The following is a 57,671-nucleotide window of genomic DNA, read 5'->3' on the forward strand; positions in this document are numbered from 1 at the left end:
AGTTTTTAGGGTACATCCCTTTAATAACATACAAAGTCTGGTGGCGATAGCGGAGAGGTCACACCTGTTCCCATGCCGAACACAGTAGTTAAGCTCTCCAGCGCCCATGGTAGTTGGGGCTCGCGCCCCTGCAAGAGTAGGACGTTGCCAGGCAGTTGAAAAAGCTTTTTAGTCGTATGACTAAAAAGCTTTTTATTTTAAGGAAGAAAGTACATAACCATTGGTATCATAATTTTAATAAACAAGTAAGTAAGAAAAGGTTGATTAAAAAACAAGAATAGCTATTCAGATGGAGTTGCCATTTTGAAAGATAACTAATGCAAGTCTAACCACTAAGGCTGACCGTTTTAATTTCCAAGAGGCATGCTCTTTTAACTAACTTTTACAGGAGTAGTTCACTCCTGTAAAGTGGATCTTTAGATCATGCTAACGCTAAAAGAAGTCGAAACGGTCAGCCTTCACTATATCTTTTTCTACAACGAATAACAGATAAAGCATATCGGTTTTAATGATGGACCGGCGGGTTTGCCGGTTTTTCTTATATAGCAAAAACTGTCCTAGCTTAAATGAAAAGGTGCAGTTAAATATAATTCAACTTACCAAGAAAAAAAGAACGAAAACTGTCATAAATCATCCTTTGACTTTCATACGCAATTGTATCATTATAGAGTCAGACTTCCATTACTACCAAGAGGAGGTGAATACAGATGGCTATAGAAATAATTGGTGAATTAATTAGTGATTTGCACCCAATGTATATTTACTTATCATTTTACATTACGCTGATTGGTTCCTATGGGCTGCTTCACATCACCCATTACCAGCTTAAAAGCCATGAAAAAATAATCAATAATAATTACTACTCCATTCAACTACAACTACAACAAAAAGCATTGATTATCGGGCAATGGATAGATATCCTAAGTTGGCTCACCAACAAAATAAAGCGTAAAGAAAGTCCAGATGATGATGAAGATAATCATTCCTTCTCGTTCGTTCAAACTATTTCATTAAAACGAGGAGGACAAACATGCAATCTGTATTCACATTCATTAAAAATTATCGATTTATCGGACTGGCTCTATTAACGGTAGTCCTTTTATCTGGCTGTCAAGCTGCGGCATCAGGTGAGCCAATCGACCCTGAAACTGCTGGCTTTTTTGATAAATATTTTGTTTTAACATTTTCTAACATCATTAAAGGGGTAGCTTCTGTACTAGGTGGTAGCTATGGATTTTCCATTATAGTTGTAACATTAATCGTTCGTTTAGCATTGATGCCACTTATGCTCAAGCAATCAAAGAATAGTTATCAAATGCGTGACAAGATGGCCGTTATAAAACCTGAAATGCAGTCCATTCAGGCAAAATATAAAGGAAAAAAAGACGCAGAATCGCAAAAGAAAATGCAGCAGGAAACGATGGCATTATATCAGAAGCACAATTTTAATCCAATCGCTTCAATAGGATGTCTACCTATGATTATTCAATTCCCAATTTTAATTGGCTTTTATTATGCGATTCGGACAACGCAAGAAATTGCAGAACATAGCTTTCTTTGGTTTAATCTGGGACAAAGCGATTTAATTATGCCTTTTGTAGCAGCAGCGATTTACTACATTCAATTCCGTGTAACTCAAATTGGTATGGAACCAAATCAGAAGCAACAAATGGCTATCATGGGATTAATTTCTCCAATCATGATTGGAGTAGTGTCTTTTAGTGCGCCAGCAGCATTACCACTTTATTGGGCAGTAGGTGGATTATTCTTAGTAGCACAACAGTTACTATCGAAGAAATTATATATGCCAACATCAAGCGCAAACGTAACAGTAAATGCTAGTAACCAACATTAAGTAAACTTGCCGATTGGTGAGCGCTTTGATGATAAAAGGAAAAATCCAGACTATTTACTAAAAGTATAGTCTGGATTTTCACATGATTAACTTAGGGTTTCCCAAGCGGCATGCATTCCTGCCACTCTACCGGTAACCATAGCTGAAGTGATATTATAACCACCTGTATAACCATGAATATCTAAAACTTCCCCACAAAAGTATAGGCCATGCATTAACTTAGATTGCATGGTGCTTGGTACAATTTCTTTAATGGAGACACCTCCACCTGTAACGAAAGCTTTTTTTAATGGAAGACTTTCATGGACCTGAAAAGGGAAGCCTTTAAGGTCATTAATGAATCCTTCAAGCTTTTCACGGGAAATATTAGCACACTTTATAGTTGTTGAAATACCGTTTCGCTCTAATAAAAAATCCAAATATCTTTCAGGAACTAATCCTTTGGCAACATTTTTGAATGTCTTTTTGGAATGTTGATCTATCATGGTTGAAAGCTCAGAGAAAAGCTCGTGTACAGGTTTGTCAGGAATGGCGTCAATTTGTACTTCAACATGTTTTAGACCTTTCATGAGCAATTTAACAATATATTGAGAGCATCTTAATACCGCAGGACCGGAAATACCGAAATGCGTAAAAAGCATATCCATTTGATGTGTGATAACTTTCTTACCTTTTTCATCAAAAACCGATAATGCAATATCGCGTAAAGCAGTACCTTGCAATTTCTTGCTGCGAATAAAATCTTCATTAGAAACGATCGGTACCTCTGTTGGATATAGTTCTGTAATTGTATGTCCTGCCTTTTTCGCCCATGGATAAGCGTCACCAGTTGATCCTGTATGGGGAACCGCCTTTCCTCCAGCAGCAATAACAACTGCCTTCGATTCTATATTATCCTGATTATCTAATATGATTTGATGTGTACGTTCTCTGTAATCAATCGCTTTTACGACCGTATTTTTCTTTACAGTGACATGCAATTCATCCAATCGCTGAAGTAATGCATTGACAACATCATTTGCTTTATTACTAACAGGGAACATTCTGCCGTGATCTTCTTCCTTCAGCGCAACGCCTAGCCCTTCAAAAAAATCAATAATGTCATAGTTATCAAAAATAGAAAAAGCACTATAGAGAAAACGACCATTTCCAGGAATATGTTTAATCACTTCATCAGCTGGTAATCGGTTCGTTACGTTACATCTTCCTCCACCAGATATCGCTAGTTTTTTTCCAAGTTTATTTCCTTTATCAATTAGCATGGTTTTGGCTCCTTGCTCTGCTGCAGCAATTGCCGCCATCAGTCCAGCTGGCCCACCACCAATAATCGTTACATCCATCATCTTAATCCTTCTTCCTTCCGTTCATATCTCATTGTAGTAAAATTTTTATCTCGGTGCTAATTGTCTGTAAAAACTTCAAGTAGCACAAGGAAACTAAGTAGGGTCAAAAGCTAACACCCTGATATGTTTCGCTATGGATCACTTTATCGTAGTTCGACGAGATTCACAAATTATCTGTCGAAATCAATAACAATCTGTGGACTGCTATGTTAAAATATTAACGTTACATAATTTAATGAATAAAGGTGAAAGTATGTCAAGTTCAAACTTTTTACGTGGTACACTATTGCTTACGGGAGCAAGTTTTTTATCTAAATTTTTAGGGATGATTTATGTTATTCCTTTTACTAATATGGTTGGAGAAACTGGAATGACACTTTATGGATTCGCATATATTCCATATACTATATTGCTCAGTATATCGACAGTAGGTGTACCGTTAGCAGTTTCCAAATTTGTTGCAAGATATAACACACTAAATGATTATTATACAAGTATGAGAATGTTGAAAATAGGTAGCATCTTAATGCTAATAACTGGCTTCATATCCTTTTTAATCATGTATTTTGGTGCTGATTTGATAGCCAATTGGACTTTAGATAAAGACAGTGAAGATATAACATTGCATGAAGTGAAATCTGTTATTCAAATGGTTAGCTTTGCTTTAATTATTATTCCTAGTATGGCTATTATGAGAGGATTTTTTCAAGGAAACCAATCAATGGGGCCTACGGCAGTATCTCAAGTAATCGAACAAATTATCAGAATTATGTTTTTACTTGTTTCTGTTTTTGTAGTTTTAAAAATTGTAGGTGGAACGAAAGTGACTGCAATTGGTTTCGCAGCATTTTCTGCTTTTGTTGGGGGGATCGCATCTTGGATTGTGCTAGCTTTTTACTGGAAAAAACGGAAAAAGTATCTGGACAGAGCGATTGAGAATCAAAATGAAAAAGTGACTATTCCTGTAAGAGATTTATTAAAAGAATTATTTCGCTATTCAGGTCCATTTGTACTTGTTGGAATAGCCATTCCCTTGTATCAACTTATCGATCAATTTACGTTCGATCATGCCATGTCTGCAATTAGTAAAGGCGATATCGCAAAAGTAGCTTTTTCTGCTTTTAGTGTGCAGGGGCATAAATTAGTAATCATACCTGTTACCATTGCGACAGGGTTATCACTTGCTTTAATACCGGAAATCACCCATGCTTTTAATGCTAAAAAGATAGAGAAATTAAATGCACAAATTAATCAAGCTTTACAAATTATTATGTTTTTTGTTTTACCAGCAGTATTTGGCTTAATATTACTAGCCGATCCGATTTATGGTGGCTTATTTGGATTAGATAACCTAAATATAACTGGTGAAGTGTTTGCATGGTATGCACCAGTTGCGTTAACTTTTGCTTTCTTTACAGTTACGTCATATATTTTGCAAGGTATTGAAAAACAGAAGTTTACATTAATAAGCTTATCTGCAGGTATACTGACCAAAATATTATTAAATTCAGTACTTATTCAAATGTTAGAAGCAAAAGGGGCTATTATTGCAACTCTTGTAGCAACTTTCATTGCAGTAATTCTTAACTTGTGGCAAATAAAAAAAGCCATCAACTTTAGTTACCGTAGATTTTATAAATTATCGCTATTAATGCTGATTTTTACAAGTATAATGGTTATTGTTTTGTTAGTAGTGAAATACGTATTTGGCTTGTTCTTAGATGTTCATGAAAATCGAATCCATGCTGTACTAATGATGCTGATTGGTGTCACTGCTGGAGGTTCCGTTTATCTATATTTAGGTTATGCATCAACTTTATTTGAAAGGATCACAGGAAGAAGAATTGCTATTTTAGATCGATTAATCAGAAGGTAGAAAGGAGGAAACCATTATTCGTTTAGATAAATTTTTAGCAAATAGGGGTTATGGTAGTCGCAAAGATGTCAAAACGTTAGTAAAAAAGAAGAGAATAACTGTTAATAATCAACTGATCCGTAAAGCAGATATTCAGATCGATCCGAACAAAGACCAAGTAAAGTGTGATGAAACAGTCATTCAGTATCAAGAATATATCTATTTAATGCTGCATAAACCAGCAGGATATTTGTCTGCAACAGAAGATCAAAGGCAAAAAACGGTTCTTGATTTGATAAAAAAACAGGATAAAGTGTTAGCCCCTTTTCCTGTTGGACGTTTGGATAAAGATACGGAAGGCTTATTATTATTAACAAATGATGGTCAGTTGGCACATGAGCTGCTATCACCAAAAAAACATGTAGATAAAACCTATATAGCAAGGTTAGCGAAAACGATTAGTGATCAAGACGTTAAACAATTTGCTGAAGGTGTTATGTTAGAGGATGGTTATGTCACTAGACCTGCGAGATTAAAAGCTATCAAAGATAAAATGGTGGAAATTACGATTACAGAGGGGAAATTTCATCAAATCAAGCGAATGTTTGAAGCATTAGATAATAGTGTGTTGTATTTGAAGCGATTGTCAATGGGTAGCTTATATTTAGATGAGAAATTAAAACTTGGAGAATACCGGGAGTTAACAACAGAAGAGGTGGATCAATTAAGCAGCAAATAAAATACCAGTATTAGACCAATACTGGTTGAGAATATATTCAAATAAATTATATTAGGAGATTTTTACTTTTTTATTTGTGATTTTCCAACGTCCCCGATTTGGACTATTAACAAGCCCATTATATGCTAGCAAATGTAAATCTCGTTGTACGGTGCGATCAGTAATGCCAAACTCTTCTGCTATTTGGCTCGTGGTGACCGGTCCATTCTCTCTAATAAATAGGTAGACAGCCTTCACACGAGTTAGCATGCGGGTGGTTGATTGACTCAAAAAATCACTCCTTCAAAGTTTTCAAGTTAAACCTTGTTAAAGTATATTCATGATGTACTTTCTATTTTACACTTAATTTAATGGATTTTCTACAGATAACTTTTAATTTACAGATAATTAAAAAAATCGAGGTGAATATCTGATGCACATACTTAAACAATTAATGAAAAAAGTTATCCATATTCCAAATTATATGCTGTTTATAACCAGTATTCTGTTAGTTCTACTTTCATCTATATTAATCGTGTTCATTGAGAGAGATTCCTTTCCAACCATTTTTGATGGTTTCTGGTGGGTGATGACCACCGTAACAACAGTCGGATATGGTGATCTCTATCCGGAAACGGTTGGAGGCAGATGGCTAGCATTATTTCTTTATGTCTTTGGTATTGGTCTTATTGGTGTAGTAATAGGAAAAATAATAGATAGTCTGGCGATTTACCGTAAAAAAAGACAGGAAGGTGATATTGTGTATAAAGGAAAAGGACATTATATTATTATCGGGTGGTCTCAAAAGGCGAAGTTTGCTATTAAGGAAATGCTTGCAACCCATCAAGATATAGAAATTATTATTATCGACCAATTAGAGAAAGCACCAATGCTAGATACAAACATTTATTACATAAAAGGAAACCCATCTGAGAAGGAGCCATTAGAGAAGGCGAATATTAAAGAAGCAAAATCAGTATTAATCTTTGCGGATGATAAGATTATGGAAGGTCAATTAGCTGATGGTAAAACATTATTAATAGCTTCTACTATTGAATCAATGGCACCAGAAGTACATACAATCGTCGAAGTTATGGAAGAAAACCATATTAAGAATTTTAAATATATGCAAATTGACGAATTTATTATATCAAATGAAACCATTTCTTCTTTATTTGTGCGATCAGCATTTCGAAATGGGATGTCTAATATTTTTGGACAATTGCTTCGGAGATCACAAGGTGATGACTTATTTTATGTCCCTGTCAAATCGTCATGGCATACATACAAAGATGCTTTCGATGATTTATTGAGTCAAGGAGCAACACTTGTTGCAGATCGTGACCACTTAAATATCAATCGAATGCTGAATGAGAGGTTACCTGATAACGCTGAATTGTTTGTTATATGTGATAAACCAACCTATCAGAAAATAATAAGAGGGTAATAAGATGAATACTACAAGACATTACTTTATTGCGGTTGAAATCGACCATGAGATAAAAAAATGGCTTTTTCAGAATCAACAAAAGCTAAAGGATGACTTTCACTATAAAAATTGGGTGGATCAGAACGATTTTCATATTACTTTACATTTTTTCGGTGCAATTGACAGAACGAAACTAAATCGGGTAGCTGATCAATTGCAACGGTTGGACAATCAAGCTTTTACAGTGGAAATTGGTGGACTTTCTACCTTTGGATCAGCAAATAAGCCACGTGTATTATGGATAGAGGTGGAAAAACACCCTGACTTAGTACAATTACATCATGATATACAACAAATAGTCGGGAAGTATGTAACGATAGATAAACGACCTTTTACTCCCCATATAACACTTGCAAAAAAATGGGCAAGTGAACAACAATTACAGAATAAAGCCATTCTTAACCAACCGACTGGTGAAAAACATCTACACATCAATAAGGTAGTTATATATGAAATACACCCAGAAAAAAAGCAAAAATATCAAATTTGGCAGCAGATTGAACTGAAATGAGGTGACACAGTGGCTCAGTTAATTAAATTGGAAAATTACATTTCGCGTTATCAACGGGATATTTTTCATTACCCTAGTCAATTTTCGCGATTAAAAAAGGAAAACTGGGAACGTTTAAAATATTTATGGGAAGATCAGAAGCAACTAACACTAGAAGTCGAAAATGAAGAAGAGTTAAAAGAATCTAATTTTTCGAAATGGCGTTCTTTCTTCAAGAGTCGATCTGAAGCAGAGGATATCGATATGGAAGAAGATACAGATGACATCGATTTTTTACCAGCCTCAAAGGAAGAGCTAAAACACTATTTCTTAGATACATTAATTCCATTTCAACTTAAATGGGCTTCGACAACAATTAATGAAATGTCTTTTATAAATCGCTCATATTATCAGGATTTTTTATTGAGATACTTTTTACAACGCATACCTGATACGCATTTACTCATGTATTTCCCCATTTTTCAATTGAAAAATGGACCAATGGAAGGGGATATAGTATTAATTAGCCCTTTAGAAATTGAAATTATCACACTACTTGAAAAGCCAAGGAATCAGACAATTATTCCAAATGATTCAAGGTTGTGGTTTATAGAAGAAAACAATATACAAAGTAAATTTCTAAGTCCATTAATAAGTACGAAGCGGACAGAAACTATTATTCAAAGTATCTTAAAAAAATACCAACTAGATTTTCCAATTAAAAAAGTAGTGTTATCTCGAACAAATGTGATCGATTATCAATTAGAACCATATCATACCAAATTCATTGATCGTGATCACCATGAGGAATGGCTCAAACAGAAACAGCAATTATTTACACCATTAAAGCATCAACAGCTAAAAGTAGCTGATATATTATTAAAACATTGTGAGTCGATTGCTGTAAAAAGACCAGAATGGGAACAAGATGAGACGTCAGATTCTTTTTCGAAATGACATAAAAAGATATATTTTTTGTCGAAAATTAAATTTTCTCTTGAAATTATACCTGATTTTGCGTTAATCTATTATTACTATTCCCTTTTTAAAGATAAAGAGGTTAAGAGACTATTAAGAGGAATTGAGGGTGACAAGCTGTGGAACATATTCTAGGTGAAGATTGGACGATTATCCCTGCTGGTGGATCAACCGGTGCGGCTTATTATGCCCAATCGAATCAGAAAAAGCTATTTTTAAAACGAAATTCATCTCCATTTTTGGCTGTATTATCTGCACAAGGTATTGTGCCAAAACTTGTTTGGACAAAGCGCCTTGAGAACGGTGATGTAGTAACAGCTCAACAATGGCTGGATGGCAAAGCCTTAAATATTGAAGAAATGCAGCACCCTAAAGTAGCAAAATTATTAAGTAAAATCCATCATTCCTCTGAATTATTAGATATGTTGTTACGGATAGAAAAAACTACTATCATACCAGATCAAATGTTAGTAAGAGTGAAGCAATTTGTACAAGGTAACAAATTTGCACGTCATTCACTTACGATCTATAAGGCGATTAAATATTTGGAAGAGCGGTTATTGGATGTTTATTATGATCAGCAAGTGGTGTGCCATTGTGATTTAAATCATCACAATTGGATGTTATCTAAAAATGGAGAATTATATTTAATTGATTGGGATAATGCGCGTGTCGGAGATCCAGCTATGGATATAGGAAGAATTCTTCAATCCTATATACCAAAACAGGAATGGGACCAGTGGTTAGAACACTATGGCATGGAAAATAGCCGGTATTTAATGCAACGTATGCACTGGTATTTACTAGTTGAAGAAATTATTGGTTATGTATGGTCAGAAAATCGACATAGAATAAAAGAAGCCGATACTCATTTAAATGAGTTGAATCAGCTTCTTCATCAAATTAATGATTGGAGTCTTTGATCACTTGTAACCATTGCTGAATGTCTGCTTGGTGTTGATTGATATGATCATCTAAGTTGTTAGAAATCGCACCAGAAGTCCCATAATGGTCGATCACATCTATAATTTGGGATAAATCGCTATTTTGAATAGATGGTTGTTGTTGAAGAGATCTGATTAATCTTGATATTTGTTCGCATTCTGAGGCGCTGCCACAACATTCTTCAGCATGTAGACTTAAAAGATCATGCAGTAAATCTAGTTGGTTATTTACATTTAATGTCATAACTTATCTCCCACCTTTATGAGTAGCATGTTCTAAAAAAGAAAATAGTATACAGAAATTCAAAGTAGAAGGCTTTTGCTAAATAATTGGCAAAAGCCGATTTAGTGTATGATTAAAGTGACAAAATGGCAAAATGAAACTTAAAAGATACGCTTGTGTCACGGTGCTAATCGTCTCAAATTTGATCAAATCAAAGAAGAAATGTAAGGTTCACGACGTTTCGCTAACCATTAGTATCACCATTGATAAAGACTTACTGTATAAAGGAGCTAAATTTCATGAGAGCAAGACATAAACCATGGGCAGATGATTACTTGAAAGAAAATCACGATCTTGTAGAATTAAACCCCTCTGAATATAAAGGTAAATGGCGACAGCAGGTTAGTGAAGGTAAACCATTGCACCTTGAAATCGGTACTGGGAAAGGTCAATTTATTGAAGGGATGGCGGCACAATATCCGGAAATTCATTTTATTGGAATCGAAGTTGTCAAAAGCATTATTGTGTCTGCAGTGGAAAAAGTGAAAGATGCCGATCGCGCAAATGTCACATTAATAAATGAAAATGCCCAGGACTTATCGGATTTATTTGAAGATAATGAAATAGATCAAATTTACCTTAACTTTTCGGATCCATGGCCAAAAAACAGACACGAAAAAAGAAGACTAACTTATCACACCTTTTTAGAACAATATCAAAGAATTTTGAAACCGAATGGAGAATTAGTATTAAAGACGGATAATAGAGGATTGTTTGAATATTCCTTAGTTAGCTTTTCACAATTTGGCTGTTCATTGGAAGAAGTCACATTAGATTTACATCGATTAGAAGACTCAACAAATGTGATGACTGAATATGAAGAAAAATTCTCAGCGAAAGGACAACCTATTTATCGCAGTCGAGTGCAATTCCCTAAATAAAAATAGGCAGACCACCCCGCCAAACTGCGAACTAGTTGAGCGGACATTGAGTACGTTATTTGACGGAATAACACCCGTTTTTCGGGTTTGGCGGACATTGAATCCCTTAATTGGTTCATTTTGACTTCAATTAGCACTATTTTCGATGAATAGCGGAATAGATGTCCGCGACCACACTAAAAACGGCACTTTTGTTACAAATAGCGGAACAAATGTCCGCGCTCAGCCCAGATTTACCTGGAAATCCACGTTACTGCTCAATTTGTGTTTATTGTTCATCATTTTATCCTTTTCTCACCTAAAAAACCGAGCTCTTTTGCTCGGTTTTTGATAGACATTATTTAGTAGCAGTATGGACTTGCTCTGGATGTTGTGGAAAGATATCAATTACAGTTCCAGTGTATGCATCTACATAAAATTCATATGGTACATATTCACTATCGATATGCTTAGTAATGCCACCGTGATACACTTCGTACTCAAGACCATTTTTTTGTAATGGCTCCGACTTCATATAGATCCACGAACCACTAACTTCGTATTTCTTTTGAAAATAATCTTTTACGGCTTTCAATGCTTTTTCTGGTTTTATCCGTTGTTTCTCACTCTGTTGTTGTCTCAGAAAATATCCCAACATAAAAGCAAAGCCTGCAATAATAATCGTATTCTTCTTATTCATCGTTTCACCCCATCCATTTAATTAAGTTAAATGACGAAACATACATCTTCATCTTAAGGATAATAATAGAAAAAAAGCAAGTAAAAAGCTATCTAAGCCTTATTTTCTTTTAAATGTATAATGCTTTTCGTATAATAATTAATAATGATATAGTGTATGAAAGAAAGGATGACGATAAATGAATAACGAAACATTAGAGCTTTTTCGAACGTTAACAGAACTTCCGGGTGCTCCAGGTAATGAGCATGCAGTTAGAAAGTTTATGAAACAGGAATTAACGAAATATGCTGATGACATCATTCAAGACAGGCTAGGTGGAGTTTTTGGTGTAAAAAAAGGACAAGGTCCAAAAGTTCTTGTAGCAGGTCATATGGATGAAGTAGCATTTATGGTGACACAGATAACAGATAATGGTATGATTCGTTTTCAGCCATTAGGTGGATGGTGGTCACAAGTGCTACTATCCCAACGAGTGGAAATACATACAGAAGATAAAAAGGTCATTGGAGTTGTTGGCTCCATTCCACCGCATAACCTTACACAAGCTGAGCGCTCCAAGCCAATGCAACAGAAGAATATGCTGATTGATATTGGGGCAGATAATAAAGAAGACGCAGAGAAAATCGGGATAAAACCTGGTCAATCTATTATCCCTGTTTCCGAGTTTACGCCAATGGCTAATGAGAAGAAAATTCTAGCGAAAGCTTGGGATAATCGTTATGGGTGTGGTTTAGCGATAGAATTGTTAAAGGAATTGCAGGGTGAAACCGTACCTAACCAACTTTATTCTGGTGCTACTGTTCAAGAAGAAGTAGGTCTTCGTGGCGCGAAAGTAGCAGCCAATATGATTAAGCCGGATATTTTCTATGCATTAGATGCTTCACCTGCTAATGATATGTCAGGAGATGATAAAGAATTTGGTCAGCTAGGTCAAGGGGCACTCTTGCGCATTTTTGACCGATCGATGATTACACACCATGGAGTGAGAGACTTTGTCTTAGATACAGCAGAAAGTAACAATATACCGTATCAATATTTTATTTCTCAAGGTGGAACCGACGCTGGCAGTGTTCATTTATCGAACCAGGGGGTTCCTTCAGCTGTTATTGGTATTTGCTCTCGCTATATTCATACACATGCATCCATTATTCACGTTGACGATTATCAAGCAGCCAAAGAATTGTTAATTAAACTGGTAAAACAAACTGATCAAAATACAGTAGATACAATTATAGGATAATGGGTGACTATTCATCATGAACATTGTAGTAGGATCACATAATAAAGCAAAAGTTGCTGCAGTACAGCGTATATTCACTACAGCAACTATTAGAAGGGCTGATGTTGCCTCGGAAGTAAATGCGCAACCGAAATCGGATAAGGAGACAATGCAAGGAGCAATCAATAGAGCAAAAGCAAGTAAACAAATAGAAGAAGATTGCTATGGTATCGGTCTTGAAGGCGGAATTATGCAAATCGATAATCAATGGTTTTTGTGTAATTGGGGAGCTCTAGTTACACCATCTGACCATTTGTATATTGCAAGTGGTGCTAGAATTCCCTTACCAGATGAAATTGCTCAACCTTTATTTAATGGACGAGAATTAGGCGATATTATGAAAGGATGGACCAATATACCTGATATTCGCCATCATCAAGGTGCTATTGGCATTTTTACAGATTCACATGTATCACGTGAGGATATGTTTACACATGTTGTAAAGCTTCTGGCAGGACAAGCGCAATACCATCGCAACAGTAAATAAATGGCATGAATTTTCTCTTGTGAAATAATTAAAAAATAGTATGATAGTAAAAGGGGGAAAATAGGACTAAAATATCAGGAGGATTTATATGAAAATGGAGAAAACTGGTTTGGTAGTTGTTTCCTTTTTAATCTTTTTTTTAATAGGAATGAGTTTTTGGATGATCAAACCAACTGAGGAAGTCTTATCAGAAGCTGTTGAAGTAGCAGAGCAACAATTCCAACAAAGTGCAAAAGACCAAAATCAACAAGTAGATCACTTTTCATTATATGTACCAGAAGAATTTGAGGTAGAAGAACAAACAGTTAATAATTTGTTACTGACCAAAGAAGAACAAACATTTATTTTATTTTATAATGCCTTAGAGTCGCAAACGAGTAGGTTAAATTATGAAGCAGCAAAGGAAGAACAGGACCATGAGTGGTTAGTTTCCTTTGAAGATCAGGATCGTTTTGGTTATATTAATATAGTGGAGCATGAAGAGCAATTTGAAGTACAATTAGGGGTTGGTGGTGTGAAGGTTACGACTATCAGTGAGAAAAGTGAACTAGAGCAAGATGTTAAGGATATGATGGATATCGCCAACTCTATAGCATATGAAGAGACAGGAGCATCGTAATATGAGAACTTTACAATCAGAACAAGAATTTGAGCAATTGCAGAACGAAGAAAAAGTAATCTTTTTATTTTCAGCCGATTGGTGTCCGGACTGTCGAGTTATTGAGCCTATTTTGCCTGAAATAGAAGAGAAATATCAAGACTATTTATTTGTATATGTTGACAGAGATCAATTTATTGATATATGTGCAAACAATGATATTTTCGGAATTCCAAGCTTTTTAGCTTATGATCATGGAAAAGAACTAGACCGTTTCGTGAGTAAAGATAGAAAAACGAAAGAAGAAATCGAAAATTTTATTGATAAATTAGCTTAAATCATTTGTAAAGAATCTATCTATTCAGGTAGGTTCTTTTTGCTATAGTTGAATTAACATGACTGCTTAGGTTAGACCTAGGTCGAACATTGAATCTGTTATTTGTGCGTTTTTAAGGCGCACGCGTACATCTATTCTGCTATTTATCAAAATAGTGATCAATTAAGCCAAAATGAATCGAATAACAGCTTACCCAACACCAAATAACGTACTGAGCAGACGGGGTATTTTCCATTTCCATAAAAAAGTGTTACAATACCACTTAGTGTTTTCTTCCGCAAAAGGAGGATGAAGATAATGAAAATAACTTCAATAAAAATGAAAAGAAAACTAGATGAATTATTCCAGCGTGATGAATGGCGAGTCTCTTTTAATCGTGATAAAGACGTTTATCGTGTTGAGTGGAAGGACACCAAACAAGGTGTTTCGATAAATATTCCTAATGTGATTGCAAAATATGAACGAAGAGGCGACGTAGCACTGGAGGAATTACAATTCCATGTGAGCGAGTCGCTAAAAATGATGCATGAAGAACACCAGCTTGAAGGACAGGAAAAGCAAATTTACCCTGTTATTCGTGCAACATCATTCCCAAAGAAAACGAAGGCTGGAACACCTTTAGTATATTCCGAACATACAGCAGAGACGAATATCTATTATGCGTTAGATTTAGGAACGACTTATCAGTTAATTGATGAAAAGATGTTAACAGAACAAGGCTGGTCATATGAAAGGTTAAAAGAAATTTCCATGTTTAATATTCGTTCTTTATCTGTTTCACCGAAAAAAGATACGGTGGCAGACAATGACTTTTATTTTATCGCGACACAGGACGGATATGATGCCAGTCGCATATTAAACGAGGCTTTCTTAGAAGAAATGAAAGCTAACGCGCTTGGAGAGGTAGTTGTGGCTGTTCCTCATCAAGACGTATTGATTGTAGCAGATATTAAAAATGAAACAGGATATGATATTGTTGCACAGATGACGATGAAATTTTTTGCTGAAGGACGAGTGCCGATTACTTCATTACCATTTATCTATGAAGATAAGCATTTGGAACCAGTATTCATCTTAGCAAAAAATAAACCAAAAGAATGAGAGAGGAATAAGAAGCGATGTTTGTTTACTATAATCAAAAAGGTATTGGAGATGTACTACTTTTTCCCGTCAAAAATAGTGAGAAAGTAACATTTGAATCATTTGGAGATGTTGTCAAGATTATCGATGAAAAAACAAATGAAGTTGTAGGATATAATATTTTCCGTGCTTCGAACTATTTCACTGATTTAGCAGATGGCAAAATGAAATTAACGGAAGAACTTCTTGCAGAAATGAAAAAAGCATTCGAACAAAATAATCTGACAGATCCATTAGAGTTAGATTTGTCGCCTAAATTTGTTGTCGGTTATGTAAGTGAGATCAAACCTCATGAAAATGCGGACAAATTACGTGTCTGTCAAGTTGATGTTGGCAATGATCAATTACAAATTGTCTGTGGAGCACCGAATGTAGACCAGGGGCAAAAAGTAGTTGTAGCAAAAGTAGGGGCTATTATGCCAAGCGGAATGGAAATTAAGCCGACTAAACTAAGAGGTGTAGACTCTCATGGTATGATATGTTCACAGAAAGAATTAGGTTTGCCAAATGCACCACAAGAAAAAGGCATTTATGTATTGTCAGCTGATAAAGAAGTAGGTAATGAGTTTCAATTTTAGAACCTTTGTCTCCGGACAAGGGTTCTTTACATGTTTTACCGTAATTTTTCAAAAAATAGAACTATTACAAGGAGCCTTTTCATGATAAAATAGGGAAAGAGTTCTCGATTGTAAAATCGTACATAAATTAGGAAGAGAGCGTGAATCGTACGATGTGGAAAAATATTAAAAAAAGATGGGAACACTTATTTGAAGAGAACGAGCCAGAATTAACGAGTGAAAAAAAACCGTTACAATATAAAACGATAGAAACGAAAATGGCATATAGATATCCAAAAAGTCATACAGCTGACACCATTTTAAAAAGAAAAACTGTACATAAAGAACATCATTCGTTAGATCAACAACAGGAAGAATATGCAGAGCGCCAAGAGAAGCAACAGCCTTTTAGAGCACAGGATGTACCATCACCTGTACATGGTTTTCGAAACCGTTCTAAAATAGTTGTAGAAGCCGATAAATCGTTGTTGGATAGTTACGACGAACCGGCAGTGGAAAATCAAACTGTCGATTCAAAAAGTGAAATGATCGAGGATGAACCGATTGTAGAAAGTGAATCCCGATCACCGTCAACTTCATCTGTTATCGAAGAGAAAAAGCAGCACGAAAATAAAATAAAACCTAGTAAAACAGTTGAGATATCGAAAGTAATGGAAACCAGGAAGAAAGATAATAATGAACGTAAAGCTAATGTTAAGCCGATAAATGTGATGATGACACCTCGGGATAAATGGAAACATCAAAATCAACGGAAAAATCCAGCACAACCAAAAACGGCTAATCATCACTCCACTTCAGGACATGTTCAAATACAAAAATCGGTGCCTATTCACTTGCTCAATGATGTGGAGCAAACCGAGCTACAACATGATGATTGGGTTAATGAACAAGCAGAAAAATTACAAACAACGTTACGATACTTTAATATAAAAGCTAAAGTCGTTGATAAAACACAGGGACCGTCTGTGACCCGTTTTGAAATTCAACCAGAACCGGGTGTGAAAGTAAGTAAGATTAAGAATTTAAGTGATGATATCAAATTGAATTTAGCGGCAAAAGATATTCGGATTGAAGCACCTATTCCAGGGAAAAACACCATTGGAATTGAAGTGCCTAACTTGAATCCTGAGCCGGTCTTTTTGCAAAAAATGTTAGAGAGTAACACATTTCAAGAAAGTACATCACCGTTAACTGTTGGACTTGGCTCTGATATTGAAGGACAATCTGTTGTCACAGATTTGAAAAAAATGCCGCACGGACTTATTGCTGGTGCAACTGGCTCAGGTAAAAGTGTATGTATTAATACCATCTTAATTAGCTTGTTATATAAAGCAAATCACGAAGAAGTGAAATTTTTGTTAATTGATCCGAAAATGGTTGAGTTAACACCTTATAATGATATCCCACACTTGGTAGCGCCTGTGATAACGGATGTAAAGGCCGCAACCTCTTCATTAAAATGGGCTGTTCAAGAAATGGAGGACAGATATGCCAAGTTTGTTGAGGAAGGTGCGCGGGATATCAATCGCTATAATGAGAAGATGAAACAACAAAATCGTCCAGAAGATCACATGCCCTATATAGTGATCGTGATTGATGAGTTGGCAGACTTAATGATGACCTCACCACAAGATGTGGAAGATGCGATTTGTCGGATTGCTCAAAAGGCAAGAGCATGTGGTATTCATCTACTTATAGCTACACAAAGACCATCTGTAGATGTCATTACAGGATTAATAAAAGCTAACATTCCTAGTAGAATAGCATTTAGTGTATCTTCACAAGTGGATTCCAGGACGATTTTAGATACAAATGGTGCGGAGAAATTATTAGGTAAGGGCGATATGTTATTTGTCGAGAACGGATCCGGGGAAACAAAGAGGATACAAGGAGCATTTGTGTCTGATGATGAAATAGAACGAATTACTAACTATGTCAAGCAAATAGCAAGCCCAAACTATTTATTTGAGCAAGAGCAACTAATCCAGCAAGTTTCCTCTAGTGAAGATACAGATGAACTCTATCATGAAGCGGTTGATTTTGTCCTCGATTATAATGGAGCTAGTGCTTCTTTATTACAACGTCGATTTAAGATTGGCTATAACCGTGCCGCAAGACTAATTGATATGATGGAGGATAATGGTATTATTTCTGGACAGAATGGAAGTAAACAACGAGAAATTTTAGTATCTCGTCACGATGTCATAAACAATAATTAATTTGTATTAAAAATGTTTATCATGGTGCTAAACGTATGTATAGCTCCCAATTCATGCTTCAATTAACACAAGGAAGCAAGTGTGGGGGATAACAGCCCAAGTACTCTGATAAGTTTCGCTAATGATTAGTACACACAGAGGTCATAGTTCACTTTATCGAATAGTTCAAAATGATTAATGAACATTCAACATCAATTCGGTATATAATGGCAGAAAGTGAGACTTTCATCAGTGAGGCTTTTTCACTCATCACTGATGATCAGCGCCGTGATAAAATACTTTTTCGAGTAATAAATATGCATAAAGACTTGACACAAATGGAGATTTATTAGAAGATAATTTCTTGTGTTATATAAATTCTAAAAGATGATTAGAAAAATAATCATGATGAGACGGGTTAATTTTATCATTGATTTTGGAGGTTCTGTTTTATGAAGATTTACCATTTTATTGGTATTAAAGGGACAGGAATGAGCGCCCTGGCACAAATCCTTGCAGACTCTGGTGAGCAAGTTCAGGGTTCTGATATTGAAAAATATATATTTACACAAGATGCTTTAGAAGATAAGAACATACCAATATTACCTTTTTCAGAAAATAATATTAAAGAAGGTTTAACGATTATAGCAGGAAATGCCTTTAAAGATGATCATGAGGAAATCAAGAAAGCAAAGGAATTAGGCCTTCCATTCTATCGATATCACGAGTTCTTAGGTGAATGGATTAACCAATATACAAGTATTGCAGTTACCGGTGCACATGGAAAAACATCTACAACCGGCTTACTTGCTCATGTTCTGGATAAAGCTTGTCCAATTTCCTATCTCATTGGAGACGGAACCGGAAAAGGTGCAGAAGACAGTGAGTATTATGTATTTGAAGCATGTGAATACCGACGTCATTTCTTAGCGTATAAGCCAGATTATGCAATTATGACAAATATTGATTTTGATCATCCGGATTATTTTAAGGATATTGATGATGTGTTTGAATCTTTCCAACAAATGGCTGATAACGTAAAGAAGGGTATTGTTGCTTGTGGGGATGATGAGTATTTACAGGCAATCCAAGCAAAAGTACCTGTGCTTTATTATGGTCTAAATGACACGAATGATTTTTGTGCTAAAAATATTCAAGTAGATGAAGTAGGTACGACGTTTGATGTTTTTGTGCGTAATAACTATTATGACACGTTCCAAATTAATGCATATGGAAACCATAATATATTGAATGCGTTAGCTGTAATTACCATTTGTCATTATGAAGATTTCACAGCGTCTCAAATTAAAGAGATTGTATCATTTAAAGGGGTAAAAAGACGGTTTTCAGAGAAGCAATTTGGAAATCAGATTTTAATTGATGATTATGCTCATCATCCAAAAGAGGTAGAGGCCACGATTGAGGCAGCTCGCAAAAAATATTCTGAAAAGGAAATTGTTGCGATATTTCAGCCTCATACGTATTCCAGAACGAAAACCTTTATGAAGGAATTCAGTGAAGCTTTATCACAAGCGGATGCTGTATACTTATGCGATATCTTCGGGTCTGCAAGAGAATCCCAAGCAAACTTGTCTATTAATGATTTGAAACAGTTAATTGACCAGAGTGAATTATTGGAATTAGATAATATTCACCTTTTAGAAAACCACCAAGATAGTGTGTTAGTCTTTATGGGTGCAGGAGATATTCAGAAATACCAGGAAGCATATGAAAAAAGTATAAAATAAGAAGGATTCGACCATCTTTTGTCTATTTCGATAGAAAATGTGTAAAAAGAGAAGGGAGGATACCTTCTTTTTTTCATGGAAATTATAAAAGTTGACCATGTGGATCAATATGGGCGTGTTGAGCCTCGTCCGCGAAGTCCTCAGAAACTAGGCGACTTCACGAATCGCCTTACGATAAAGAAGACTTGCCGATTGGTAATGAGAGGCTTAGTTGCATAGGTGAAAGTGGCTATTCAGATGGAATTGTCATTTTGAAAGTTAAACCCTACGCAAAGGGAAGTGGGCAGCCGGAGTGGTGGTCAAACAGTCATATATTTCATAATGGCTACTAGAAGAATCGCAGATCTACTTAGCAGGTAGTGATAAGAACTGAGCGGGTTTACCCAGCTTTTCTTATTTAAACTTGACTTTTTCCAACCATTGTTTTCCTTATTACGTGCAATTTAATATTATCTTGTTTAGAATAGCAAATAAAGGGTATACCATAATTATTAGGTTAATTAGTAATACATAACGAAGGAGTGAAGGTTCGAATGGAAATTCTCTTATACCTTGCAGCCATTATCGCAGCAGTTGCTTTTGCCATTTTAGTTATCTACTTAGTAAAAGTCTTAAAAGAAACGAAACGAACTATGTCACATGTGGCAGATACACTAGAAGGTTTAGAAAAACAAATGGAGGGTATTACAGTAGAGACAACGGCTTTATTAAATAAAACTAATAAATTAGCCGAGGATATCAATGAAAAAACAACAAAACTAAACACATTAGTAGATGGTGTAAAAAATATTGGGGATAGTGTCAAAGACTTTACCCAATCCATTCGTAACGTATCACAATCTGTAAATCGTATTGCAGATGAGAATAAGGAAACAACGGCAGAAGCCATTAAATGGAGCACTGTTGTAATGGAATTGTTTAAAAGAAATAGAAATAAATAATATCATATAGGAGGAATGAGAAATGACGAATCAAAATCAAAACCAGAAAGAAGAAAACCAAAACATTAACAGCAAAGACTTTTTAATAGGATCACTAATTGGTGGAATTGTTGGGGCATCATTAGCATTAATTTTTGCTCCAAAGTCAGGTAGAGAATTAAGAAGCGATCTTAACCAAGGAGCACACTATGTAAAAGATCGCGCTAATGAATGGAAAGATGTCGCTTATGAAAAAGGAAGTGAATGGAGAGACTATGCCAAAGAACAGTCTCAACAACTAAGTCAGACGGTTTCGGAGAGATCACAAGATCTAACTAGTAAGTTGAAGGAAACAAAAGATACGATACAAGAAAAAATATCTAAAAATGAAGATCCGGAAAAAGCTGCAGAAGAAGTAGCACAAGCCATTGAAGAAGCAGCAAAGGCTGTAGAAGAAGAAAATGATACAAATCCATCATAAACTGTCCTAAAGAGCTGCTTAATAACGTACAAACCCGTTTCAGTATTATCCATGAAACGGGTTTAAATTTGGGACAAGTTTTATCACGATACTAATCGTCTGTAAGCGACCGACTTCAAGCTTCAAGTAACACGAGGATAACAGGGGCTAACAACCTGATAAGTTGTTAATGATCAATGGGCGTTAAACACTCTCTCTGATCATAGTCTCACTTTATAAGATGCTAACCATCAGTGTGGATTAAAAATTCCCTACTGATGGGACTTTTACTTTATCATCAGTAAGGATGTGGTAAAAATGGAAATAATAAATATCGATTCGGTAGAACAATTTAAGCAGATTGTTGAGGAGAATCAGGAATTTACTTTGTTGAAGAATAGTTTAACTTGTCCGATAAGCTCGGCTGCCAATCAAGAATATGAAAAGTTTAGTGAAAAGTCTGATTGTCCGCTATTTCGATTACATGTCCAGCATGCAAGAGAGCTATCTAACTACATAGCTGATACGTATCAGATAAAGCATGAATCACCACAAGTAATAAAAATAGTGGATGGGGAGCCCGCTTGGAATACAAGTCATTCAGATATTAGCGTAAGCAGCTTAGAAAGTAATTGTTAACGAAAGAGAGTCGCACAAATTAGATTTGGCGACTCTCTATATTTATATCAATCGTATCATTAGGTTGTAACTCTTCAAAGAACGTTGCAGGCGCTCCGTTTCGTTTTAATTCGACTCTGCCTTTTGCCTGTGTTAAGTCTAGTGATATGAACCGGAAGATATCCTGGAAAATAAATGGATCTGCTTTTTGTTCAATGATTTGCAGTTTATCTTGATCTTCGATAAAGTCTCCCAAAGATAGTACCTCTCCGCGGCGATAGACTTTCACTAACTCTTTTGAAAGAGTTAGACGCTTCTTATTGAAGGTAATCGTCATCTCAGTCTGATAGTGAATCTCTAGTTTCTCTAAAAGTTCTTGTAACGTAGGAGTTACTGCTGCATATGTTTCTATTTTGTCACCATTTTTAAGAGGATGACCTATCTTAGCTGGTTTTCCATTATGTAGCAATGTTTGACTGTAATTTTCTAAGGCTTTTTTATTATCATCAATCCATATGGTAAATGGCGTGTTGACATGTTCTGAAATTTGAAAATGATGTAAGAAGTCTTGTAAAGTAATTTGCTGATTGTACTCGATTTTATCTCCGTCTTTTAATAGATAGTTAGATTCAACGCTTCTATTATTCACAAGAATCTTTGGTTGCATTTGGAAAGCTTCTTGGTTGTAATAGACGGTTATGACAGAAGTTTCACCAACCAATTCTTCTATACTCATTTCTGCAGATGCTCCGTCCTGACCTTTCTCAATAACTAATACATCTCCATTATGAACAATATCATCGACGTTGGATTCGTTACCATTCAATAAAATCTTTGGTGTTGTTCCGAATCCACCTGGTAACGTGACTGGTTTACCATTGTATTCAACCATAGCCGCCATTCCTGGTTTGCCATATAGTTTTTTGATATTAATTCCTGCTGCCAGAAGGCAATCTGCAACCGCTAAGTCTTTCATTTCAAATAAACGAATGACTTGCTCATTCACTGTTACACTTATATAATGTACCGGGTTTTGTTTTGCTGCAATAGCAATACCGATAGGGGTAATAAACTCAGGACCAATAGGCAAGCCTTCATCTTTTGATAATAGTTGAATGGCATCTACACCTCTAATCGCTACTCGGTTAGTCGGGAGTTTCAATTTGATCGCAAGCCTTTTGGCTAACTCAGGTGTTTGACTGCCTCCACCAACTAACATGACTGCTTTAGGCGCTTTACCATTTAAAGCAATTATCTCTTCTGAAATCGAGCTGGCCAATGTGTCTACTGCAGGTGAAATATGTTCGATTAATTCTTCGTAATTTACTTCTTGGTCAAATCCAAGAATATCAGAAACGATAGCTTTTTTATGCAATGTGATTTCTTTTTTGAAATCTTCGGCTTGATTAAAATCTAATAAATAATGATCACTAATTGCCTCTGTAATCTCATCTCCTGCTCTCGGGACCATACCGTATGCTGTGACCGTGCCTTCAGATGTTAGTGCAATATCACTCGTACCTGCACCAACATCCACTAACGCCACGTTTAATCGTCTCATGGACGGTGGTATTAACACATGGATAGCGGCAATCGGTTCTAAGGTTAACGCTTCTAATTGTAACGCTGAGCGATTTAGGGCAGATAGTAATGATTCTACTACCACTTTCGGTAAAAAAGTTGCAATTATTTCGACTTCTGCTGTTTCACCTTGTTGATCAATTAATGAACCGATTTCTTCCCCATCTAATGAATAATGAATGACAGAGTAACCAACACAATAGTAATGATGACTCGCATCTTCCTCACCTGTTGCCAATTCATATTGCGCCTTTTGCACAGCCTCTAATTCTAAGAATAGAATGTCTTCTTCATTCATTAATGGTTGTTTCTTGATTTCTTTCGTAGTTTGAACCCGTTTTGTTTTTAAAGCACGTCCAGCAGCAGCTACACAAACTTTCTCTAACACAGTATTATGCTTTTCTTCTAAATGAATTTTGACCTGTTGTATCACTTTAGCAACAGAGACAATATCATGAATTTGCCCGTCTAACATGGAGCGTTCATCATGTTCTACCACGTGATAGTCAATCAAATGGTATTGATCATTTTTCTTTTCCATTAAAAGACCTACAACAGACCTGGTACCGATATCTAGTGCGAACATTTGCTCATTCATAACTGTTTTTTTCCTTTCTATTGTGAAAAAATTATAAATATTCTATAAAATATTCTTTCTAACTGGTGACAAGTCGCCAGTTTTTAGCTATAATTATCCGTAATTCTATAGAAAGTATAACATTTTTTTAGGAATTTAAAATAGGAGTAGGGGGATTTATAATGAGTAATGAACAATTGGATCAGCTTCGTGAAAAGCTTGACCAAGTTAACTTAGAGATATTAGAGTTAATAAATAAACGTGCTGAATTAGTAAAGGAAACTGGTCAAGTAAAAGAAAAGCAAGGTGCTAATCGTAGTTATGATCCAGTTCGTGAACGAGATATGCTTAATTTAATTACCAAGCATAATAATGGCCCATTTGAAAATTCTACGATTGTTCACTTATTCAAAGAAATTTTTAAAGCTGGCCTAGAATTACAAGAAGATGACCATAGTAAAGCATTACTAGTATCGCGTAAGAAAAAGCCTGAAGATACTGTAATTGATATAAATGGCGATAAATTCGGTGATGGTAATCAGCACTTTATTTTTGGTCCATGTGCGGTGGAAAGCTATGACCAAGTAGCTGAAGTTGCTTCTGCTATTAAGAAAGAAGGATTGAAATTAATTCGTGGCGGTGCGTTTAAACCGAGAACATCACCATATGATTTCCAAGGTTTAGGTTTTGAAGGGCTTGAAATATTGAAGAAAGTCTCTGAAGAGTATGGATTAGCAGTTGTTAGTGAGATTGTAAATCCCGCACATATTGAAGAGGCAGTTAATTATATAGATGTGATACAAATTGGTGCACGTAACATGCAAAATTTTGAACTATTGAAAGCGGCAGGTGAAACAAATAAACCAGTGCTGTTAAAACGTGGTATGTCAGCTACTATTTCTGATTTTATTAATGCAGCTGAATACATTAATTCTAAAGGTAACGGACAAATCATTCTATGTGAACGCGGAATTCGAACTTATGAGAAAGCGACTCGTAACACGCTAGATATAACAGCTGTTCCAATTTTAAAACAAGAAACACACTTACCTGTTATGGTTGACGTAACGCATTCAACTGGTAGGAGAGATCTATTATTACCAGCAGCAAAAGCAGCGTTAGCAATTGGAGCGGATGGTGTCATGGCAGAAGTACACCCAGATCCTGCAGTAGCACTATCTGACGCAGCACAACAAATGGACATCCCAACGTTCCATAACTTTATGAATGAATTATTAAGTAAATAATGTAAAAACTCCTGTTAATTAATGGCAGGAGTTTTTATTATATGAAGAGAAAGTATATAATCCCCGATACCAAAGTATTTTGTCATCCAAGTGTTGATTCTGAAGCCGCTACGTTTCTAAACGGGCGCTGTGTGCTTTTCTTATGTATTCGATCAGTATGTAAAAATAACCTAAAATCGCCTCATCTTAAGTGGTTAGTAGCAAATGTAAGTGATTTTACGTGGCTGTTTATCAATAATGTGGTATCTTTATGAAGGATTTTATCCGAGTGTACGCGAGTAAAATGAAAAATTTTCATAAAATAATTGTTTTGATGTTAATTTTTGTGCAAAATTTGTTATAATATGAATGATATACATAAATAATGTAGATATCGTTTATTTTTTGCAGAAATACTCTTTGTAGCGTATGATGAGAGAAATATACCGTTAATTAGAATATTGGAGGTTATAATAATGAATGTAACAATTTATGACGTAGCAAGAGAAGCTAACGTCTCCATGGCTACTGTATCACGTGTTGTGAATGGAAATCCGAACGTGAAGCCAGCTACAAGAAAGAAAGTATTAAATACAATTGAAAGGCTAGGCTATCGCCCGAATGCTGTTGCACGAGGTCTGGCAAGTAAAAAAACAACGACAGTAGGGGTTATTATCCCGGATATTTCAAGTATCTTCTTCTCAGAATTAGCAAGAGGTATTGATGATATTGCTACTATGTATAAATATAATATTATTCTGAGTAATTCAGATCAAAATAAGGATAAAGAGTTGCGCCTAATTAATACCATGTTTGAAAAGCAAGTAGATGGATTAGTTTATATGGGTGCTACTATTACTGAAGATCACGTACAGCAATTAAAAACATCACCTGTACCTGTGGCATTAGCTGCTACTATTGATTCGAGTGAGACGATTCCATCCGTTAATATTGATTATGAACAAGCAGCGTATGAAGCAACTTCTCTTCTTATCGAAAATGGAACCAAACATCCAATTTATGTTAGTGGGGAAGAAGATTCTGCCGTCAACGAAAAGAAATATGCAGGTTACGTAAAAGCAGTTAAAGAATCAAATAAAGAAGTAAACGAAGAATATATCATAACGGCAGATTTCTCTTATGAATCAGGTATGAAGGCTGCTAATCAGATCATTAACATTAAAGATTATCCAAAGGCTATTTTCGTAGCAACAGATGAAATGGCATTAGGTGTTATCCATGGTCTGCAAGATAACGGAGTAAGTGTTCCTGAGGATGTTGAAGTAGTTGGTTTTGATAATACAAGATTAGCGACAATGGTACGTCCAACACTTTCAACAGTTGTACAACCTATGTATGACATTGGTGCAGTTGCAATGCGTTTATTGACTAAATTTATGAATAAAGAAAATGTAGAAGAACAAAATGTTGTTTTACCGCATCAAATTGTTAAAAGAAACTCAACAAAATAAAATAAATGCCGATAATAATGCTAGGGTGATTTCATGACACCCTAGCATTATTAATTTTTAGGAGCTTTTTTACTGGGGAGAGAATACGAATGAACAAAAGAGATTTTTTAACTCCAATTGGTATTACCGTTGGTTTTCTGATGATTATGTTTGGAATAGTTAGTAGTGGTGGTATGGGAGGATTTGTTGGATTTATACAAGGGTCCTCGATATTAATTGTACTTGGTGGTTTAATAGCTGCTCTACTAGTAAATTTTAATATCAAACAAATCAAAACAACGAAAAATGTTATCCAGGAAGTTTTTAAGCAAAATGAACATAATCTGGCTGATCTGATTGAATTATTTGAACGATTATCTGAACGTGCAAGACGAGAAGGTTTATTGGCACTAGAAAATGAATTAGAAGAAGTCGACGACCCTTATATTAAAAAAGGTGTATTATTAGCCATTGATGGAATTGAGCCTGAAGTGATTAATGACATCATGAATGCCGAAATTGATGCAATGGAAGATCGCCATTACCGCGGCCGTCTAATCATTGAAAAAGCTGGTGAATATGCCCCGGCTTGGGGGATGGTCGGTACATTAATAGGTTTAATTCTCATGCTGCAGAATTTAGAAGATCCAACTACACTTGGTCCAAGTATGGCCGTAGCATTACTGACCACATTCTATGGAACTGTTTTGGCGAATCTAGTTTTTACTCCAATGGCTGGTAAACTAGAAACGAAGACAAATGAAGAAGTCTTTATAAAACAAGTTATTATAGAAGGAGTAATTGGTGTGCAATCTGGACAAAACCCAAGAATTTTGAAAGAAAAGCTAAGTGCATTTTTATCGAATAAAGAAAAGGATAAGAAAGAAGAAGTAGAAGAGGAGAATTTCACGGAGGAATCCTTTAATGAAGCGTAGGAGTAGGAACAATCGTCCAGAGAATAAAGGTGCACCAAAATGGATGGTAACATATTCTGACATGGTAACATTGATTTTAGTATTTTTTGTCCTCTTATTTTCGATGTCACAAATAGATGCGGAGAAGTTTAAAGCAATTGCGGAAGCTTTTAGAAGTGAAACTATATTTGAAGCAATGCCGTCTATTATTGAAGAACAATTTCCCACCGAAAATGTGGAAGTACTAAAAGAAGAAGAGAATGATGACAAATCTGAAGACACAACTCCAGGTGAAGATCAAGAAGCAGAAGAACAAACTGAACCAGAATTGAATACAGTAGAAGGTATACCAGATCAAGATGAGTTGGACGAGTTATTAGCTGAAGTGGAATCCTACTTAAATGAAAATGATCTAAATGATGTTATTTCTGCTACTAGAACTGATCAAGGTGTTGTACTGGTATTACAGGAAAGTGTTCTATTTGAAACAGGGGAGGCAGTTGTTCTTGACCCAGCGAAGCCTTTTTTGAATAAAGTTAGTACGTTATTGGCTAATATTCCAAACGAAGTAAGAGTAGAGGGGCATACTGATAATCGTCCCATATCAAGCTACCGGTATCCCTCGAATTGGGAGTTATCAGGTGCTCGTGCCAGCAGTGTTATTCGCTTTCTCTTAGATTCCAATGATTTTAATGAATCTCGATTTATTGCTACCGGATTTGGAGATACAAGACCAGTAGCCTCCAATGATAGTTCCGAAGGGTGGAGTGCCAATCGTAGAGTCGAAATAGTAATACTTGATTCTACTGAAGAATCTTAAGGATGACGACAGAGTCATCCCTTTTTGTATTCTTAACATTTAAAACACTGGATTTTCGTATGTACGTGACTTAATCAGATATTTTTCCTCTTTTATTATCAATGAATTTTAGTACTTGTTGATACATTCGTCGATTATTTTCTTCGATCTCTTTCCGTCTAGGAATCTTCCGATAACCCTCTAATCTGTCGTGCCATGTATTAGGTAGAGGAACAGGAGAATGTGCTTCCCATGTATTCAACCATTTTGGAGGTATGCTACCTTTAAATGTTTCGCTTGTATTCATTACCTGCCATAATTGTGACCAGGCTCTTGGAACAACTCTCCAAATATCATAACCACCACCACCTAAAGCCACCCATTTCCCATCGCAATACTGATGGGCAAGTTGATGAATAACTTTAGGTATTTCTTCGAATAGGTGAAGGGTACTATGTAAATGAGTAAGGGGATCAAGATAATGAGCATCGACACCATGCTGACTGACAATGATATCTGGTTGAAAGTACTCCGCAATTTCTTGGATAGAAGAATGAAATACTTCAAGAAAAGAATCATCTTCCGTAAAAGCATCCAAAGGGAAGTTAAAAGAATAACCAAACCCTTCTTTTATACCGCGCTCACTTGTTTTCCCTGTGCCTGGATATAAATAACGACCAGTTTCATGAAAAGATACCGTACAAACATTAGCATCATGATAAAAGCAATGCTGTACCCCGTCCCCATGATGCGCATCTGTATCAATATATAACACTTTGACATCATAGTGCTTCCTTATATGTTGTATAGCAATGGCAATATCATTAAAGATACAAAAGCCAGAAGCACGGTTTGGAAAGCCATGATGTAGTCCACCGCCAAGACTTAATGCATGGGATACTTTACCTGTCATCACTTGTTCAGATGCCTCAACCGATCCGCTTACTGAAATCAGTGATGCCTCAAACATTCCTGAAAAAATAGGAGTGTCATGTGTTCCTATCCCATAACTTTCATAGGAGATAGGAAGTTTTTTACTCGCTTTCTTTACTGCATGAACGTATTCAGTGTCATGAATAGAATATAAGATCTCTTCGTCTAATTGTACCGGTGCAACGATTTGATCCTTTGTTAATCCTTTGCTTATTTCTAGTAGCTCTTTCGTTAACAATAGTCTTTTCTGATTAAAAGGATGTTCTTCATGGAAGGAATAATCTAGGAATTCATCTGTGTAAATAAAAGCGGTGTTCTCAGATTTCATCTTGATCCTCCCTATGTGGATAGAGTATTTGATATTCAGTATGCTGAAAATCGTTAACAACCGGTATTGGATTCATCGTTTGAATGCGAAAAACGAGCACTTTGTAATCTGGTGCAGTAGTATCTGGATAACTGTAAACGGATACAATTTTAATATTTCTATTGGTGAAATATTGACACACATCTGATAAAACACCTATTCGATCAGGGACTTTGATTTCAAGCTGTGTACTAGGTGAATGAGTGCCAGTTAATTGTATAAAAGCATACAACATATCTTTTTCCGTAATCATTCCAACTAGTTGATGATTTTTAACTACAGGTAAGCATGCAAATTCCTTCTGGTAGAAAATAGTAGCGACTTCTTCAAAAAATTCATAGGGATGAGTAGTAATAACAGGTGTAGACATAATATCTTGAATCGATCTAGATAGTACTTCTTTGTTTATTTCATCATCTAAAATTGAGGGACTGGCATCACGTACGTCTCGATCTGATACAATACCTAGGACATGCTTACCTTGATTAACAACCGGTATATGACGGATACTGTGTTTTTGTAATAACTGCAAGGCATCAGACACCGTAGCATCAGGTTGTAAAGTAACTACTTCTGTTTTCATTATATCTTTTACTAACATTAGCCCACTCCTTAAGTAAGAAATCTTAGCTTTTTAAACAATGCTTGGTCTTCTTGAGAGACATTTTTCCCAATCCGAACCATTAAACAATTGGCTGGATGAGCCATTATTTCGGGTTCGTTTGTAGGTGCGGGATACAGATTGCCAGCTTTCATCATTTTCTCCATGATTTTTCGATAGTCCCACACACTTAATTCTGAATAGTTTAAATCCCAATGCCAATAATACTCGGTTGAAATAATAATATAATTTTCCATATTTTCATCTTGCATAGAGGTCTCGATTAAACGGGAACCGAGCTTATTTCCTCGATAGGCTGGTGCAATTTCAATAGCTCCTAATTCTAATAGATTATCTTTAGGGTATTGCGACCATCGTTCAATAGGGTCTGGGTGTAGGTATGTTACATAGCCAATAATTTGCTGATTTACTGTTGCTATCAAGATTCTACCTTCTGGTAAATCAGCTATTTCCTTCAATGCTTCTAGCTGCTCATTAGGAGGTCGAAAAGCTGTCAATGCTTCATGCATGGTTAAACGTGAAAGTTTTTCAGACGATACGGGTCCCTCTATGAAAATACTTGTATTACCGGATTCCATTTTTAAGGACTGGTATAATTTATCGTGTATCACAAGTTCTATCACCCCAAGTCAATTTCCATTTTTCACGGTGCCAAACGTCTGTAATACCCCCACTTCAAGCTTCAAGTAACACCAAGAAGCTAAGTGTGGGGAACAGATGCTAACACCCTGATAAGTTTCGCTAATGATCAGTGGGGGTTAAAACCCTTACTGATCATATTCTCACTTTATATCATTATAACGTAGAATGAAAGCAGTGAACAGCAAGAAAAGCTTAGTTGCCCGTCTAGTTTCTGGGCACTTGTGTGGATAAACACCCAATGTATATCTAGTAAAGAAAAGAACTCTTATCCATGCTAGGATAAGAGTTCTTTGATTCTTAATCATCACTAACTGTCTTCTGTTTGTGGTTGCTCTGGCTCTTGGTCTTGATCTTGGTCTTGATCTTGATCTGGTTGAGACTCATTATCGGATTGCTCATCTCGGTTATTATTGTCACCTGAATTATTATTAGATCCATTGTTACCAGAATTGTTGTTCTTTTTCTTAGGTTTTTCATCATCTTTGTCTTCGTCGTCATCTTCTTCTGGTTTTGAGAAATCTCCTTTTTCTACTACGTTACTCGGCTTAGACTCTTGTCCAAAATAATCAACGGCCTTAACCTGGTAGACTGCTTTACTGCCAGGAATGGAAAATGATGTATCAGCGGTAGAGCCAACCCGCTGAAAATCATTAGAATCAGGATCACTTGCTCGATAGATGCGATACCCAACCACATCAGAGCTCTTTGATTTATTCCAATTCAGTTTTTGACCATTTAACTTTAAGGAAGTAGGGGCACTTGGTGCATTTCCATCATTTTTTACCTCATTGTCATCACTAGGATATTTAATTTTTTCCCATGCACCGCCTTTACCTGCTGTTAGTTGTTTAATATTTGCTAGTTTATCATAGCCCATATCTTCCAACCATTCAGGGTTAAAGCTTACACCATCTCCATCAGAAAACTCATCTGGTGTATTTTCACCTGCCAGTACTACGTCACCGTCAATGGTAGCGTAGTTTTCTTTAATAAGACTATAATCTTCTTTAGAAGGAAGATAATCAGCATTATAAATATCTGATTGAACTAATCCAAGCTCACTGCACTCATCTGATGGTAACAGTCCTGAGACAGCACAATATGATCTGGAAACAATACCACCTGGTCTTTCAAATTTTTCAGAAGGTGCCATTAATTCTGGTCGAACTTCAGTAGCAGCATTGACTAGTTTTGCCCAGAAAGTATTATTACGGGTACTATAACCGTCTCTGTCTAACTTTTGTCTATAATCATAGCCCATCCAACTACTAAGTGTTACATTCGGATTGGTTGCAATAAACCATGTATCACGATAATCATTAGTTGTTCCCGTCTTTCCGGCCCAATCGACACTTTTATTAGCTAGGTTGGCTCTGGCAGCAGTACCAGTACCACGTGTGAGCACATCGCGCATCACGTCAATCATCAAATAACTTGTTTGCGGACTAAAAACTTCAGTAGGCTCCGATTCATGTTGATAAATAACTTCGCCATCTTTTGTTTCAATTTTTTCAATCATATAGCCTTCAACGAATTCACCTAAGTTACCAAAAGTTGCATATGCATTTGTATTGTCTTCTACTGTTAATTCGATAGTACCTAAGACAGTAGCTGCTAAACTAGTTTGGGTTTCTGTTATATCTTCTAATCCCATTTTCCAAAGGAAGTTTCTGGCTAATTCAGGACCTCTGATTTCATTAAAAACGGAAACAGCTGTAGCGTTATGTGACCGGTATAACGCTTCTCTAACAGAGGTTAAACCATAATAACGTTGAGAATAGTTTCCTGGTGTATAATCATCACCATAAGTTTTTGCTACATCCGCAATGACAGAACCTGGTTGAACAACACCTAGCTCCATCGCAGGACCGTAACCGGCAATAGGCTTCATCGTACTACCAAATTGTCGTGCTACATTTGTCGCATGATTTTGTTGAGATTTCTCGAAATCACGACCACCGACAAAACTTAATATTTTCCCTGTACTATTTTCAATCAATACACTGCCAACTTGAACAGGTTGTTCGCCTAATTGTTTCATTTCACCAGTATCTGGGTCTTCAATCATAATCGGCTCGTTTGTATTTTCATTTCTAGCTAGTTTATCTCTTCCGTAATTATCATATTCACGAGCAACTTTTTGAAAAACATCGTAGATTTCTTTATCAATGGTGGAGTGTATTTTATAACCATTGCTACCAATCTCACGACTTGCTCTTATCTCGTATTCTTCTTGTAAAATATCACTGGATTCTAAATCCTCTTTCGTATAACCATCTTGTTCCGCTAAAACTTCAACTAAAATATCAACAGCTCTATCTTGTAGTTCACGCATTAAATAAGGATATTTTTCCAGAACGGAATCTTCGGGTTCTTTAAAGTCAGCGACAATATCATATTCTAATGCGTCCTGATATTCCTCATCATTAATGTATCCTGCTTCTAACATTCTACTTAAAACAGATTGCATCCGATTTAGCCCAGGCTCCAGACCTTCTTCACTTTTTAATCCACCACCGTTTAGGAATGGTGTATAATAAGATGGACTTTGAGGAAGACCAGCAATGAATGCTGCTTGTGGAAGGTTTAAATCTTCGGCATTGACACCGAATATACCATCCGCAGCGGTTTGTATACCTGCTATGTTTTGACCCGAAGCGTTTCGACCAAATGGTACAATGTTTAAATATGCTTCTAATATATCATCTTTCTCAAAGAAGCGTTCCAATCGCATCGCTAGGAGCATTTCTTTAGCTTTTCGTTCAAAAGAGACTTCGTTTGTTAAGATTTGATTTTTGACAATTTGTTGCGTCAATGTACTTCCACCAGACTTGGTAGAGGAGTTGGTAATCTCTTGGAACATCGCTCGAAAAATCGCTTTCGGAACAATGCCATTATGTGTTTCAAAATATTCATCTTCTGTAGCGATAACAGCATTTTGTGCATATTCACTTACATTTTCAAGAGATGTTTCATCTCGTAATAATTCAGAGCTAACATCTGACAGGAATTCATTATTGGCGAAATATAATTCAGATGTTTCTTCATAGTTATAAATAGCACTTGCCATTTGTTCTTCCGTTTGGATTTCTTCGTCATCAACTAAGGATGCAAAATAACCTGCACCAAGACCGGCAACGAAAAATCCACCAACAATACCAATCGTAATAAAGAATAATACAATATTCCAAATGATATGATAGCTAATTCTCGTAGATCTTTGAATAATATTTTTATTCCAAGTTTCTTTCATAGACTGCCACATATTATGAAAAAAATCTTTTATGTCCATTCGATACCCTCCTAAATAATCCACTACATATTATAGCACAACAGTCAATTAGTTTTGTTATAAATTTACCAAAAAAATATTGCATTTTTATTACGAATATGCTAATAATGATATAACAATTAAACATCCATAATACGATGAAGGATTGAAGTAGTGGAAGATTCCCTTTTATAGAGAGCTGGCGGTTGGTGCAAGTCAGTAAATAATCTTACCATGAATTACGTTCTGGAGTATCTTCATAATGAATGAAGACGGTGTGGTCTGCATCGTTATTTCCTTAAGTGGCAGTTCATTAGAATTGCAACAAGGGTGGTACCGCGAATATCTCGTCCCTTATATGAGGGAGGAGTTTTTTTTATGGATTTTTTTTACTAACAAAAAAGGAGTGTTTTATTAAAATGCATATTTTAGACGAATTGGCAAAAAGAGACCTGATTCAACAGACAACTGACGATGATGGTTTAAGAAAACATTTAGATAACAATATTGTCACCTTATACTGTGGTTTTGATCCTACAGCAGACAGCTTACATATTGGACATCTATTACCGGTTTTAATGTTGAAAAGATTCCAAAAAGCTGGTCATCGTCCAATTGCTTTAATTGGTGGTGGAACAGGTTTAATTGGTGATCCAAGTGGCCGTTCAACGGAAAGATCTTTAAATAGTCCAGAAGTAGTAAAAGGATTTAGTGAAAAAATTAAAGAACAGTTGGCAAGCATTTTAAACTTTGATCAAGGGGAAAATAGTGCTGTAGCTCGTAATAATCATGAATGGCTAGCGAGTTTGACCTTCATTGAATTTTTGCGTGACATCGGTAAACACTTTAGTATCAACTATATGCTAGCTAAAGATTCAGTAGAATCCAGATTGGAAGGGGGCCTTTCCTTTACAGAGTTCAGTTACATGATGCTGCAATCGTTCGACTTTCTGAATCTATACGAAAAAGAAAATTGCACACTGCAAATTGGTGGTAGTGATCAATGGGGGAACATTACCGCAGGGATGGAATTAATCCGTCGTAAACGATTTGAAAACGAGGAAGAAGAAGCAGAAGTATACGGTTTAACAGTGCCTTTGATTACCAAGAGTGATGGAACCAAATTCGGGAAAACTGCTGGTGGAGCAGTATGGCTTGATCCGGAGAAAACAACACCATATGAATTTTACCAATTCTGGATTAATACCGATGATCGTGATGTAATCCGGTTTATTAAATACTTTACGTTTATTGATTTTGATGAAATAGCAGCTTTAGAGAAAGAGTTAGAAGAAGCTCCGGAAAAACGCATCCCGCATAAACGCTTAGCAGAAGAAATGACCAAACTGGTTCATGGCGAAGAAGCATTAAAACAAGCACAGAAAATCACAGCAGCTTTATTCAGTGGGGATTTAACAAGCTTGAATGCTGCTGAAATTGAGCAAGGGTTTAAAGATGTACCTTCTGTGACTATAGAGAATAAAGAAATTGGCTTAATTGATTTATTGGTGGAAGCTAATATTTCCTCTTCCAAGCGTCAGGCGCGTGAAGATATTAAGAATGGTGCCATCTACATTAATGGTATTAGGAATCAAGAATTAACGCATCAATTAACAGAGGAAGACCGAATCGAAGATAAATTTACGATTATTAGAAGAGGAAAGAAAAAATACTTTTTAATTCGTTTTTAATAATCTAGGAGAATAACTAGGCTTGAGAATTCTCAAGCCTGGTTATTCTTATTTTATTTTGGTATTTTTTGCGACGAACCAAAATGTAAAAATAATACTGATGATCAGTATAATAAATGGTGCATAGAAGTAAAGAAATTCGTTCATATGTGAGATACCTCCTAGTTTTAGATCCACAGGATGATACGTCCACTACCATCCATGAGGATTAAAAAGACACAGATGAAAAGTTCACTTTAACTTGCCCTCCACGTAATCCTTGTTGAAAAGAAATAAACGTAATAATAACCATAGTGAAGGAATTAATAAGCAAAATCCTGCAATAAAAGCGATGATTAATGCAATGGCCATGCCTTCACTTGTGAAACCTTCATCTATAGTCAAATATGGATAAAGCAAGTAAGGATAATGAGAGATTCCATAAGCATAGAAAGCAATAAAAAATTGACCCGTAAGTAAGAAAAAAGCAAGACCATAAGATCTTTTTTGCCATATTAAATAGACGGTTGCGATAAACAATATTCCCGAAATTGCAAACATCCACCATAGGTCAAGCATTCTTTGAAAATGAACCGGATTATGGGTTCGCAATTCAACAATAATCCCAGTAGCAGTTATAATAGCAGGACCAGCCCACACTAAAGCGTATTTCCTTAATAGAACAGTTGCTGGCCGATCTTTTGCCTTATTAGCGTACCAAGTAAGAAAAACAGCGGAAATATAAAGCACAGAAGTTAAACTTAAAATCACAATACTCCATGTCAACGGACTCGCAAATAAAGGAGTGTATTGTAAGGAAAGTTCGTTATTATTTTTCTCAATAAACCCGCCTTCAGAAATGGTTAATACAATCGAAAGCGAGGCAGGGATGAATAAGCCAGAAAAACCATATAAGTAAGTCCAAAAATTACTTCTTAATTTGCCGTAAGTAGTGAAGGCATAATAAGCACCTCTAATTGCTAATAGGATGAGCGACAAACTGGCAGGCACTAATAAGACGGTTCCATAATAATAAGCTGTACTCGGAAAGAAACCTACAATGCCAACGAAGAAAAACACTAGAAAAACATTGGTAACCTCCCAGACCGGTGAAAGGTAGCGTTGGACAATTTTACTTATAATGTGATGTTTATTAGTTAAGACACTGTAGGCATGAAAGAACCCTGCTCCGAAGTCGATCGAGGCCACGATAATATATCCGAATAAAAATAGCCATAGCACTACAATACCAATGATTTCATAGGACATGTAGTTCACCTTCCGTTTCTTTGTTGATCCAATAGTTCTCGCTCTACTGGATTGTTTTTAAACATTCGTGTTAAGACAATAACACTCGCTAACCCGAGTACGATATATAGTCCAATAAAGAGAAAAAGCATTAAATCGACATGATTACTTGTCGTAGCAGCATTTTCTGTTCGTAAGATACCACGTAATACCCATGGTTGTCTGCCAACTTCAGCTAACCACCACCCAGCTTCAATGGCGACCATTGATAATGGTCCTGTACTTACTATCAGCCATAGAAAAAATCTGTTCCTGACAAATGTTCTATTTAAGGCATTACCAACAATGTAAAATAATGCGATTATCATTGTAATCATACCGATCATAACCATAATGTTAAATAAATAGTGGATGTAGAGTGGAGGGATCTCATCTTCTGCAAACTGGTCTAAGCCGATTACTTCTGCGTTTGGGTTGCCATGCGCAAGAATACTTAATGCATAAGGAACCTCTAGCGAGAATTTAATCTCTTCTCCATTGGCTAAAAATCCGAACAATGTCAATGATGCCTGTTCCTCTGTTTCAAAGTGCCACTCCATTGCTGCTAACTTTTCTGGTTGGTATTCCGCGAGGTACTTACCAGCAAAATCTCCAATAACAGCTGAAGCTATGGAGAATACTAGTCCAACTTTCAGTGTCAGTAAAAGAGCTTTTTTGTGGTAGATATGGTTAGAGCCTCTTAGCATACGGAAGGCGCCAATTGCCGCTAACACAAAAGCAGACGTCATGTATGCTGTTGCTACAACATGGGCAACTTTAGTCGGCATTGCTGGGTTAAACATGGCAACAAGCGGTTCAACGTTAATAAGTTCACCATTCATTAGTTCAAATCCTTGTGGTGCATTCATAAAGGCATTGACCATCGTAATAAAAACGGCAGAAAACGAAGCACCTATTGCTACAGGAACTAACAGTAACATATGCTTCCGTTGGTCACGAAACCTGTCCCACGTATACAAGTAAATTCCAAGAAAAATAGCTTCAAAGAAGAAGGCGAATGTTTCCATAAACAAAGGGAGTGCTATTGCCTGTCCAGCTAACTCCATAAAGGTAGGCCAAAGTAAGTTAAGTTGTAAACCAATTGCTGTCCCTGTGACGACTCCAACAGCAACGGTGATGACGAAACCTCTCGTCCATCTTCTAGCTAATAAAATGTAGTGCTCATCCTGTTTCTTTATGCCAAGCCACTGTGCGATAAATATAAGAAACGGAATCCCTACACCAATCGTTGCATATATAATGTGGAATGAAAGTGTTAATTCAGTTAATAGTCTACTGAAAAAGACAGCTTGTTCACTTTCCATAGTTACTCCCTCTCATCCTGAAAAAATACGTCCTAGTATTGATAAACCAATCACAAATGCAACAAAAAAAGCTAAAATGATTAACCAGCGTTCCTGTTTCTTATACATGCCTAGTATCCTCCGATTAGCGATAAGCTATTGGTAGTGTATAACTCCATAGAGAAGAATATACCTTTTTACATAAATTAAATACAAAAATGTGAATGATTGTTCAAAGTTCTACATATGAAATGATGAGGAGGGATTTAAATGCCAAATGGAACACATTTTGTCCAGTTGGATTTGCCGATTGAGAAGGTTTGGGAGTTTGTCAGCGATATAAACCGGTGGGCACCGTTAGCCCCGGGGTATATCGACCACAAGATTATTGATGACCATCATTCGACGTGGCATTTTAAAGGTGATGTTGGTAAGTTGCAAAAGAAGATAGGGCTCAAAGTAAACATAATAGAATGGGTGGCACCAACCAGTGTCAGGTTTAAGTTAGAGGGAATAAGTGAAAACTTAGAGGGAAGTGGTTATTTTCAAGCGCAGAAAATTACTGCTGAAAGAACGAATGTCACTGGGTGTTTATCTATATCCGCTGGTGGTATGATGGCACCGATGATAAATAGTATATTAAAGTCGGTCGTACCAAAGACAACGATTGAATTTACAGAGTCTGTTGCAAACAGATTGATGAAAGAACAAGCTGTTTCAAAATAGCTACATATCCCTTTTCCATCCATTGGATAAGGGATTTACTTGTTTTTTTGGAGGATGTATATTATATTATGTAATTTAGGGATAGTTTTTTCATAGGGAAGGAGTGGAACATCATGGACAAACTAGAATGGATAGCTTCCAAAATAGTCGAATGGGGTAACCTGATTCTATGGGATTACGTATTAATTTACTTATTGATAGGTGCAGGTTTATTTTTTACACTTCGATCTAATTTTGTTCAATTTCGCTTATTCGGAGATATGTTTAAAGTTATTTCAGAAGAAGCAGTCGAGCAAAGCGGTAAAAAAGGAACCAATGCCTTCCAAGCATTCAGTATTACGATCGCATCAAGAGTTGGGACAGGTAACCTAGCTGGTGTAGCGTTAGCCGTTGCAATTGGTGGACCTGGTGCAGTGTTCTGGATGTGGGTGATCGCATTAATTGGAATGGCAACTGCATTTATCGAGAGTACACTTGCCCAAGTTTATAAAGTTCCAGATAAAGATGGTTTCAGAGGCGGACCGGCTTATTATATGGAAAAAGCTTTAGGACAGAAATGGATGGGGATTTTATTTTCGATTTTGATAACCATTACATTTGGCTTTATTTTTAATGCTGTACAAGCCAATACGATTTCAGCTGCAGTAGAACAAGCGTTTAATGTTGATAAGGTGTGGACAGGTATTATACTCGTTGTATTAGCGGGATTAATTATTTTTGGTGGTATTAAACGTATTGCTTCTGTTGCAGGAGTGATTGTACCTATTATGGCAGTAATATATATGGCTGTTGCACTTTATGTGGTATTCACCAATATTACAGCGATTCCAGATGTGTTTATGATGATCATTAAGAATGCATTTGGATTAGAAGAAGTATTTGGTGGTGGAGCTGGTGCAGCAATGATGTATGGTATTCGTCGCGGACTCTTTTCCAATGAAGGTGGTATGGGTAGTGCGCCTAACGCAGCTGCAACTGCAGGAGTCAATCACCCGGTTAAACAAGGACTTGTACAATCACTGGCAGTATTTTTTGATACGATTGTCATTTGTAGTTTAACAGCCTTTATTATCATTCTCTATGATAATTTTCATCAAGCATCAGAAGATGGTATTCAGTTGACACAGGTTGCCTTAAGTGCACATGTAGGGGATTGGGCATCGATTTTCTTAGCGATCACGATCTTCTTCTTTGCCTTTAGTTCTGTAATTGGTAACTATTATTATGGTGAGACGAATGTCAGTTTCTTAAATCCAAAGGGAATATGGGTTAACGTTTATCGTGTTGTCGTTTTAGGGATGGTCATGTTCGGTTCATTGGCATCTATCCAGATTGTTTGGGATATGGCAGACCTCTTTATGGCAATGATGGCTGTAGTCAACTTAATTGCAATTTTATTATTAAGTAAAATTGCAATAGATGTACTGCAAGATTATGTGAAACAGAGAAAACAAGGAACAGATCCAAAATTCCACTACAAGAATATAAAAGGTTTAAAAAACATTTCTTGGTGGGGAGCACAAGAAGAGAAAAAATAATATTAAAAACATATTTTTAGCCTGATAAGCAGTTCGACTTAAGAGTACAACGAATTCAAGTGTACTCCTAAATCGACTGCTTTTTTTATAAGACCAGAAAGTATAAAATCAGCGCAATGACCGTGTTAATCGAAGTAGTTATCTTGAAATGTTTGATGTATATTTGCAACGCTCCGACTAATTACTTCGCTTTCCACGGCATGGCCTCAACTAACTTTGCAAAGTGGATTTTCGGCTCGTGCTATTCCCGCAGGAGTCTCCGTAATGAGTCCCCGCTATGAAGAGGTGTAACAACTCTTGTCATAAGTAATAGGTTGACTTTTTACAATGGACAAAGTGAAAATTGCTACTTGTCATTATAAAAGCAACCGTATTATTTCATGCTAGCGTTGTAGAGCAGATCTTAAATTAGCCTTTAATAAAGGACCGGTGGGTTTTGCTCGTTTTGCGTATTGTTTGTAGTTGAATATAACTTGTAAATACTTTGTTTAAATAATGTGAATAATCTTAATTATATGTGAAAAGATAGTAAATTTGTCCAAAACTTCCATGGTTTATGATTTAATGTGACTAGCTTCAGGTAGAAGATACAACTCAGTTTAAAAATGGAAAAACTACTTACGAATCATGGAGGGAAATATCATGCAAAAAAAATGGTTTCTTGGTGTTGTGTTCCTTGTAGTTACTGTAATGTTAGTAGCTTGTTCGGAAAATGCAGAAGGGGAGGAAACAGGTTCGGATGATGTCATTGATATTGTCTGGTATCCAAATGAATCTGGTAATGATTTAAAAACAGCACGTGATGCAATTGGTGATGCAATTGCTGAAGCAACTGGTAAAGAAGTAGAACATCATTTAACGACTGATTATGCAATTGCGATTGAAACGATTGTTAATAATAATGCAGACGTTGCATTTATGGGGGCGCAAGGTTATATCGAGGCTAGTGATCAGAACGAAGCTATTCAGCCAATTGTTGTATCTACTGGTCCGTCCGGTACTTTAGATGATGCCATGTATCACAGCTGGCTGGCGGTGAAAGTTGAAGATCAAGATGACTACAAAGTGGATGGAGAGTTTTCATTAGATACTCTTGAAGACACAAGATTTTCTTTTGTCTCTAACAGCTCAACTTCTGGGTTTGTTGTGCCTTCTTCTACGATAATAGGGCATTTCGCTGACAAGGATTTAACAGAGGAAGATTTAATGGAAGGCGGACCACTTTTCTCACAAGTCTTGTTTGGGGGTTCTCATCAAGGTTCAGCTGTCAACCTATTAAATGATAGTGCGGATGTTGCAGCGTTTTGTGATTCTTGTGTAAACAATTATGTGGAAGTTGCCGAAGGTGAAGAAAATACAGTCGGTAGTGTATATCGAGTTAAAGACGACGCGGCAGAACCATTTAATACCGTGACTGGTAGTGAGTTTATGTTAATGAGTGTTACACCAGTATTAAATGCACCATTTGTTGCTAATATGGATGCATTGGGACAAGAAGATTATGATCTCATTCAAGAAGTATTTGCCTCTGATGAAATGGCAAATAATGAGGATATCTTTGTACCAGAAGATTCTGACGCATCTGGCTTATTCTCTAAATCAGATCAAGAAAGGTTTGTTCCGGTAGAGGACGAGTGGTTCAATCCAATTCGTGAACTTTCTCAAAATTAATAAAAAGCCCAAGAGGGGTATGCATGAGTAATGCATACTCCATATTTTCTAAATAAAATGAAAAAGGAGTTTGTTCCATGTCATTACTTAAAGTGGAAGGACTAAGTAAGTTTTATGATGGGGAAACCAAAGTCTTAAAGGATGTTAATTTTGAGGTGCAAGCCGGAGAATTCTTATCGATTATTGGCCCTTCTGGTGCAGGAAAGTCAACCTTGCTTCGCTGTATAAATCGCTTAGTGGAGATTAATGAAGGGAAAGTCATGTTTAATGGGTTAGATGTAGGTGCAATGAAAAAGAAGGAATTGCGAAAGTTGCGTACGAATATCGGAATGATTTTTCAGCATTATAATCTTGTGCCACGTTTAACAGTGATAGAAAACATACTCCACGGTCGTTTCGGTTATAAATCAACGATCCAAGGTGTACTTGGTAGATTTACAGAACAAGAAAAGGAACAGGCTTTTTATCTATTAGAGAAGCTTGGGATTTCAGAGCATGCATACAAACGCTGTGACCAATTAAGCGGTGGTCAGCAACAGCGTGTCGGAATATGTCGTGCGCTTATTCAGGAGCCGAAATTGATTCTTTGTGATGAGCCGATTGCCTCTTTAGATCCAAATTCCTCCAAAGTAATTATGGATTATTTAAAATCGATTAGTACGGAAATGGGAATTACTTGTATTGTTAACCTCCATCAAGTGGAAGTAGCAAAGGAATATGCCAGTCGAATTATTGGCTTAAAACAAGGTGAAATTGTTTTTGATGGTCCTAGTAAACTTCTTTATGGTGAGCAGATTGAAAATATTTATGGAATTGAATCAAGAGAATTAATAACGGTTTAAGGGAGTAGATAACATGGACGCAAAGCAAATGCGCAAGAATAAATGGCAAACAACGATCTTTTTAATTCTCATCATTATGATCACCTATTTATCTTCTTTCATAACGAAGTTTAATTTAATCGAAAGCATTGCAACGATACCAGCTGCGTTTAGTTGGATATTCTCTAATCTCTTAATCACCCAGGAGTCTTTGGAAAAACTGCCTCAGATACTAGAAAAACTAGGGGAAACCATTTTTATGTCGATTGCTGCTACGACATTGGCGGCCATAGTATCACTTTTTCTAGCAATAATGGGATCAAAAACTACGAAAGTGAATCAAACATTTAGTGTTATCGCTAGATTTATCGCCTCGTTTTCAAGAAATATTCCGGTTGTTGCATGGTCACTAATCTTGCTAATCTCGTTCGGACAAAATTCTGTAACCGGCTTTTTGGCTTTATTTGTTGCTACAGTGGGTTTCTTGACTAGGGCATTTATTGAATCGGTAGATGAAGCCAATCAAAGTTCTGTTGAAGCACTTACTGCGACAGGTGCAACCTATTTTCATATGATTAGTAAAGCTGTTATTCCACAAAGCCTACCGCAGATGCTTAGCTGGATTTTATTTATGATTGAGACTAATATTCGTAGTGCTACATTGGTTGGGATCTTGACAGGTACTGGTATTGGATACATGTTTGATCTTTATTATAAAAATATGAATTATAACCTAGTTGCACTCATTACATTTACCATTATTATCGCCGTTATTGCCATTGAATTAGTATCTAATAAAATACGGAGGGTGATCTTATAATGGAGATGGTGAAAGAACTCGATCCGGCTCTTATTAAGCGTAAGAGAAACGGTCAAATTAATATTAAATCTGGGAATAAAATGGATGCTGTCGTGAAATGGACGATATGGGTGCTCACTGCGTTAACGATATTAGCTTTTTTCTTCTTTGATTATACAGGACTTCAGTTAGAACGTGCATTTACAGACACACTCCACAATATTCGAGTGATGTTTTTGGAACCAGGGTTAAGTCATTTTAGCTGGGGCGAAGCGTTTTATCAAGTAGGAGTAACTCTTGGCTTAGGTGTGTTAGCAACGATTTTTGGTGCGATAATTGCCTTCTTTCTTGCCTTAATGGCAGCGGAAAATCTCTCCAAACCTTGGCTATCCAATACTGTTCGGGTTGTAGTAGCATTTATTCGTGCAGTGCCAACAGTACTATGGGTGTTAATTTTTGCTATTGCTGCTGGTCTTGGAAGTGAAGCAGCAGTACTTGGGATGTTGTTCCACTCCGTAGCTTATTTGGTAAAAGCATTTTCTGAATCATTTGAGGAAGTGAATCCGGGGATAATTGAAGCGTTACGAGCAACAGGATCTAGTTGGTGGCATATTGTCATCAATGGTGTCCTGCCATCCACTTTCACTTATTTATTGTCTTGGACGTTTTTACGTTTTGAGATAAACTTTTCTGTAGCAGTTGCAATGGGTGCGGCTGCCGGAGCAGGTGGTATTGGATTTGAACTGTTCATGGCCTCTGGTTTCTATTTTGATTTACGAGAAGTTGGTTTTATTACATATGCCATATTAATTATTGCTATTATCTTAGAGGTTATTTCCACTCGTTTGAAAGAGCGTTATTTTCCTTCTTCGGTTAAAACGAGATAGAGTTCAATAGCATTGATAAATGATTTTTGACTATTAATATGTGAATAAAAATCTCCCCATCTAATTTAGGTGGGGGTATTTTACGTTTACAGAACATTCAGGTATTGAATTGCTTGATCCATTTGTTTAATTCCTTTTGTGTATCTTTATCAAGAGAGTTCAACTTTTTAATGAAATGCTGCTTTGCCCATTCATATAGTTCTTTATCATGATGATTGACTTGTTCAATAGACTGAATGATGTTTGGAGCAATGCTATCCATCTTCGGTCTGTTGTTTGTTTTATTTTTTCTATTAATAGATGCAAAATGCCAACCATAAATTTGATGCATACAAAACAAAGATTCAAGATACATGTCTGTAAATCCTACTAAGTCAAAATGTTTGGTGATATGATGTTTCGCTTTTTCTAAATCATTGGGATCACCCCCGGATACATATCGTGTCGCGAGGTTAACCGTTCTATAACGAATATTACGAATATCGCTTTTGTTATATGGTTGGTTTTCTATGTTTTCATTTTGCATATATTCGACAAATTCTTGCAAGGTCATTTCATTAACTTTTTGATATAAGGCATCTCGTTGATAACTTCTTATATAATAATAAGTAGAAATAACACGATCAGCTGGATCTCTTAGAAACGTGAAAAAGCGAATTGGTTTTTGATATTGCTTGAAATACCTATTGTGCCAAACATGGATAGTATCTTGTTGTCTTTCGAATAAGTCCCACAAAGTCTTTCCACCTGTTTTCGGTATATGCAAAAAAACTGGGTTCTCAGGGTTCGTAGCTTCTTTATCAAAAATAATCACGCTCTCTTCAGCCTTTCTGTATCATTCTTATCTATAAAATGATTACTGTATTATAAGCAGGTGACAGAATTATGTGTAGGTTATTAATAGGAACTGAGAGGCTTATTGGAAACTTTGCTTCAGTGGCATTTCAAATGAACTATCATTTTACAGTAACGTTCGATTTTTTGTGGAATAGATCCATAATGGTTGTAAAATTTCAGTTAACTAAAAGCAGGAATATTTGCCCTTTTTGTCGAAATTATTTATGAAAGGCTCTTTTGGTTTACAGGGTATAGCCAGGAAGAGTTGGAAGGACAACTGGCATAATAAACAGGCTTTGCATCCATCTTTAAGGAAACTCTGAGTCTTCACGGACTTTCATTAAAGGTGTGATAGCGGTATTTGAGTAGAAGATCTTAAAAAAACAACCATGACGGTAGTTCACTATTTGGATAAGCTGATCGATGAGTTAACAAAGGAAAAGTGATGGGAAGATTCTCCGAAAATAGTTGTCTTGTGATTTTTTATAGTGAGAGATATTATAGAACTACATATATAAGAAATTGATTAGTGCGATAATAGTAAATAAAAATATTCAAGGTAGGGTTTTCTATGGTTCAGTTTTTTGCTATGTTTGGATTTTATTTATTACCAATTTATTGTATTATTTTCTGTTTGAATTTGGTATCAATCATAAAAAAAGTAAAATATGAAGAGGATACGGATAAAAATACACTCTGGTTTGGAGCGTCTTTTATATTAATAATAATGACTATCGCCTCAATTGCAGCTTTGTAATAACATTTACGCTGTTCTAGAAAACTCTAAAAACAAACAAAAACCCTAGAACACTTGATATGACAAGGTTCCTAGGGTTTTTAAAACTGCTAAAAAATATGCTCTGAAATTAACGAGAGTAGAACTCAACAATAAGCGCTTCGTTAATTTCTGCAGGTAATTCAGAACGCTCTGGATAGCGAGTGTAAGTACCTTCTAGTTTGTCTGCGTCGAATGATACAAATTCAGGTGTGAAAGTGTTAGCCTCAATAGCATCAGCGATAATATCTAGCTTTTGAGATTTTTCACGAACACCGATTACCTGACCAGGTTTTACTTGGTAAGAAGGAATGTCAACGCGACCTCCATCTACAGTAATGTGACCATGGTTTACTAATTGACGAGCCTGACGGCGAGTACGTGCAAGACCTAGACGGTAAACCAGGTTATCAAGACGAGATTCAAGAAGGATCATGAAGTTCTCACCGTGGATACCTTTCATTTTACCAGCTGCATCAAATAGATTACGGAATTGACGTTCGTTCACTCCGTACATGAAACGTAGCTTTTGTTTTTCTTGTAATTGTAAACCATATTCAGATAGTTTACGACGTTGATTAGGTCCGTGTTGACCTGGTGCGTAAGGACGTTTGTCTAACTCCTTACCAGTACCTGTTAATGAGATACCAAGACGACGAGACTTTTTCCATACAGAACCTGTATAGCGAGCCATTGTGCATCTTCTCCTTTATATATGAATTTTGCATAAAATAAGACAGTGTGTCCCTATCTCGACAGCCATTTTGTTTTCATGCATCCTCGCCCTAGTAGCAGAGAGTTACACGATGCACCTCGCTTTAGCTTTTCCAGTGAGGAACAAAATGGTCAGCCAGCGGTTCACATAGGCTACCTTTTTTACACAAAGTCCATTATATGATGCAAGGGAAGTAATGTCAACAGCTATATGTGGGCTAAATATATTTTTCTAAAATTTGAACGAATTGTTCTAAATATTTCTTGTCTGTTTCATCAAAGCGATTTTTATTAGGGCTATCAATATCTAATACACCGAAAATTTCACCGTCTTTAATAATGGGTACAACGATTTCTGATTGGCTTGCTGCATCACATGCAATGTGACCAGGGAATTGGTGTACATCTGCTACCAGTTGGGTTTTCTTTTCCGCAACAGCTGTTCCACATACTCCTTTGCCACTTTTAATTCGTACACATGCAGGTAGCCCTTGAAATGGTCCCAACACTAATTCGTCGTCTTTCCAAAGATAAAAGCCTACCCAGTTCACATCTTCTAAAAATTGGTTTAATAATGCCGATGCATTAGATAAATTTGCAATTACATCTGGCTCGTCATGTAAAAGGGCATCTAATTGCTTAATAACGATTGGATAATCTTTCTGTTTAGCACCGTTATAACTTTGTGTTTCAAACATATGTCCCCACTCCTCAATATGAATTTTATTTATCATACAACACATTGACTTAAGTGACAAATCATCAAACTTATTATAGGAAAAAACAGATTTCGATAAAAATATTCAAAAATAGTAAAATTTTTAGCAAAAAGGTGTAGAAACATGGTATCATAACAAGTAACAATAAACTCGTCTAAAAATATAAGGAAATTTAACTATACATATACAAGCTATCGGTTGTTTTGAAGGAGGATTACTTATGTTGGAATTCGTGATCGGTGGAATTCTTATTATTATTGTATTACTTGTTATTGGACTAATCTTTAGGAAAAAGGTCTATGATAATGTCGATCGCCTGGAAGCATGGAAGATGGATATTATGAATCGAAATGTTACGGCAGAATTGGCCAAAGTAAAACAGCTAAATTTGTCAGGTGAAACACAAGAAAAATTTGAAAGCTGGAAAGAAAACTGGGACTTCATTCTAACAAGAGAACTGCCAGATATGGAGGAATATTTGTTAGATGCAGAAGAAGCTGCAGATAGGTTTCGAATTAATGCATCGAAGAAAAATCTGCAACATGTTGAAAAGACTTTGCAAAATATTGAAAAGAATATTGAAGACATGTATACGGAACTTGATCATTTACTTAATTCAGAGAAATATGTTCGACAGGAGATTAAAGAATTAAATCCGAGAATTAAAGAACTGAAGAAATACCTCTTACATAATCGTACGCAATTTGGTCGAGCAGAAATTGTTTTTGAATCAGAATTAACGAAGTTGGAGAAACGCTTAGCAGAGTACTCCATGTTAACAGATGACGGAAATTATATGGAGGCACAAGATTTAATTGAAGCACTAAAAGACGAAATAGAAAATATAGAAGAAAGAATCAGTGCTTTTCCAGGTATCTATCGCCAATGCAAACAACAAATTCCAGAGCAGATGAAAGACTTGCTTAGAGGTATGGCTGAAATGGAAGAAGAAGGTTATCGTGTACAGCAGTTTGGCTTTGAAAAAGAATTAAAGCAATATGAAAATATGTTAAAAAATGCGATAAAAGAATTAGATAACGGTGAGACAAATAAAATTGAAGAATCATTAGAACAAATGGAAGAACGTCTGAATGAAATGTTTCAGTTATTGGAAAAAGAAGCAAAGTCAAAATCAATTGTAGAAAGTCAATTTCCGAATGCGAGACAACATTTAATTGATATTCAACAGCAGGTAGAAAGCACTTCTAATGAGATTAAAGAATTACAACAAACATACTATTTAGAAGAGGCTGATCTAGAATTGTTCCTTAGTATTGAAAAATGGCTTGCTAAAACAGAAAATCAATTTGAACAAATTGAAACTGAATATGAAGATCGTAAAGCAAATCATTTAGAAATTAAAGATAAATTGGATGCTTTCTCGGAGGAACTTGATAAGTTAGATAAAGCACAAGCAGATTTCCAGTTACAAATTAAAGATTTAAGAAAGGATGAAATGGAAGCAAAAGAACAGATTGCTAAATTAAAGCAACAATTAATCCATACCGATAAGAAGTTACAGAAAAGTAATATGCCAGGAATTCCTTCTTTTATTATCAATGCATTGGAAGAATCAACGGAAAAATGTGAAGTGGTTTTAAAACAGTTACAGAAACATCCGTTAGATATGGGGAAAGTGCAGCATAGTATTGCGGAGGCGACTAAATCCGTTAATAATTTTGTTGAGCAAACCAATTTGTTATTGGACCAAGCACGCTTAGTAGAGCTTGCTATTCAATATGGAAATCGATATCGAAGTAGTCATCCATTATTAGCTTCCCATTTATCGGAAGCAGAACAATTATTTAGAGATTATAAATATGAAAATGCATTAGAAACAGCGGTAAAGGCATTGGAGGAAGTTGATCCCAATGCCATGGCAAAAATTGAAGAGATGGATAAAGCATTTCAGCGAATGGCTAATTAGCGATAGCAAAGGTGGGAAGACATCATGAAATGGTTAGTAATGGCACTATCTACGGTGACAGTTACGACCTGGGGAATTGTTCTATTCTTTTATTTAGATTTAGGGCAAACAACCTATATATATGCTGATCAACATGAATCTGTGCAACATAAACATGATCACAAACAGACTAATTTTATATTTAGATCGAAGAAAATGCCCGACAATACTGACATTGGAGCACAAAACGGAGAATCGAGCAGGGCAGATACTGAATCTGAACAATCGCAGCAGGTTCAAAAATCTTTAGCAAACATGACTCTGGAATTGAATGATGACAATACAGTTTCTATTGATGAATTAATGTCGAAGTTAGGTATTGAGGTAGAATAATAAAGTCGAGAAGATATTCCTGTATTGATATAGGGATATCTTTTCTATTGTCAGAAGCAAACTTTTGTCAGGCATAACTTATTTGCACGATCGGTAAAATATGATAAGATATGCGAATGTTAATCGAAAAAAGAGGGGTTCAAGGATGATTTATTTAGATAATAGTGCTACGACAAAACCAAATCCACAAGTATTAGAGAGCTTTACGAAAGCATCTACTGAATACTTTGGTAATGCATCATCGATTCATGGGATTGGGATGGATGCGGAACGTTTATTACGTAAATCTCGAGAACAAGCTGCATCATTATTAGAGGTTAACCCGAACGAAATTATCTTTACATCGGGAGGTACAGAAGGCAATAACTTAGCGATTAAGGGAATTGCGCTGGAACATCAAAATAGAGGAAAGCATATTATTACCTCTTCTATTGAACACCCGTCCGTTATTGAAACATGTCAAGGTTTAGAAGCCCTAGGTTTTGAAGTGACCTATTTGGATGTGGATAAGTCAGGCTTAGTGGATATAGATAACCTAAAGAAAGAGATACGTGAAGATACAATATTAGTATCTATCATGCATGTAAATAATGAAATAGGCACGGTTCAGCCGATCAAAGAAATAGGCGAAGTCGTTAATAGCTATCCGAAAGCATTTTTTCATGTTGATTATGTCCAAGGATACGGAAAAGTCCCATTAAATATTCAAGCAAGTCATGTGGATTTATGTACGATATCTGGTCATAAAATCCATGGGTTGAAAGGAACTGGAGTTCTTTATGTAAAGCAAACAGTCAAGTTGTTTTCATTAGCTCACGGTGGTGGTCAGGAAAGAAGGATACGCTCAGGTACAGAGAATGTTGCTGGGATCGTTTCATTAGTAAGAGCGATGCGTCTCGCTAAAGAAAAGCAATCAGAACTTCATAAGAAGTTAACTACTTTAAAGCATGCATTAATAGAACAACTACAAAGGTTAGATAGAGTTGTAATCAATACACCCCAAATCGACAGTGCGCCGCATATAGTAAATTTCTCTGTTCGTGGATTAAAACCTGAAGTAGTCATACATGCATTAGAAGACTTTGATATCTTTATCTCGACTAAGTCTGCTTGTTCATCGAAGAGTGCGGATGAAAGTGCTGTGCTTATTGCTTGTGGCAAAGATCGGGATATTGCAATTTCCGGTTTGCGTGTTAGTATGTCTTATGAGACAACCAAAGAAGAGATCGATTATTTTTTTCAAAAATTGACCGAAGTTATTAAAAATTTAAGTGAAGTAATGGGGTAGATATCAATGCAATATGATCATATAGTAATTAGATATGGAGAACTTACATTAAAAGGCCGTAATCGAAAATTGTTTACAACGCAATTAGCTAAAAATGTCCGTCAAGCATTGCGCAATTTTCCGGCTATTAAAGTAGATAAAAAGCGTGACCGCATGTACATCGTGTTAAATGGTGAGAATCCGGAAGCAATCATGGAAAGATGCCAAAAAATATTCGGTATTCAAAATATGAGTGTGGCTCTTAAGGTCGAAAATGATGAAACAGCCATTAAAGAGCAAGCACTTAAACTTTTAACCGAAACAGAGAATGTTAGAACTTTTAAAGTATCAACCAAGCGTTCTAATAAAGAGTTCCCAATTGGATCACAAGAATTTAATCATGTGCTTGGTGGATACTTATTGTCCAACACGGATGGAATCACAGTTGATGTTCATCAGCCAGATTTGGAAATTACCGTTGATATTCGTTCAGAAGCAACCTATTTAACATCGCAAAAGGTTCCAGGAGCCGCTGGTCTTCCAGTAGGATCTTCCGGAAAATCATTGCTGCTTTTATCTGGCGGGATTGATAGTCCTGTTGCCGGTTATTTAACGATGAAACGTGGTGTTCAATTGGAAGCAATTCATTTCCATTCACCACCATACACAAGTGAAAGAGCGAAAGAAAAAGTATTAGATTTAGCGGAAAAACTGTCTTTCTATGGTCATTCGATCAAAGTGCATATTGTGCCTTTTACAGCATTACAGCAGAAAATACATCGTGAGATTCCTCATGGTTATTCTATGACAGTGATGCGTAGAATGATGATGCGTATCAGTGAAGCTGTTGCTGAACAAGAAGGAATCTTATCACTCGTAACTGGTGAAAGTCTTGGACAGGTAGCCAGTCAGACAATGGAAAGCATGCACGCGATTAATGCTGTAACCAATTATCCTGTTATTCGACCATTAGTCGCAATGGACAAAGACGAGATCATCAGAGTTTCAGAAGAGATTGATATGTATGATATCTCTATTCGTCCTTTTGAGGATTGTTGTACAGTATTTGTACCTAAACAGCCAAAAACGAAACCGAAATTGGAAAAAGTAGAGCAATTTGAAGCAAATATAGAGTTTGACCAAGATATTCAGGAAATATTGTCATCGATTGAAACCGTTGAGATAGAGGCAAAAGATAAACAAAAAGAGGAACTGGAGGATTTACTATAACAGTTGGATGAATTAACAACAACTACCAGTTAATATTTTGCATGATTTCACCTCTAAAAGTTCATGATAGTAATGTAGTCAAGAGGAGGTGAAAGCAAATGGCGAACAACAACAGTTCAAACAATCTAGTAGTTCCTGGAGTAAGCCAAGCTCTAGATCAAATGAAAGTTGAAATTGCACAAGAGTTTGGTGTAAACTTAGGTGCTGACACTACTTCACGTGCTAATGGTTCAGTTGGTGGAGAGATCACAAAACGTCTTGTACAAATGGCTGAACAACAAATGGGTGGTCAAGCAAATCAATAATAAAATGGAGGATAGTGCTAAGTGCACTATCCTTTTCTTATGGATGACTTTTTGCTATCGTTATATCATAATCAACAGAAGAATATTAGGCTAGGTGATAGAATGGGTACACTCTTTTATGGCGGTACAATTTACACAATGGAAGATGAAACATCGATAGCAGAAGCTGTTTATGTAGAAGATGGAACAATCATGGGCCTCGGGAAAGAATCAGAGTTAAGAAATACATGGATGAAAAGCATAGACGACGAATACAATCTGAGTGGTGCAACCATGTACCCTGGTTTTGTCGACAGTCATTTACATATAATTGGTCATGGTGAAAAATTGTTACATTTAGACTTATCATCTATGAAATCTGCAAATGGAGTATTACAAGCTTTAGAAAGAAAAGTACAGGAATTAGAACCAGAGGAATGGTTAATTGCAGATGGATGGAATGAAAATCAATGGACAGATGCCAGAATTATTAATAAAACAGAGTTAGATGAGATTTCGAGTGGACATCCTATCATATTATCCCGAATATGTCGCCATGCTGTCATTGTTAACTCAAAAGTATTGGAAATAGCAGGGATAACAAGGGAAACGGAAGATCCTCAAGGTGGGAAAATTATTCGAGACCAATCAGGGGAGCCAACCGGGTATTTATTGGATCAAGCCCAAGAATTAGTAAAGGAAATAATGCCGCAGATATCAGAATATAAACTACAGGAAACTGTTAAGGTCGCAATTGAAGATCTACTTCGATTAGGTTTAGTTGGTGGACATAGTGAAGATCTTTCTTATTATGGTGGGTTTGAACGAACATTGAATGCGTATCACAAGGTTTTACCTGAGAAGTATAAATTTAGAGCTCACCTATTAGTTCATCACCTTGTTTTTAATGAAATGTTAGACCAAGGTTTACAGTATGGTGATGGGGGAAAATTTACTACTCTTGGTGCAATGAAGATATTTTCGGATGGCGCATTAGGAGGAAGGACAGCCTGGTTGAGTGAACCATACCATGATGATCCTAGTAATGTCGGGATCCCAATTCATAAGCGGCATAATTTAGAGATTTTGTTTCAAAAAGCGCGAAAAACAGAGCATCCTGTAGCTGTTCATGCAATAGGTGATCAGGCGGTTGAGGAGATAGTAGCTTGTATCGAAAAGTATCCATTACATAATGGTTTAAAAGATCGGATCATCCATGCTCAAATTATGAATGACAGGTTATTGGACAGATTAAAGAAAATTCCTGTTGTGTTGGATATTCAGCCTTCCTTTGTTGCATCGGATTTCCCGTGGGTCAAGGATAGGCTAGGTGATAGAAGAACGAATGATGCCTATCCATGGAAAACCTATTTAAATAATGGCATTGCTTGTGCTGGAGGATCAGACGCACCAATTGAAGAGGTAAACCCGTTATTAGGGATTCAAGCGGCTGTAACAAGAAGATCAAACATTGATGGACAAGTGTATGGCAGTCACCAAAGGCTTTCGGTTTTTGAAGCGATCTCTTTGTATACCAAGGGCAGTGCCTATGTTATTAATCATGCCCATGACCGAGGTATGATCAAGCCAGGCTTTGTGGCGGATTTTACCATATTGGAAAAAGACTTGTTCAAATACGATCCGGAATTATTCCACGAAGTAAACGTACAAGCAACTATCGTAGACGGAGAAATTATGTACGAAAAACCAGAGGCATAACGCATTTGGTTTTAGTGTAAAAAGCATAAATTGCAAGTAACGTGTATTCTCGTAAAAATCGGGCATTAGTGCGGACATTCCTTCCGTTATTTGTGACGAAAGTGGCGTTTTTAGGCTGCTTGCGGACACCTATTCCGCTATTCGTCGAAAAACACGTCAATTTTTAACGAAAGGAATCAAATAAGGGATTAAATGTCCGCCAACATCGAAAAAAAGGTGATATTGTCCCAAATACCGCACTAAATGTCCGACCAACATAACAGTAGGATAACGTTCTACTTACAAGAAAGTTCGTTGAACGCGATCCCAGAAGGAGTTGTTTTTCAGCTTCACGGTTTTAATCCGTTTATCACTTAGCTGAATCGTTAAAGTTTGTATGTTTCTTATCGAGTAAGCCTCATTATCAAGCCCTACAATCGGATAATCATTACCATCCTGAATGACTTCCAGACGCAAAGTTCGATCTTGATTTAAAACAAACGAAGAGCCTAACGTACGGTAGCGGTTATTGTTTAAAGAAGCAAGCTCCGTTACTTGCAAACATGGAATTTTCGGGTCAATCACAGCACCTGAAGTTGACTTATTATAGCCTGTACTTCCAGTAGGAGTTGCTACAATTAATCCATCTCCACGAAAGCGTTCGAAATGATTATCATCTATAAATACATCTATAACAATCGTTTTAATAATAGCTGAGCGAATAGCTGCTTCATTTAAACAATGGAATGTTGACTGCCCATTAATCGTAACATCAATTATCGGAAAACGGCGAACCTCAATACTATTATTTTTCATTGATTCCACCATTTCACCATACTGGTCAATATTAAAGTCGCAGTACAAGCCTGATTCATCTGCTTGCGTAATGCCAACATATAAGCAATCCTGACGAAAGTTTGTATGACGGACAGCTTGCAAGAATTCACCGTCCCCACCGACGCTGATTATAATATTAGCTTCTTTAGCCTCTTCTACGATTTGAAAGCCTTGACTTTTAACATATTCAAATAGCGGTTCCAATTTTTTAATAAGTTCCTCGTTTTTCTTGTAGTAAAAATATAAATTACTTCTGTTGTCCATTTTCTTTCCTCCTAACAAGCATATGTATCTGTTCTCATCTTATCATGATTTATAAGGCTATCCCATTGATAACTTTGATTATTTTGTGTTGATTGTTACGACTTTATGATTAATCTAGTATTTACTCGTAAATAATAAGGATGAGGTGAGAATATGCTGATTGTCTTATTATTGATTATAATCGTTCTTTTCATTATCATACTGTTAATTTTTCTAATGTCGAAAGTATATATATCATTGGACTGGCAATGGGATGAAGAGGATAAAAATGTCCAATTTAAAATCAGTATATTGCGTTTTACTTTTTATCAAGAGACAATCGATTTCACTAAGTTAGATTTACCATCTTTCGAAACAGATAATAATGGGGATATAAAGAAGAGGTATCATCTTGTAAAAAGTTTGTTGAAAAAATCAGAAATCGAAACTTTACACACCAAAACAATTGTTGCTACATACGATCCATCGATTACAGCATATCTTTACGTGTCTATCACCACGTTAGCTGAATGGATTAAGGCTCATTATAGTAGTAAAAGAGACGTTGAAATTAATATAGCAGCAGATTTTGAACAAGAAACTTTTCAATCAGTAGGTGAGTGCATGATATCGGTAAAATTGAGTAAGACTATCAAAGAAATGAAGAAAATGAAAAAAATACGGAAGGAGTCAGTAAATGATGGAAGATAATAACCAAAATGTGCACCCGTTAGAAGGATTTATGAATTTAACGATGGCTAATTTAAAACAATTAATTGAAGTGGATACAGCAATTGGGAAACCAATAGAAGTTCCAGATGGCAGTTTGATCATTCCATTATCCAAAGTAAAATTTGGCTTTGCAGCTGGAGGCAGTGAGTTTGTACCTGGTGGAGGACAAGATCAGCAGGGTGAAGAAAGTGGGCAAGAGGATAATCAATCAGAATCGATCATCCCGTTTGGTGGTGGAAGTGGTGGAGGTGTTTCTATCATACCTTCAGCGTTTGTCATTGCTAATAAAGAAGGAGTCCGACTCTTACCACTCAATGAATCCACGACCGCTTATGAGAAAGTGTTAGAGAAAAGCCCGCAAGTGATTGACCAGGTTTTGGATATGTTAAAACAAAGAAGAGATGGAAAGCAGCAAGGTAATGATATGTAATGCTTCTCAGTAGACAATTTGATTTCACTGCCTTCATAATATAGTGAGACTTCCATTAGTGGGATTTACACCACTGATGGTTAGCGAAACTTATCAGGGTGTTAGATCCATGCTTATCACTAGGATCCGTTGCAAAAACTTGCAGGAAGTTAGCACCGTGATAAGATAGGCAGTGAATCATTTTGTATATTGTGGAGGGAACAAAAAATGTCGTTTGATATAGAAAAAGCTTTTTCAGATTTGGATCAACTAACATCTACTATAGAAGAAACAGAAAATGAACCATATTTAGAAAGTTTAATTTTTGCGTTACGTGCTATCCAAACTGAAGAAGCATTAGATTTACCTACTAAAAAGACAGCAGATAGTTTAGCATCACTTAAAAAATCATTTTATAGTGAAGATACTACAAGTGAATCGATTCGAAAAGTCATTCAGCTAGCCTTAATTAAAGGAATGAAGGGATCTACTCAACATCAACACGTTGTAACGCCTGACAGTGTCGCTATGTTTATGGGCTATTTTATTCAAAAGTTAATGCCTAAGACTAACCATTTACGACTATTTGATCCAGCAAGTGGTGCGGCGAATTTGTTAACTGCTGTGATTAATCAGGTAGAAGCAGATGTTACGGGATATGGA

General features: G+C 36.2%; 56 protein-coding genes, 1 rRNA gene, 1 pseudogene and 1 other annotated feature (1 of these 59 running past the window's edge). Of the genes and pseudogenes, 42 read left to right on the forward strand and 16 right to left on the reverse strand.

Annotation, left to right across the window (positions count from 1 at the left end; all coding sequences use genetic code 11):
• The first annotated feature begins 36 nt into the window (after window positions 1-36).
• The 3 genes from rrf (at window position 37) to yidC (ending at window position 1,855) form a co-directional block, all read left to right on the forward strand.
• A 5S ribosomal RNA gene (gene rrf / locus J5J03_RS01845) occupies window positions 37-153 on the forward strand.
• A gap of 554 nt (window positions 154-707) precedes the next feature.
• Window positions 708-1,088, forward strand: a complete 381-nt coding sequence (locus J5J03_RS01850; RefSeq protein WP_208585823.1) for a hypothetical protein — start codon at window positions 708-710, stop codon at window positions 1,086-1,088.
• Window positions 1,031-1,855 (forward strand): membrane protein insertase YidC, encoded by an 825-nt coding sequence (gene yidC / locus J5J03_RS01855; RefSeq protein ID WP_208585824.1) that lies wholly within the window; start codon window positions 1,031-1,033, stop codon window positions 1,853-1,855. Before J5J03_RS01850 ends, yidC begins: the two co-directional genes overlap by 58 nt.
• Window positions 1,856-1,941: 86 nt before the next feature.
• Here yidC and J5J03_RS01860 read toward each other — a convergent pair whose 3' ends face one another.
• Window positions 1,942-3,195: a BaiN/RdsA family NAD(P)/FAD-dependent oxidoreductase gene (locus tag J5J03_RS01860; protein WP_231710564.1), complete on the reverse strand. Its 1,254-nt coding sequence runs from the start codon at window positions 3,193-3,195 to the stop codon at window positions 1,942-1,944.
• Window positions 3,196-3,451: 256 nt separating this feature from the next.
• On the opposite strand from J5J03_RS01860, the gene J5J03_RS01865 reads away from it, so the two are divergent.
• The 3 genes and pseudogenes from J5J03_RS01865 to J5J03_RS01870 all read left to right on the forward strand — a co-directional run bounded on the left by J5J03_RS01865 (window position 3,452) and on the right by J5J03_RS01870 (window position 5,792).
• Window positions 3,452-5,074, forward strand: coding sequence for a putative polysaccharide biosynthesis protein (locus tag J5J03_RS01865; RefSeq protein ID WP_208585826.1), 1,623 nt, complete (start codon window positions 3,452-3,454; stop codon window positions 5,072-5,074).
• 16 nt (window positions 5,075-5,090) lie between these two features.
• Window positions 5,091-5,210: pseudogene (locus J5J03_RS22315) on the forward strand (S4 domain-containing protein); the annotation flags it as partial.
• A 69-nt stretch (window positions 5,211-5,279) separates the two neighbouring features.
• Window positions 5,280-5,792, forward strand: a complete 513-nt coding sequence (locus J5J03_RS01870; protein WP_407927789.1) for a 16S rRNA pseudouridine(516) synthase — start codon at window positions 5,280-5,282, stop codon at window positions 5,790-5,792.
• A gap of 51 nt (window positions 5,793-5,843) precedes the next feature.
• Here J5J03_RS01870 and J5J03_RS01875 read toward each other — a convergent pair whose 3' ends face one another.
• The gene (locus J5J03_RS01875; RefSeq protein ID WP_018933617.1) at window positions 5,844-6,062 is read right to left on the reverse strand and encodes an HTH domain-containing protein; all 219 of its coding nucleotides are present in this window, start codon (window positions 6,060-6,062) and stop codon (window positions 5,844-5,846) included.
• A 142-nt stretch (window positions 6,063-6,204) separates the two neighbouring features.
• On the opposite strand from J5J03_RS01875, the gene J5J03_RS01880 reads away from it, so the two are divergent.
• From J5J03_RS01880 to J5J03_RS01895, 4 genes are all read left to right on the forward strand, one after another.
• A complete protein-coding gene (locus J5J03_RS01880) occupies window positions 6,205-7,218 on the forward strand; it encodes a potassium channel family protein (protein WP_208585827.1) in 1,014 nt (337 codons plus the stop codon).
• A 4-nt stretch (window positions 7,219-7,222) separates the two neighbouring features.
• On the forward strand, window positions 7,223-7,771 hold the full coding sequence (gene thpR, locus J5J03_RS01885) for an RNA 2',3'-cyclic phosphodiesterase (RefSeq protein WP_208585828.1): 549 nt from the start codon (window positions 7,223-7,225) through the stop codon (window positions 7,769-7,771).
• 9 nt (window positions 7,772-7,780) lie between these two features.
• A complete protein-coding gene (locus J5J03_RS01890) occupies window positions 7,781-8,707 on the forward strand; it encodes an NERD domain-containing protein (RefSeq protein ID WP_208585829.1) in 927 nt (308 codons plus the stop codon).
• A gap of 140 nt (window positions 8,708-8,847) precedes the next feature.
• A complete protein-coding gene (locus J5J03_RS01895) occupies window positions 8,848-9,651 on the forward strand; it encodes a phosphotransferase (RefSeq protein ID WP_208585830.1) in 804 nt (267 codons plus the stop codon).
• Here the strand turns inward: J5J03_RS01895 and J5J03_RS01900 are convergent.
• Window positions 9,632-9,916, reverse strand: a complete 285-nt coding sequence (locus J5J03_RS01900) for a YtzH-like family protein (RefSeq protein WP_208585831.1) — start codon at window positions 9,914-9,916, stop codon at window positions 9,632-9,634. The two genes, J5J03_RS01895 and J5J03_RS01900, sit on opposite strands and share 20 nt — an antisense overlap.
• Before the next feature lie 278 nt (window positions 9,917-10,194).
• Between J5J03_RS01900 and trmB the strand changes: the two genes are divergently transcribed.
• Window positions 10,195-10,836, forward strand: coding sequence for a tRNA (guanosine(46)-N7)-methyltransferase TrmB (gene trmB / locus J5J03_RS01905; protein WP_208585832.1), 642 nt, complete (start codon window positions 10,195-10,197; stop codon window positions 10,834-10,836).
• Window positions 10,837-11,173: 337 nt separating this feature from the next.
• On the opposite strand, the gene J5J03_RS01910 is transcribed toward trmB, so the two are convergent.
• Window positions 11,174-11,515 (reverse strand): PepSY domain-containing protein, encoded by a 342-nt coding sequence (locus tag J5J03_RS01910; protein ID WP_208585833.1) that lies wholly within the window; start codon window positions 11,513-11,515, stop codon window positions 11,174-11,176.
• A gap of 178 nt (window positions 11,516-11,693) precedes the next feature.
• Here J5J03_RS01910 and J5J03_RS01915 point away from each other — a divergent pair, with 178 nt between their 5' ends.
• From J5J03_RS01915 to ytxJ, 11 genes are all read left to right on the forward strand, one after another.
• The gene (locus tag J5J03_RS01915) at window positions 11,694-12,755 is read left to right on the forward strand and encodes a M42 family metallopeptidase (protein ID WP_208585834.1); all 1,062 of its coding nucleotides are present in this window, start codon (window positions 11,694-11,696) and stop codon (window positions 12,753-12,755) included.
• A 16-nt stretch (window positions 12,756-12,771) separates the two neighbouring features.
• A complete protein-coding gene (locus J5J03_RS01920) occupies window positions 12,772-13,281 on the forward strand; it encodes a DUF84 family protein (RefSeq protein WP_208585835.1) in 510 nt (169 codons plus the stop codon).
• 88 nt (window positions 13,282-13,369) lie between these two features.
• On the forward strand, window positions 13,370-13,900 hold the full coding sequence (locus tag J5J03_RS01925) for a hypothetical protein (protein ID WP_208585836.1): 531 nt from the start codon (window positions 13,370-13,372) through the stop codon (window positions 13,898-13,900).
• Window position 13,901: 1 nt separating this feature from the next.
• The gene (locus tag J5J03_RS01930) at window positions 13,902-14,216 is read left to right on the forward strand and encodes a thioredoxin family protein (protein WP_208585837.1); all 315 of its coding nucleotides are present in this window, start codon (window positions 13,902-13,904) and stop codon (window positions 14,214-14,216) included.
• Window positions 14,217-14,513: 297 nt separating this feature from the next.
• Entirely contained in the window at window positions 14,514-15,317 is an 804-nt protein-coding gene (locus J5J03_RS01935; RefSeq protein ID WP_208585838.1) for a DUF1444 domain-containing protein, read from the forward strand.
• 17 nt (window positions 15,318-15,334) lie between these two features.
• Window positions 15,335-15,934: a YtpR family tRNA-binding protein gene (ytpR, locus tag J5J03_RS01940; RefSeq protein ID WP_208585839.1), complete on the forward strand. Its 600-nt coding sequence runs from the start codon at window positions 15,335-15,337 to the stop codon at window positions 15,932-15,934.
• A 152-nt stretch (window positions 15,935-16,086) separates the two neighbouring features.
• Window positions 16,087-18,153: a DNA translocase FtsK gene (locus J5J03_RS01945; protein ID WP_208585886.1), complete on the forward strand. Its 2,067-nt coding sequence runs from the start codon at window positions 16,087-16,089 to the stop codon at window positions 18,151-18,153.
• A gap of 431 nt (window positions 18,154-18,584) precedes the next feature.
• A complete protein-coding gene (gene murC / locus J5J03_RS01950) occupies window positions 18,585-19,880 on the forward strand; it encodes a UDP-N-acetylmuramate--L-alanine ligase (protein WP_208585840.1) in 1,296 nt (431 codons plus the stop codon).
• A gap of 533 nt (window positions 19,881-20,413) precedes the next feature.
• Entirely contained in the window at window positions 20,414-20,821 is a 408-nt protein-coding gene (locus J5J03_RS01955; protein WP_208585841.1) for a DUF948 domain-containing protein, read from the forward strand.
• 22 nt (window positions 20,822-20,843) lie between these two features.
• Window positions 20,844-21,281 carry a YtxH domain-containing protein gene (locus tag J5J03_RS01960; protein ID WP_208585842.1) on the forward strand — a complete coding sequence of 146 codons (438 nt, stop codon included), beginning with the start codon at window positions 20,844-20,846 and terminating at the stop codon, window positions 21,279-21,281.
• A gap of 297 nt (window positions 21,282-21,578) precedes the next feature.
• Entirely contained in the window at window positions 21,579-21,899 is a 321-nt protein-coding gene (gene ytxJ, locus J5J03_RS01965) for a bacillithiol system redox-active protein YtxJ (RefSeq protein ID WP_208585843.1), read from the forward strand.
• A gap of 19 nt (window positions 21,900-21,918) precedes the next feature.
• On the opposite strand, the gene pilM is transcribed toward ytxJ, so the two are convergent.
• Window positions 21,919-24,057: a pilus assembly protein PilM gene (gene pilM, locus J5J03_RS01970; protein ID WP_208585844.1), complete on the reverse strand. Its 2,139-nt coding sequence runs from the start codon at window positions 24,055-24,057 to the stop codon at window positions 21,919-21,921.
• A gap of 161 nt (window positions 24,058-24,218) precedes the next feature.
• On the opposite strand from pilM, the gene J5J03_RS01975 reads away from it, so the two are divergent.
• The 4 genes from J5J03_RS01975 to motS all read left to right on the forward strand — a co-directional run bounded on the left by J5J03_RS01975 (window position 24,219) and on the right by motS (window position 28,447).
• A complete protein-coding gene (locus J5J03_RS01975; RefSeq protein WP_208585845.1) occupies window positions 24,219-25,283 on the forward strand; it encodes a bifunctional 3-deoxy-7-phosphoheptulonate synthase/chorismate mutase in 1,065 nt (354 codons plus the stop codon).
• Window positions 25,284-25,738: 455 nt separating this feature from the next.
• Entirely contained in the window at window positions 25,739-26,734 is a 996-nt protein-coding gene (gene ccpA / locus J5J03_RS01980) for a catabolite control protein A (RefSeq protein WP_208585846.1), read from the forward strand.
• 89 nt (window positions 26,735-26,823) lie between these two features.
• On the forward strand, window positions 26,824-27,648 hold the full coding sequence (motP, locus tag J5J03_RS01985; RefSeq protein WP_208585847.1) for a flagellar motor protein MotP: 825 nt from the start codon (window positions 26,824-26,826) through the stop codon (window positions 27,646-27,648).
• Window positions 27,638-28,447 carry a flagellar motor protein MotS gene (gene motS, locus J5J03_RS01990; protein ID WP_208585848.1) on the forward strand — a complete coding sequence of 270 codons (810 nt, stop codon included), beginning with the start codon at window positions 27,638-27,640 and terminating at the stop codon, window positions 28,445-28,447. Before motP ends, motS begins: the two co-directional genes overlap by 11 nt.
• Window positions 28,448-28,517: 70 nt before the next feature.
• Here motS and J5J03_RS01995 read toward each other — a convergent pair whose 3' ends face one another.
• The 4 genes from J5J03_RS01995 to J5J03_RS02010 form a co-directional block, all read right to left on the reverse strand.
• Window positions 28,518-29,687 (reverse strand): acetoin utilization protein AcuC, encoded by a 1,170-nt coding sequence (locus J5J03_RS01995; protein ID WP_208585849.1) that lies wholly within the window; start codon window positions 29,685-29,687, stop codon window positions 28,518-28,520.
• Complete coding sequence (locus tag J5J03_RS02000; protein WP_208585850.1) at window positions 29,677-30,327, reverse strand: CBS and ACT domain-containing protein; 651 nt, start codon at window positions 30,325-30,327, stop codon at window positions 29,677-29,679. The genes J5J03_RS01995 and J5J03_RS02000 overlap by 11 nt, the downstream gene beginning before the upstream one ends.
• A gap of 11 nt (window positions 30,328-30,338) precedes the next feature.
• Window positions 30,339-30,959 (reverse strand): GNAT family N-acetyltransferase, encoded by a 621-nt coding sequence (locus tag J5J03_RS02005; protein WP_407927790.1) that lies wholly within the window; start codon window positions 30,957-30,959, stop codon window positions 30,339-30,341.
• A 338-nt stretch (window positions 30,960-31,297) separates the two neighbouring features.
• Complete coding sequence (locus J5J03_RS02010; protein ID WP_208585851.1) at window positions 31,298-34,282, reverse strand: transglycosylase domain-containing protein; 2,985 nt, start codon at window positions 34,280-34,282, stop codon at window positions 31,298-31,300.
• 128 nt (window positions 34,283-34,410) lie between these two features.
• Window positions 34,411-34,619, forward strand: a binding site (T-box leader).
• Between the two features lie 61 nt (window positions 34,620-34,680).
• On the opposite strand from J5J03_RS02010, the gene tyrS reads away from it, so the two are divergent.
• The gene (tyrS, locus tag J5J03_RS02015; protein ID WP_208585852.1) at window positions 34,681-35,952 is read left to right on the forward strand and encodes a tyrosine--tRNA ligase; all 1,272 of its coding nucleotides are present in this window, start codon (window positions 34,681-34,683) and stop codon (window positions 35,950-35,952) included.
• 48 nt (window positions 35,953-36,000) lie between these two features.
• On the opposite strand, the gene cydS is transcribed toward tyrS, so the two are convergent.
• The 3 genes from cydS to J5J03_RS02025 all read right to left on the reverse strand — a co-directional run bounded on the left by cydS (window position 36,001) and on the right by J5J03_RS02025 (window position 38,543).
• Window positions 36,001-36,099 (reverse strand): cytochrome bd oxidase small subunit CydS, encoded by a 99-nt coding sequence (cydS, locus tag J5J03_RS22320; RefSeq protein ID WP_407927791.1) that lies wholly within the window; start codon window positions 36,097-36,099, stop codon window positions 36,001-36,003.
• 84 nt (window positions 36,100-36,183) lie between these two features.
• Window positions 36,184-37,200, reverse strand: coding sequence for a cytochrome d ubiquinol oxidase subunit II (locus J5J03_RS02020; protein WP_208585853.1), 1,017 nt, complete (start codon window positions 37,198-37,200; stop codon window positions 36,184-36,186).
• A 5-nt stretch (window positions 37,201-37,205) separates the two neighbouring features.
• Entirely contained in the window at window positions 37,206-38,543 is a 1,338-nt protein-coding gene (locus tag J5J03_RS02025) for a cytochrome ubiquinol oxidase subunit I (protein ID WP_208585854.1), read from the reverse strand.
• Window positions 38,544-38,792: 249 nt separating this feature from the next.
• Between J5J03_RS02025 and J5J03_RS02030 the strand changes: the two genes are divergently transcribed.
• The 6 genes from J5J03_RS02030 to J5J03_RS02055 all read left to right on the forward strand — a co-directional run bounded on the left by J5J03_RS02030 (window position 38,793) and on the right by J5J03_RS02055 (window position 44,964).
• Entirely contained in the window at window positions 38,793-39,248 is a 456-nt protein-coding gene (locus tag J5J03_RS02030) for a CoxG family protein (RefSeq protein WP_208585855.1), read from the forward strand.
• Between the two features lie 113 nt (window positions 39,249-39,361).
• Window positions 39,362-40,786 (forward strand): alanine/glycine:cation symporter family protein, encoded by a 1,425-nt coding sequence (locus J5J03_RS02035; RefSeq protein ID WP_208585856.1) that lies wholly within the window; start codon window positions 39,362-39,364, stop codon window positions 40,784-40,786.
• 642 nt (window positions 40,787-41,428) lie between these two features.
• A complete protein-coding gene (locus J5J03_RS02040; RefSeq protein ID WP_208585857.1) occupies window positions 41,429-42,457 on the forward strand; it encodes a PhnD/SsuA/transferrin family substrate-binding protein in 1,029 nt (342 codons plus the stop codon).
• Between the two features lie 77 nt (window positions 42,458-42,534).
• On the forward strand, window positions 42,535-43,299 hold the full coding sequence (gene phnC / locus J5J03_RS02045; protein ID WP_208585858.1) for a phosphonate ABC transporter ATP-binding protein: 765 nt from the start codon (window positions 42,535-42,537) through the stop codon (window positions 43,297-43,299).
• Between the two features lie 13 nt (window positions 43,300-43,312).
• Window positions 43,313-44,098 (forward strand): phosphonate ABC transporter, permease protein PhnE, encoded by a 786-nt coding sequence (gene phnE, locus J5J03_RS02050; RefSeq protein ID WP_208585859.1) that lies wholly within the window; start codon window positions 43,313-43,315, stop codon window positions 44,096-44,098.
• Window positions 44,098-44,964, forward strand: a complete 867-nt coding sequence (locus J5J03_RS02055) for an ABC transporter permease subunit (protein WP_208585860.1) — start codon at window positions 44,098-44,100, stop codon at window positions 44,962-44,964. The genes phnE and J5J03_RS02055 overlap by 1 nt, the downstream gene beginning before the upstream one ends.
• Before the next feature lie 97 nt (window positions 44,965-45,061).
• Here the strand turns inward: J5J03_RS02055 and J5J03_RS02060 are convergent, their stop codons facing one another.
• The 3 genes from J5J03_RS02060 to J5J03_RS02070 form a co-directional block, all read right to left on the reverse strand.
• Window positions 45,062-45,778: a sulfotransferase family 2 domain-containing protein gene (locus tag J5J03_RS02060; RefSeq protein WP_208585861.1), complete on the reverse strand. Its 717-nt coding sequence runs from the start codon at window positions 45,776-45,778 to the stop codon at window positions 45,062-45,064.
• Window positions 45,779-46,667: 889 nt separating this feature from the next.
• Window positions 46,668-47,270 (reverse strand): 30S ribosomal protein S4, encoded by a 603-nt coding sequence (rpsD, locus tag J5J03_RS02065; RefSeq protein ID WP_208585862.1) that lies wholly within the window; start codon window positions 47,268-47,270, stop codon window positions 46,668-46,670.
• Between the two features lie 238 nt (window positions 47,271-47,508).
• The gene (locus tag J5J03_RS02070) at window positions 47,509-47,988 is read right to left on the reverse strand and encodes a GAF domain-containing protein (protein WP_231710566.1); all 480 of its coding nucleotides are present in this window, start codon (window positions 47,986-47,988) and stop codon (window positions 47,509-47,511) included.
• A gap of 241 nt (window positions 47,989-48,229) precedes the next feature.
• On the opposite strand from J5J03_RS02070, the gene ezrA reads away from it, so the two are divergent.
• From ezrA to J5J03_RS02100, 6 genes are all read left to right on the forward strand, one after another.
• Window positions 48,230-49,936, forward strand: coding sequence for a septation ring formation regulator EzrA (ezrA, locus tag J5J03_RS02075; RefSeq protein ID WP_208585863.1), 1,707 nt, complete (start codon window positions 48,230-48,232; stop codon window positions 49,934-49,936).
• Between the two features lie 24 nt (window positions 49,937-49,960).
• Window positions 49,961-50,308, forward strand: coding sequence for a hypothetical protein (locus tag J5J03_RS02080; protein WP_208585864.1), 348 nt, complete (start codon window positions 49,961-49,963; stop codon window positions 50,306-50,308).
• Window positions 50,309-50,453: 145 nt separating this feature from the next.
• Window positions 50,454-51,596, forward strand: a complete 1,143-nt coding sequence (locus J5J03_RS02085) for a cysteine desulfurase family protein (RefSeq protein ID WP_208585865.1) — start codon at window positions 50,454-50,456, stop codon at window positions 51,594-51,596.
• 6 nt (window positions 51,597-51,602) lie between these two features.
• Window positions 51,603-52,805 carry a tRNA uracil 4-sulfurtransferase ThiI gene (gene thiI / locus J5J03_RS02090; RefSeq protein WP_208585866.1) on the forward strand — a complete coding sequence of 401 codons (1,203 nt, stop codon included), beginning with the start codon at window positions 51,603-51,605 and terminating at the stop codon, window positions 52,803-52,805.
• Between the two features lie 98 nt (window positions 52,806-52,903).
• A complete protein-coding gene (locus J5J03_RS02095; RefSeq protein WP_018933566.1) occupies window positions 52,904-53,110 on the forward strand; it encodes an alpha/beta-type small acid-soluble spore protein in 207 nt (68 codons plus the stop codon).
• A 102-nt stretch (window positions 53,111-53,212) separates the two neighbouring features.
• Window positions 53,213-54,808 (forward strand): amidohydrolase, encoded by a 1,596-nt coding sequence (locus tag J5J03_RS02100; protein WP_208585889.1) that lies wholly within the window; start codon window positions 53,213-53,215, stop codon window positions 54,806-54,808.
• A gap of 279 nt (window positions 54,809-55,087) precedes the next feature.
• On the opposite strand, the gene J5J03_RS02105 is transcribed toward J5J03_RS02100, so the two are convergent.
• Complete coding sequence (locus tag J5J03_RS02105; RefSeq protein WP_208585867.1) at window positions 55,088-55,888, reverse strand: NAD kinase; 801 nt, start codon at window positions 55,886-55,888, stop codon at window positions 55,088-55,090.
• A gap of 153 nt (window positions 55,889-56,041) precedes the next feature.
• Between J5J03_RS02105 and J5J03_RS02110 the strand changes: the two genes are divergently transcribed.
• From J5J03_RS02110 to J5J03_RS02120, 3 genes are all read left to right on the forward strand, one after another.
• A complete protein-coding gene (locus J5J03_RS02110) occupies window positions 56,042-56,578 on the forward strand; it encodes a hypothetical protein (RefSeq protein WP_208585868.1) in 537 nt (178 codons plus the stop codon).
• A complete protein-coding gene (ytfJ, locus tag J5J03_RS02115) occupies window positions 56,568-57,029 on the forward strand; it encodes a GerW family sporulation protein (RefSeq protein ID WP_208585890.1) in 462 nt (153 codons plus the stop codon). The genes J5J03_RS02110 and ytfJ overlap by 11 nt, the downstream gene beginning before the upstream one ends.
• 207 nt (window positions 57,030-57,236) lie before the next feature.
• On the forward strand, window positions 57,237-57,671 hold the 5' end (the start) of the coding sequence (locus J5J03_RS02120) for a class I SAM-dependent methyltransferase (protein WP_208585869.1). Its footprint extends 543 nt past the window's final position; the window shows 435 of its 978 coding nt (coding positions 1-435); the start codon lies at window positions 57,237-57,239; its stop codon lies off the right edge, out of view.

Origin of the sequence: Gracilibacillus suaedae, from assembly GCF_017599345.1 — a bacterium.
In the GTDB taxonomy this organism is placed as follows: Bacteria; Bacillota; Bacilli; order Bacillales; family Amphibacillaceae; genus Gracilibacillus; species Gracilibacillus suaedae.

Coding starts and splice junctions, on each gene's coding strand:
- J5J03_RS01850 (WP_208585823.1), top strand. CDS start 708: ATGGCTATAGAAATAATTGGTGAATTAATTAGTGATTTGCACCCAATG.
- yidC (WP_208585824.1), top strand. CDS start 1,031: ATGCAATCTGTATTCACATTCATTAAAAATTATCGATTTATCGGACTG.
- J5J03_RS01860 (WP_231710564.1), bottom strand. CDS start 3,195: ATGGATGTAACGATTATTGGTGGTGGGCCAGCTGGACTGATGGCGGCA.
- J5J03_RS01865 (WP_208585826.1), top strand. CDS start 3,452: ATGTCAAGTTCAAACTTTTTACGTGGTACACTATTGCTTACGGGAGCA.
- J5J03_RS01870 (WP_407927789.1), top strand. CDS start 5,280: ATGCTGCATAAACCAGCAGGATATTTGTCTGCAACAGAAGATCAAAGG.
- J5J03_RS01880 (WP_208585827.1), top strand. CDS start 6,205: ATGCACATACTTAAACAATTAATGAAAAAAGTTATCCATATTCCAAAT.
- thpR (WP_208585828.1), top strand. CDS start 7,223: ATGAATACTACAAGACATTACTTTATTGCGGTTGAAATCGACCATGAG.
- J5J03_RS01900 (WP_208585831.1), bottom strand. CDS start 9,916: ATGACATTAAATGTAAATAACCAACTAGATTTACTGCATGATCTTTTA.
- trmB (WP_208585832.1), top strand. CDS start 10,195: ATGAGAGCAAGACATAAACCATGGGCAGATGATTACTTGAAAGAAAAT.
- J5J03_RS01910 (WP_208585833.1), bottom strand. CDS start 11,515: ATGAATAAGAAGAATACGATTATTATTGCAGGCTTTGCTTTTATGTTG.
- J5J03_RS01915 (WP_208585834.1), top strand. CDS start 11,694: ATGAATAACGAAACATTAGAGCTTTTTCGAACGTTAACAGAACTTCCG.
- J5J03_RS01920 (WP_208585835.1), top strand. CDS start 12,772: ATGAACATTGTAGTAGGATCACATAATAAAGCAAAAGTTGCTGCAGTA.
- J5J03_RS01925 (WP_208585836.1), top strand. CDS start 13,370: ATGAAAATGGAGAAAACTGGTTTGGTAGTTGTTTCCTTTTTAATCTTT.
- J5J03_RS01930 (WP_208585837.1), top strand. CDS start 13,902: ATGAGAACTTTACAATCAGAACAAGAATTTGAGCAATTGCAGAACGAA.
- J5J03_RS01935 (WP_208585838.1), top strand. CDS start 14,514: ATGAAAATAACTTCAATAAAAATGAAAAGAAAACTAGATGAATTATTC.
- ytpR (WP_208585839.1), top strand. CDS start 15,335: ATGTTTGTTTACTATAATCAAAAAGGTATTGGAGATGTACTACTTTTT.
- J5J03_RS01945 (WP_208585886.1), top strand. CDS start 16,087: ATGTGGAAAAATATTAAAAAAAGATGGGAACACTTATTTGAAGAGAAC.
- murC (WP_208585840.1), top strand. CDS start 18,585: ATGAAGATTTACCATTTTATTGGTATTAAAGGGACAGGAATGAGCGCC.
- J5J03_RS01955 (WP_208585841.1), top strand. CDS start 20,414: ATGGAAATTCTCTTATACCTTGCAGCCATTATCGCAGCAGTTGCTTTT.
- J5J03_RS01960 (WP_208585842.1), top strand. CDS start 20,844: ATGACGAATCAAAATCAAAACCAGAAAGAAGAAAACCAAAACATTAAC.
- ytxJ (WP_208585843.1), top strand. CDS start 21,579: ATGGAAATAATAAATATCGATTCGGTAGAACAATTTAAGCAGATTGTT.
- pilM (WP_208585844.1), bottom strand. CDS start 24,057: ATGAATGAGCAAATGTTCGCACTAGATATCGGTACCAGGTCTGTTGTA.
- J5J03_RS01975 (WP_208585845.1), top strand. CDS start 24,219: ATGAGTAATGAACAATTGGATCAGCTTCGTGAAAAGCTTGACCAAGTT.
- ccpA (WP_208585846.1), top strand. CDS start 25,739: ATGAATGTAACAATTTATGACGTAGCAAGAGAAGCTAACGTCTCCATG.
- motP (WP_208585847.1), top strand. CDS start 26,824: ATGAACAAAAGAGATTTTTTAACTCCAATTGGTATTACCGTTGGTTTT.
- motS (WP_208585848.1), top strand. CDS start 27,638: ATGAAGCGTAGGAGTAGGAACAATCGTCCAGAGAATAAAGGTGCACCA.
- J5J03_RS01995 (WP_208585849.1), bottom strand. CDS start 29,687: ATGAAATCTGAGAACACCGCTTTTATTTACACAGATGAATTCCTAGAT.
- J5J03_RS02000 (WP_208585850.1), bottom strand. CDS start 30,327: ATGTTAGTAAAAGATATAATGAAAACAGAAGTAGTTACTTTACAACCT.
- J5J03_RS02010 (WP_208585851.1), bottom strand. CDS start 34,282: ATGGACATAAAAGATTTTTTTCATAATATGTGGCAGTCTATGAAAGAA.
- tyrS (WP_208585852.1), top strand. CDS start 34,681: ATGCATATTTTAGACGAATTGGCAAAAAGAGACCTGATTCAACAGACA.
- cydS (WP_407927791.1), bottom strand. CDS start 36,099: ATGAACGAATTTCTTTACTTCTATGCACCATTTATTATACTGATCATC.
- J5J03_RS02020 (WP_208585853.1), bottom strand. CDS start 37,200: ATGTCCTATGAAATCATTGGTATTGTAGTGCTATGGCTATTTTTATTC.
- J5J03_RS02025 (WP_208585854.1), bottom strand. CDS start 38,543: ATGGAAAGTGAACAAGCTGTCTTTTTCAGTAGACTATTAACTGAATTA.
- J5J03_RS02030 (WP_208585855.1), top strand. CDS start 38,793: ATGCCAAATGGAACACATTTTGTCCAGTTGGATTTGCCGATTGAGAAG.
- J5J03_RS02035 (WP_208585856.1), top strand. CDS start 39,362: ATGGACAAACTAGAATGGATAGCTTCCAAAATAGTCGAATGGGGTAAC.
- J5J03_RS02040 (WP_208585857.1), top strand. CDS start 41,429: ATGCAAAAAAAATGGTTTCTTGGTGTTGTGTTCCTTGTAGTTACTGTA.
- phnC (WP_208585858.1), top strand. CDS start 42,535: ATGTCATTACTTAAAGTGGAAGGACTAAGTAAGTTTTATGATGGGGAA.
- phnE (WP_208585859.1), top strand. CDS start 43,313: ATGGACGCAAAGCAAATGCGCAAGAATAAATGGCAAACAACGATCTTT.
- J5J03_RS02055 (WP_208585860.1), top strand. CDS start 44,098: ATGGAGATGGTGAAAGAACTCGATCCGGCTCTTATTAAGCGTAAGAGA.
- rpsD (WP_208585862.1), bottom strand. CDS start 47,270: ATGGCTCGCTATACAGGTTCTGTATGGAAAAAGTCTCGTCGTCTTGGT.
- J5J03_RS02070 (WP_231710566.1), bottom strand. CDS start 47,988: ATGTTTGAAACACAAAGTTATAACGGTGCTAAACAGAAAGATTATCCA.
- ezrA (WP_208585863.1), top strand. CDS start 48,230: ATGTTGGAATTCGTGATCGGTGGAATTCTTATTATTATTGTATTACTT.
- J5J03_RS02080 (WP_208585864.1), top strand. CDS start 49,961: ATGAAATGGTTAGTAATGGCACTATCTACGGTGACAGTTACGACCTGG.
- J5J03_RS02085 (WP_208585865.1), top strand. CDS start 50,454: ATGATTTATTTAGATAATAGTGCTACGACAAAACCAAATCCACAAGTA.
- thiI (WP_208585866.1), top strand. CDS start 51,603: ATGCAATATGATCATATAGTAATTAGATATGGAGAACTTACATTAAAA.
- J5J03_RS02095 (WP_018933566.1), top strand. CDS start 52,904: ATGGCGAACAACAACAGTTCAAACAATCTAGTAGTTCCTGGAGTAAGC.
- J5J03_RS02100 (WP_208585889.1), top strand. CDS start 53,213: ATGGGTACACTCTTTTATGGCGGTACAATTTACACAATGGAAGATGAA.
- J5J03_RS02105 (WP_208585867.1), bottom strand. CDS start 55,888: ATGGACAACAGAAGTAATTTATATTTTTACTACAAGAAAAACGAGGAA.
- J5J03_RS02110 (WP_208585868.1), top strand. CDS start 56,042: ATGCTGATTGTCTTATTATTGATTATAATCGTTCTTTTCATTATCATA.
- ytfJ (WP_208585890.1), top strand. CDS start 56,568: ATGGAAGATAATAACCAAAATGTGCACCCGTTAGAAGGATTTATGAAT.